This is a genomic window from Streptoalloteichus tenebrarius (genome assembly GCF_024171885.1).
Taxonomy (GTDB): domain Bacteria; phylum Actinomycetota; class Actinomycetes; order Mycobacteriales; family Pseudonocardiaceae; genus Streptoalloteichus; species Streptoalloteichus tenebrarius.
On record NZ_JAMTCP010000007.1, the window covers coordinates 57,672 to 115,342 of the forward strand.

Annotated in this window: 36 protein-coding genes, 2 pseudogenes and 1 CRISPR repeat array (2 of these 39 cut by a window edge); of the genes and pseudogenes, 17 read left to right on the forward strand and 21 right to left on the reverse strand. The window is 71.6% G+C overall.

The annotated features are described in order from the left end of the window. The 3 genes in view from LX15_RS09330 to LX15_RS09340 are tightly spaced (at most 10 nt apart) and all read right to left on the reverse strand, a layout consistent with a single transcriptional unit that may run on beyond the window. On the reverse strand, positions 1-361 hold the 5' portion of the coding sequence (locus LX15_RS09330; protein ID WP_253669118.1) for a M24 family metallopeptidase. 797 nt of this gene lie to the left of the window's left edge; the window shows 361 of its 1,158 coding nt (coding positions 1-361); its start codon is at positions 359-361; the stop codon falls past the left edge of the window. 10 nt (positions 362-371) lie between these two features. Further along, the gene (locus tag LX15_RS09335; RefSeq protein ID WP_253669119.1) at positions 372-1,631 is read right to left on the reverse strand and encodes an MFS transporter; all 1,260 of its coding nucleotides are present in this window, start codon (positions 1,629-1,631) and stop codon (positions 372-374) included. Further along, positions 1,628-2,212, reverse strand: coding sequence for an ArsR/SmtB family transcription factor (locus LX15_RS09340; RefSeq protein WP_253669120.1), 585 nt, complete (start codon positions 2,210-2,212; stop codon positions 1,628-1,630). Before LX15_RS09340 ends, LX15_RS09335 begins: the two co-directional genes overlap by 4 nt. A gap of 153 nt (positions 2,213-2,365) precedes the next feature. On the opposite strand from LX15_RS09340, the gene LX15_RS09345 reads away from it, so the two are divergent. Continuing rightward, complete coding sequence (locus tag LX15_RS09345) at positions 2,366-3,340, forward strand: 5'-3' exonuclease (protein WP_253669121.1); 975 nt, start codon at positions 2,366-2,368, stop codon at positions 3,338-3,340. A 307-nt stretch (positions 3,341-3,647) separates the two neighbouring features. Further along, on the forward strand, positions 3,648-4,463 hold the full coding sequence (locus tag LX15_RS09350; protein WP_301304297.1) for a 23S rRNA (adenine(2058)-N(6))-methyltransferase Erm(C): 816 nt from the start codon (positions 3,648-3,650) through the stop codon (positions 4,461-4,463). 88 nt (positions 4,464-4,551) lie between these two features. Here the strand turns inward: LX15_RS09350 and LX15_RS09355 are convergent, their stop codons facing one another. Then, a complete protein-coding gene (locus LX15_RS09355; RefSeq protein ID WP_253669123.1) occupies positions 4,552-4,914 on the reverse strand; it encodes a nuclear transport factor 2 family protein in 363 nt (120 codons plus the stop codon). A gap of 152 nt (positions 4,915-5,066) precedes the next feature. Here LX15_RS09355 and LX15_RS09360 point away from each other — a divergent pair, with 152 nt between their 5' ends. Next, positions 5,067-5,906: a helix-turn-helix domain-containing protein gene (locus tag LX15_RS09360; protein WP_253669124.1), complete on the forward strand. Its 840-nt coding sequence runs from the start codon at positions 5,067-5,069 to the stop codon at positions 5,904-5,906. 206 nt (positions 5,907-6,112) lie between these two features. Here the strand turns inward: LX15_RS09360 and LX15_RS09365 are convergent, their stop codons facing one another. The 3 genes from LX15_RS09365 to LX15_RS09375 all read right to left on the reverse strand — a co-directional run bounded on the left by LX15_RS09365 (position 6,113) and on the right by LX15_RS09375 (position 11,718). Further along, a complete protein-coding gene (locus LX15_RS09365; RefSeq protein WP_253669125.1) occupies positions 6,113-7,111 on the reverse strand; it encodes an LLM class flavin-dependent oxidoreductase in 999 nt (332 codons plus the stop codon). A 109-nt stretch (positions 7,112-7,220) separates the two neighbouring features. Next, a complete protein-coding gene (locus LX15_RS09370; protein WP_253669126.1) occupies positions 7,221-8,303 on the reverse strand; it encodes a calcium:cation antiporter in 1,083 nt (360 codons plus the stop codon). Positions 8,304-8,892: 589 nt separating this feature from the next. Continuing rightward, positions 8,893-11,718, reverse strand: a complete 2,826-nt coding sequence (locus tag LX15_RS09375) for an RICIN domain-containing protein (protein WP_253669127.1) — start codon at positions 11,716-11,718, stop codon at positions 8,893-8,895. A gap of 720 nt (positions 11,719-12,438) precedes the next feature. Between LX15_RS09375 and LX15_RS09380 the strand changes: the two genes are divergently transcribed. From LX15_RS09380 to LX15_RS09390, 3 genes are all read left to right on the forward strand, one after another. Continuing rightward, complete coding sequence (locus LX15_RS09380; protein ID WP_253669128.1) at positions 12,439-13,356, forward strand: hypothetical protein; 918 nt, start codon at positions 12,439-12,441, stop codon at positions 13,354-13,356. Between the two features lie 149 nt (positions 13,357-13,505). Beyond that, complete coding sequence (locus LX15_RS09385) at positions 13,506-18,182, forward strand: polymorphic toxin-type HINT domain-containing protein (protein WP_253669129.1); 4,677 nt, start codon at positions 13,506-13,508, stop codon at positions 18,180-18,182. Positions 18,183-18,230: 48 nt separating this feature from the next. Next, positions 18,231-18,788 (forward strand): SMI1/KNR4 family protein, encoded by a 558-nt coding sequence (locus tag LX15_RS09390; protein ID WP_253669130.1) that lies wholly within the window; start codon positions 18,231-18,233, stop codon positions 18,786-18,788. Positions 18,789-18,868: 80 nt separating this feature from the next. On the opposite strand, the gene LX15_RS09395 is transcribed toward LX15_RS09390, so the two are convergent. The 3 genes and pseudogenes from LX15_RS09395 to allB form a co-directional block, all read right to left on the reverse strand. Then, on the reverse strand, positions 18,869-19,408 hold the full coding sequence (locus LX15_RS09395; RefSeq protein WP_253669131.1) for a GNAT family N-acetyltransferase: 540 nt from the start codon (positions 19,406-19,408) through the stop codon (positions 18,869-18,871). Positions 19,409-19,651: 243 nt separating this feature from the next. Beyond that, positions 19,652-20,671 (reverse strand): annotated as a pseudogene (gene alc / locus LX15_RS09400) (allantoicase); the annotation flags it as partial. After that, positions 20,668-22,005, reverse strand: a complete 1,338-nt coding sequence (gene allB / locus LX15_RS09405) for an allantoinase AllB (RefSeq protein ID WP_253669132.1) — start codon at positions 22,003-22,005, stop codon at positions 20,668-20,670. The gene allB and the pseudogene alc, both read right to left, overlap by 4 nt. A 337-nt stretch (positions 22,006-22,342) precedes the next feature. Between allB and LX15_RS09410 the strand changes: the two genes are divergently transcribed. Continuing rightward, positions 22,343-22,675, forward strand: coding sequence for a hypothetical protein (locus LX15_RS09410; RefSeq protein ID WP_253669133.1), 333 nt, complete (start codon positions 22,343-22,345; stop codon positions 22,673-22,675). Between the two features lie 190 nt (positions 22,676-22,865). Next, a complete protein-coding gene (locus LX15_RS33050) occupies positions 22,866-23,954 on the forward strand; it encodes a helix-turn-helix domain-containing protein (protein ID WP_253669134.1) in 1,089 nt (362 codons plus the stop codon). A gap of 893 nt (positions 23,955-24,847) precedes the next feature. Here LX15_RS33050 and LX15_RS09420 read toward each other — a convergent pair. The 6 genes from LX15_RS09420 to LX15_RS09445 form a co-directional block, all read right to left on the reverse strand. Further along, positions 24,848-26,002, reverse strand: a complete 1,155-nt coding sequence (locus LX15_RS09420; RefSeq protein ID WP_253669135.1) for a hypothetical protein — start codon at positions 26,000-26,002, stop codon at positions 24,848-24,850. Further along, positions 25,999-26,574: a DUF4365 domain-containing protein gene (locus LX15_RS09425; protein WP_253669136.1), complete on the reverse strand. Its 576-nt coding sequence runs from the start codon at positions 26,572-26,574 to the stop codon at positions 25,999-26,001. Before LX15_RS09425 ends, LX15_RS09420 begins: the two co-directional genes overlap by 4 nt. Before the next feature lie 289 nt (positions 26,575-26,863). Continuing rightward, the gene (locus LX15_RS09430) at positions 26,864-27,982 is read right to left on the reverse strand and encodes a glycerate kinase (RefSeq protein ID WP_253669137.1); all 1,119 of its coding nucleotides are present in this window, start codon (positions 27,980-27,982) and stop codon (positions 26,864-26,866) included. Then, entirely contained in the window at positions 27,979-29,697 is a 1,719-nt protein-coding gene (gene gcl / locus LX15_RS09435) for a glyoxylate carboligase (RefSeq protein ID WP_253669138.1), read from the reverse strand. The genes LX15_RS09430 and gcl overlap by 4 nt, the downstream gene beginning before the upstream one ends. A 185-nt stretch (positions 29,698-29,882) precedes the next feature. After that, on the reverse strand, positions 29,883-30,803 hold the full coding sequence (locus tag LX15_RS09440) for a 2-hydroxy-3-oxopropionate reductase (RefSeq protein WP_308213437.1): 921 nt from the start codon (positions 30,801-30,803) through the stop codon (positions 29,883-29,885). Between the two features lie 12 nt (positions 30,804-30,815). After that, complete coding sequence (locus tag LX15_RS09445) at positions 30,816-31,661, reverse strand: hydroxypyruvate isomerase family protein (RefSeq protein WP_253669139.1); 846 nt, start codon at positions 31,659-31,661, stop codon at positions 30,816-30,818. A gap of 373 nt (positions 31,662-32,034) precedes the next feature. Next, positions 32,035-32,850: a CRISPR direct-repeat array (repeat unit 24 nt; unit sequence GACTCACCCCCGCGTGCGCGGGGA). A gap of 1,188 nt (positions 32,851-34,038) precedes the next feature. Here LX15_RS09445 and LX15_RS09450 point away from each other — a divergent pair. Continuing rightward, entirely contained in the window at positions 34,039-38,460 is a 4,422-nt protein-coding gene (locus LX15_RS09450; protein WP_253669140.1) for an HAD-IC family P-type ATPase, read from the forward strand. A gap of 757 nt (positions 38,461-39,217) precedes the next feature. Here the strand turns inward: LX15_RS09450 and LX15_RS09455 are convergent. Further along, positions 39,218-39,334 (reverse strand): annotated as a pseudogene (locus tag LX15_RS09455) (IS5-like element ISMt1 family transposase); the annotation flags it as partial. A gap of 253 nt (positions 39,335-39,587) precedes the next feature. After that, positions 39,588-41,549: a 4-alpha-glucanotransferase gene (gene malQ, locus LX15_RS09460; protein ID WP_253669141.1), complete on the reverse strand. Its 1,962-nt coding sequence runs from the start codon at positions 41,547-41,549 to the stop codon at positions 39,588-39,590. Between the two features lie 274 nt (positions 41,550-41,823). On the opposite strand from malQ, the gene glgX reads away from it, so the two are divergent. The 6 genes from glgX to LX15_RS09490 all read left to right on the forward strand — a co-directional run bounded on the left by glgX (position 41,824) and on the right by LX15_RS09490 (position 53,665). Next, positions 41,824-43,986 carry a glycogen debranching protein GlgX gene (glgX, locus tag LX15_RS09465; RefSeq protein WP_253669142.1) on the forward strand — a complete coding sequence of 721 codons (2,163 nt, stop codon included), beginning with the start codon at positions 41,824-41,826 and terminating at the stop codon, positions 43,984-43,986. After that, positions 43,986-46,376 (forward strand): malto-oligosyltrehalose synthase, encoded by a 2,391-nt coding sequence (treY, locus tag LX15_RS09470; protein ID WP_253669143.1) that lies wholly within the window; start codon positions 43,986-43,988, stop codon positions 46,374-46,376. Before glgX ends, treY begins: the two co-directional genes overlap by 1 nt. Positions 46,377-46,474: 98 nt before the next feature. Then, positions 46,475-48,271, forward strand: a complete 1,797-nt coding sequence (gene treZ / locus LX15_RS09475; RefSeq protein WP_372502548.1) for a malto-oligosyltrehalose trehalohydrolase — start codon at positions 46,475-46,477, stop codon at positions 48,269-48,271. A 446-nt stretch (positions 48,272-48,717) separates the two neighbouring features. Further along, on the forward strand, positions 48,718-49,755 hold the full coding sequence (locus LX15_RS09480; RefSeq protein ID WP_253669144.1) for a chitinase: 1,038 nt from the start codon (positions 48,718-48,720) through the stop codon (positions 49,753-49,755). A 1,140-nt stretch (positions 49,756-50,895) separates the two neighbouring features. Continuing rightward, positions 50,896-53,094: a bifunctional polysaccharide deacetylase/glycosyltransferase family 2 protein gene (locus tag LX15_RS09485; protein WP_253669145.1), complete on the forward strand. Its 2,199-nt coding sequence runs from the start codon at positions 50,896-50,898 to the stop codon at positions 53,092-53,094. Between the two features lie 157 nt (positions 53,095-53,251). Next, positions 53,252-53,665 carry a winged helix-turn-helix transcriptional regulator gene (locus LX15_RS09490; RefSeq protein WP_301304299.1) on the forward strand — a complete coding sequence of 138 codons (414 nt, stop codon included), beginning with the start codon at positions 53,252-53,254 and terminating at the stop codon, positions 53,663-53,665. A gap of 172 nt (positions 53,666-53,837) precedes the next feature. On the opposite strand, the gene LX15_RS09495 is transcribed toward LX15_RS09490, so the two are convergent. Then, positions 53,838-54,710 carry an NAD(P)-dependent oxidoreductase gene (locus LX15_RS09495; protein WP_253669146.1) on the reverse strand — a complete coding sequence of 291 codons (873 nt, stop codon included), beginning with the start codon at positions 54,708-54,710 and terminating at the stop codon, positions 53,838-53,840. Between the two features lie 98 nt (positions 54,711-54,808). On the opposite strand from LX15_RS09495, the gene LX15_RS09500 reads away from it, so the two are divergent. Next, positions 54,809-55,210 (forward strand): MerR family transcriptional regulator, encoded by a 402-nt coding sequence (locus LX15_RS09500; protein WP_253669147.1) that lies wholly within the window; start codon positions 54,809-54,811, stop codon positions 55,208-55,210. A gap of 103 nt (positions 55,211-55,313) precedes the next feature. Further along, positions 55,314-56,228, forward strand: coding sequence for an SDR family oxidoreductase (locus LX15_RS09505; RefSeq protein WP_253669148.1), 915 nt, complete (start codon positions 55,314-55,316; stop codon positions 56,226-56,228). A gap of 312 nt (positions 56,229-56,540) precedes the next feature. Here the strand turns inward: LX15_RS09505 and LX15_RS09510 are convergent, their stop codons facing one another. Both LX15_RS09510 and aspS read right to left on the reverse strand, forming a co-directional pair. Then, positions 56,541-57,167 carry a hypothetical protein gene (locus LX15_RS09510; protein ID WP_253669149.1) on the reverse strand — a complete coding sequence of 209 codons (627 nt, stop codon included), beginning with the start codon at positions 57,165-57,167 and terminating at the stop codon, positions 56,541-56,543. Positions 57,168-57,232: 65 nt separating this feature from the next. Next, positions 57,233-57,671 carry the 3' end of an aspartate--tRNA(Asn) ligase gene (gene aspS / locus LX15_RS09515; RefSeq protein WP_253669150.1) on the reverse strand. Its footprint extends 863 nt past the window's final position, so the window shows 439 of its 1,302 coding nt (coding positions 864-1,302); its start codon lies beyond the right edge, outside the window — the gene reads right to left on this strand; it ends in the stop codon at positions 57,233-57,235.

A 57,671-nucleotide genomic window follows, 5' to 3' on the forward strand; every position in this document is an offset into this window, starting at 1 on the left:
CGAGCTGGCGCGGGGTGGCGCCGCCGCGCCGCAGCAGGGTGTTGATGATCTGGTACGGGTCCTCGCCGTCCACCCAGGTCACGACCTCCACGCCGAGCGCGTCGGTCGGCACGTGGGCGTAGCCGGGCTCCTCCAGCTTGGGCAGCACCAGGGCCGGCGCGCCCGAGGCGCCGGCCGCCGGCAGCACCAGGCAGGACAGTCGCTCGAACGACTCCCCGCCCACGCCCAGCAGGTACCGCAGGTCGGAGCCGGGGGTCACCAGCAGCGCGTCCAGATCGGCGTTCGCGGCGGCGGCGCCGGCGCGGTCGAGCCGGGCGCGCAACACCTCGGGGTCCAGTGCGGGAGTGGTCGTCGTCGACATGGCGCTGAGCCTAATCCGCCGCCACCGCCGCCGCGTCCGCCCGGGGGCGGGCCGGCGCGCCCTTCGCCGGCTCCCCGAGCCGCCGCCACACGGGGAAGACCAGCGGGCACAGCGTGACCAGCAGGTAGACCACGCCGTACACCACGAACGCCCACCGCACGCCCAGCCCGTCCGCCGTCGCGCCGGCCATCAGCACACCGACGGGCGTCCCGGCCAGCGACGCCGCCACGATCACCCCGTAGACCCGGCTCCGCAGCTCCTCCGGCACGCGCCGCAACTCCGCGACGGCCAGCAGGGGGTTGAGGGTGCCCGCCGCGATCCCCGTGCCGAGCATCACGGCGACCAGCCACGGGACGCCCGGGTCGACCGCGAGCGTGAGCAGGCGGGGAGCGCCGGTCAGGAAGAACGCCACGGTGTACAGCGGCCACATCGGCAGGCGTGGCCCCAACCAGCCGTAGAGCACGCCGCCGAGCAGGGCACCCGCGCCGAACGCGCTCAACAGCGCCCCGAGCGCCAGCGGGCTGTGCAGGACCCGTTCCGCGTACACCGGGAGCAGCACGGACGCGATGCCCGCGTCGAGCGCGTTGGTGGCCATGACCATGAGCACGATCGCGAGGATCAGCCGGTCCTTGAGCAGGTACCGCGCCCCGTCGCGGAGCTGACGCAGGTAGCCCTCGCCCGTCGCGTGGTCCTGCCTCTCCCGCACGGGGCGGGTCAGCGTCCCCACCAGCGCGGCGGACAGCACGAAGCTCACCGCGTCCATGAGCAGGACCCACGCGGGGTCGACGAAGCCGATCAACGCGCCGGCCAGCGGCGCGCCGAGCATGTACCCGCCGCGCGACACCGCCTCGTAGGCCCCGGACGCCCTGGCCAGGCTCGTCCCGGCGTGCTCGACCAGGCGGGGCAGCAGCGCGTGCCGGGCGCTCGCCCCCGGCCCCTTGACCACGCCGAGCGCCCCGGCCAGGGCGGCGAGCAGGCCCACGGAGTGGCCGGTGGCGGCCTGGGCCAGCGGCATCAACGCCACCGCGACCGCGCCCAACAGATCCGACACCACGCTCGCCCGCCGCCAGCCGAGGCGGTCGACCACCGGGCCGGCCAGCGCCGACGCCAGGCCCAGCCCGGCGGTCTCGGCGGCGGCCACCACGGCGGCGCTGCCCGCGCTGCCCGTGGCGCGCAGCACGAACAACGGGACGGCCACCAACGTCATGGAGGTGCCGACGATCGAGATCGCGTTGGCCGTCAGCACCGCGAGCAGAGGAAGGCGTCTCACTCCCCGTCCTCCCGCGAGGGGCGCGGGAACGCCTGGAGCTGCACGACCACCGGGCGGTCACCCGCCCTCCGCTCCCTGCGGTACCGCTCCACGACCGCCTGGATCTCGTCGTTGAGCGCGCGCAGCTCGCCGGGAGTCAGGTGCAGTGCCCAGTCCGACAGCGAGGACGCCGCGTCCCACTCCTCGCCGAGGTCAGCGCGGCGGGACAGGAAGTCGGCGACGCGGCTCGTGCTGAGGTCGAGCACGCTGCGCAGGACGATGTCCAGCGCCCCCTCGGCTTCCGGAACCGCCCGCAGGTCGGGCGTGCGGATGCGGAGGGTCTCCTGGGCGGCGCGCCACCAGCGCTCGCGGCGGGTGCCGCGCTCCCTGTCCTCCTCGATGAAGCCGTGCTCCGCGAGCTGGCGCAGGTGCCAACTGGTGGTGCCCGAACTCTCGCCGAGCCGGACGGCGAGGCCGCTCGCGGTGGCCGGGCCGTCGGCCCGCAGCAGCTCCAGGATGCGGACGCGGAGCGGGTGCGCGAGACCGCGCAGGCTGCGCGCGTCGAGTGTCCGCTCGACGCGCTGGTCTGGTTCCTCGGTCACGGCGGCGACCCTAGATCACCAAGGAACCTTTGCAAAGTGTTCTTGGCAAAGCCTTCTCGACACCCGCTGACCACGGGGAGCGGCAGGAAAAACTTTGATCAACACTGAAAGCATTCCGCCCACAGGCGAGAGCGAGCGAGGGTCGGCGGCGGGATGTCGGCTCCTCCTGGCAGGCTGTCGGCCGTGACCGCTCCCCTGGTGCTGCTGGACGCCGCGAGCCTGTACTTCCGGGCGTACTTCGCCCTGCCGGAGTCGATGACCGCGCCGGACGGCACCCCGGTCAACGCCGTACGCGGCTACGCCGACATGGTCGCCAAGATCATCACCGACCTGCGGCCCCGCCGGCTGGTCTCCTGTCTGGACGCCGACTGGCGGCCCGCCTTCCGGGTCGAGGCCCTGCCCTCCTACAAGGCGCACCGGGTCGCCGACCCCGAGGCGAACGCCGAGGAGGTGCCGGACACCCTCACCCCGCAGGTGCCGGTGATCATGGAGCTGCTCGACGCGGTGGGCCTGGCCACGGCCGAGGCCGAGGGGTTCGAGGCCGACGACGTGATCGGCACGCTGGCCCACCGGGAGCGGACCGACCCGGTCGTGGTGGTCACCGGCGACCGCGACCTGTTCCAGGTGGTGCGGGACGAGCCGACGCCGGTGCGGGTGCTCTACGCCGGCAGGGGCCTGGGCAGGGCGGAGCTGGTCGGCCCCGCCGAGCTGGCCGCCCGCTACGACCTGCCCGAGCGGAACGCGGGCCAGGCCTACGCGGAGATGGCCGTGCTGCGCGGCGACCCGTCGGACGGCCTGCCCGGCGTGGCCGGGATCGGGGAGAAGACGGCCGCCCGGCTCGTGCGCGAGTTCGGATCGCTGGACGCCCTGCTCGCCGCCGCCCACGACCCCGTCGACACGCGCCTCAAGCCAGCCGCCCGCGCGAAGCTCGTGGCGGCGCGGGAGTACCTGGAGGCGGCTCCGGCCGTCGTCCGGGTGGTCACGGACGCGCCGGTGCGCCAGGACCGGGCCAGCGACGCGGTGCCGGCCGGCCCGGTCGACCGGGAACGGGCGGTCGCGCTGCGGGACCGCTGGAACCTCGGCAGCACCGTGGACCGGCTGCTCGCCGCCCTCGACCTGCCGCGCTGACAGCCGGCGGTCACGCGACCCGCGCCTGAAGCCAGGCGCGGGGAATTCGGTTGGGCACTCCCCCACGGCCTGTCTACGGTCAGCGGCATGGCCGCGTGCGCGTGTCTCTTCTTCGCCTACTTCCGCATCCGCCTCTGAGCGCGACGGCGTGATCTCCACGGCGTGACCTCCACGGTCACTGGCACGCCGTCGCCCCGTCGTGCCCGTCTCCCGGCCATCACCGGCCATCACCGGTCGTCGCCGGACACCACGGGCATGGCGCATCAGGACTCCCTGGCCCTTCCTCAGAGTCTGGATGTGATGGCGCATGCCAGCGCGTGCTTCCGCGCCCAACCACCACGGAACCCATTTCCTCCGTTCCCCCGCGGTCGCCGCGGACCTCGTCCGGTCCTCCGGCGTGGGACGCGACGACCTCGTCCTCGACCTCGGCGCCGGAGCCGGCGCGATCACCGCGCCGCTCGCCGCGACCGGCGCGCGGGTGCTGGCGGTCGAACGGAACGCGAGGTTCGTCGACCGCCTCTCCGAACGGTTCGCCGACACGGGCAACGTCCGCGTGATCCACGCCGACGTGCGGACCGTTCCGCTTCCCCGTCGTCCCTACCGGGTCGTGGCGAACATCCCGTTCGCGCTCTCCACGGCCCTGCTGCGGCGACTGCTCCAGTCCCCCACGACCCGGATGGCCGGCGCGGACCTGGTCGTGGAGTGGGGGTTCGCCCGGCGGATGACCCGCCCCAGCCCCCGTGACCTGGAGACGGCGTGGTGGGCGTCCCGCTTCCACCTCACACTGCGCCAGCGCGTCTCCCGGACGTGTTTCACCCCACCGCCCACAGTGGACGCCGCGCACCTGTCGATCCGTCCCCGGCCCGGGGTCGGGCCACGGGTGTCCGCCTCGCTGTGGTGGCTGCTCGGAGCCGCCTACTCCAGTCCACACAGGACGGTTCAGGCGCTGGTCGCCGACGTGAGCGGGCTGCGCCGGGTGCGCGGCGCGCTGGGGGCGGCCGGGGTCGGGGCGGGGACACCCGCCGCACAGGTCACAGTGGACCAGTGGGCCGCGATCGCGCGGAACCTGGCCGAGGCCCCGGTGTCCTGGCCGGCGCTTCCCCGAAGTCTGTCCCGGGTGTAGCCACCGTCCCTCGGGACAACGTCACGACGCCGAGGGGCCGGACCACGGGTGTGGTCCGGCTCCCTCGGTGCGGCTGTGCTCGGTGCGCTCAGGCGGGAACCTTGTCCAGGAACCCGTGCACGGTGCGCAGCCGGCCGTCCTCGGCCAGCACCGCCACGTCGAAGCCCACCACGACGGCCTCGCCGTCGCCCTCGGCCAGCTCCCAGGTGAAGCGGGCGAGGTGGTGGTGGGCGTCGACCGCCCCGCCGAGCCGGAACGAGAGCCCGGGGAACTGCTGTCGCACGGCCGCGATGGTGGCGTCGATCGCGTCGCGGCCCTCGGCGACGACCATCGGGTCGACGTAGCTGGCGTCCTCGGTCCAGATGGCGTCGATCGCCGCGCGGCGACGGGCCGGGTCCTGCTCGTTCCAGGTGGCGATGTACCGCTCGACCAGCTCCTGAACGTCGCTCATGACGTGTTCCTCCCACAGGGTCGGGACGGGTGGCGCCCTGGCCGGTCCGTGCCGGCCGGGCTGACGAGAACGATCGTGCGGGGTGGACGGTCACCACGTCGATTACCTCGAAGGTAATGGCGGGGGCGCAGGCGCTCGCCTAGCGTCGGGCCGTGGCAACCAACACGCGGACGACGGCACGGCGCGCCGAGGCCGCCCCCTCGCACCAGCGCCCGGTCGGGGAGCTGATCCGGGAGTGGCGGCAACGGCGTCGGCTGAGCCAGCTCGAACTGTCCCTCCAGGCCGAGATCTCCACCCGGCACCTGAGCTTCCTGGAGACCGGGCGGTCCCGGCCGACCAGCGAGATGATCCTGCGGATCACCGAGCGGCTCGACGTGCCCCTGCGGGAGCGCAACCGCATGCTCCTGGCCGGGGGCCACGCGCCGGTCTACCCCGAACGCGGCATGGAGGCCCCGGAGATGGACGCGGTGCGGGCGGCGCTCCGGCAGGTGCTCGGCGGGCACGAGCCGTACCCGGCGGTGGTCGTGGACCAGGGCTGGACGATGATCGACGCCAATGCCGGCCTCGCGCTGTTCACCGAGGGCGTGGCTCCGGAGCTGCTCGCCCCGCCGGTCAACGTGATGCGGCTGAGCCTGCACCCGGACGGGGTGGCTCCCCGCATCGCGAACCTCGGCGAGTGGCGGGCGCACCTGCTCGGCCGCCTCCGCCGCCAGATCGCGGTCACCGGGGACGCCCGGTTGTCCGCCCTGTACGAGGAGCTGCGGTCCTACCCCTGCGACCAGCCGGAACCCGAGATGGAGCTGCCCGGTCCCGGCGAGGTCGTGGTGCCGCTGCACTTCCGGCACGGCGGCCAGGAGCTGGTGTTCCTCAGCATCACGGCGGTCTTCGGCACCCCGTTGGACGTGACGGTCTCCGAGCTGGCGATCGAGTCGTTCTTCCCGGCCAACCCGGAGACCGGCGCGGCCCTCCGCGCGTGGTTCGGCGACAAGTGACCGCATGCTGACACACCGTCACCGCATGGCGAGAAGGCCAGTTTTGTCCTGAGTAGACAGTCGCTTGTGGATTGGACGGGAACGGACCAGATCCCCCGTCCCGCACATCCGTGAGGCGAACGTCGGCTCCCTCCCTGCCAACCCGAGTTCCCGCGGTGGCCCGCCACACGTCTCGTGGCGGGCCACCAGGTCACCAGGAACGCCGTTCACCTGGCGCGGAGCGCGGCGGCGATCCGCCCGGCCGCCTCCACTGCCCCCTCCTCCGGCTCGCCCAGCAGGGGCAGGAGCACCACGGACTCGCTGCCGGCCGCGTGCAGCGCACGCACCCGCTCGACACACCGGTCGAGGTCGCCGCAGACGCTGAGGTGGTCGATCCACTCAGGACGCAGGCGGGCGGCCAGCTCCTCGGTGGTCGCGCTGCTCTCGACCACGGCCGACAGCTCCGCGCCGAACGGCAGCGGGGACAGGTGCGGCAGCGATCCCGGCGTCAGTGAGGAGGCCACGGTCAGGCGCGCCCGCTCCCGCGCGCGGTCCCGGTCGTCGTCCAGCGCCAACCAGTTGTAGGTGACCACCGAGTGCCGTTCCGGCGCGCCCGGCGTGGCGCGGCCCCGCTCGATCACCTCACGGGCGGCGCGCACGTACTCGGGCGCGGCGGGTTCGGCGAGGATGGTCCCGTCGGCGGCGGCCCCGGAGACCGCCAGGGACTTCGGGCGGCGGACGCCGGCCAGCACCGGGGGCGCCATGGCGGGCGGGAACTCCAGCTCGACCTCGTCCAGGTGGACGTGCCGCCCGGCCATCGACACCCGCTCGCCGGCCAGCAGCCGGCGAACCGCGACCAGCGTCTCCTCCAGCGCGGCCAACGGCGACGAGGGATACGCGCCGATCTGCCGCATCCAGGAGGCGACGCCGTGTCCGAACGCGGCGACCAGGCGGCCGGGGTGCAGCGCGGCGAGCGCGGCGAGTTCCATGGCCGCGATGGCGGGGTTGCGGGCGACCACGGGCAACACCCCGATGCCGACGGTGACCGTCCGCGTGGCCGCCAGAACGGTCGCGGCGGTGGCGACGCCGCCCGCGTAGAAGCAGTCCTCAACCACCCACACCTCGTCCAGCCCCGCCTCCTCCGCCTGGCGCGCCAGGCCCGTCAGCCGGGCGGCGGGAAGCTCGCGGGGGATCCTGACGGCGACACGGGACGTGGTCTCGGGCATGGCTCCTCCTCCGTCTGGCGCGACCGGAGCCACTCATGATCGAAAAGCTCCGGCGCGCCACGCAACGGGTTTCGTCACGGCGGGAAACGGCGTCCGCCCCCGCGTGAGGTCACGGGGTGACGGCGAGGAGGAGGAACGCGCTGAAGACCATGAGGTGCACCGCGCCCTGGAGCACCGTCGCCCGGCCGGAGACCAGCGTGAGCGTGCCCACCCCGCCGGTGAGCACGAGGAGCACGAGTTCCTTGCCGTCGAGGCCGAGCACGAGCGGCCCGGTCAGCCAGAGGGAGGCCAGGGCGATCGCCGGAATGGTCAGGCCGATGCTGGCCAGCGCGGACCCCAGCGCCAGGTTCAGGCTCACCTGGAGGCGGTCGCGCAGCGCGGCCCGGACGGCGGCGACGGTCTCGGGCATCAGCACCAGCAACGCGATCAGCACGCCCACCAGCGACACCGGCGCGCCCGCCGCCGCGACGGCCGCCTCCAGCGTCGGGGACACGGTCTTGGCCAGCCCGACGACCGCGACCAGGCAGATCAGCAGCAGGCCCAGGCTGAGCAGCGCCGTGCGGGTCGCCGGGGCCTCGGCGTGGTCGTCGGGAGTCCTGTCCACCTTGGGCAGGAAGTAGTCCCGGTGGCGCACGGTCTGGACGAACACGAACAGTCCGTACATCACGAACGACGCCGCGCCGGCGAAGGCCAACTGCGCGCCGGAGAAGGTGGGCCCGGGGCTGCTGGTGGTGAACGTCGGCAGGACCAGGCTCAGCGTGACCAGCGCGAGCACGACGGCGAACGCGCCTCCGGAGGCGTGGGCGCGGAACTCCTGCACCCGGTGCCGCAACGACCCGACCAGGAGCGCCAGTCCGACGATGCCGTTGCAGGTGATCATGATGGCGGCGAACACGGTGTCGCGGGCGAGGGAGGCGGCCTTGTCGCCGCCCGAGGCCATCAACGTGACGATGAGCGCGACCTCGATCACCGTCACCGCGACGGCCAGGACCAGCGTGCCGAACGGCTCGCCGACCCGGTGCGCGACGACCTCGGCGTGGTGCACGGCGGCGATCACCGCCCCAGCCAACGCCAGGCAGACGAGCACGAGCAGCGCCACCCCGAGGCTCGCCCGTCCCCATCCGACGGCGAGGACCAGCACGCTCAGTGGAGGGACGACGACGGACCAGCGGGGCAGCGCGAGAGCATTCACCCTTTTGACTCTAATGTCCACTTCCGGACGCCACCGGCCACGACCGGAAGTGGAGGCCGAACGGTGGCGCGTCCCACTCCCGGTCCCACTCCACCGGGGTCAGGACCAGGTCAGGGCCGGGACCGGCGGCCTACCGCCACTCCTGAGAGATGTTGGCGATCCGCTCCCCGCAGGGTCTTCCACCCCGCCGGCCTGTCCTTCTTGTCGAACCACTCAACACCCCGACCGAGCCAGTGCCCCGGCTACTCGCGCACGCCTCCCACGTCCGTGTGCGCCATCCGCCTCAACTGATTTTAGGGGAAGGTCTCGGGGAATCCTGAGGCCGAAGCACAGTCCGAATTCGGGCATGTCCTCATCGTTTCCTCGCATGGCTCCGGTTCGACTTCGCCCAGGAGCGCGCGGAGGACACTCCCGTTGCGCCACACGAACGACAGGAAAGCCGCCCCACCGTCCCAGACAGGGATGTGCTCTGGCCATTTGATTTCCCTGCTGGTCGACCTCATGAGCGACGAGGTGGGCACGTGCCATAGCTGGCGGGTCCGGCCCCGGGTGAAGCCCGGAACCGGACCCGCACAGCCCTACCTCGCACTCACCTGATTACGGTCCAACGCTGGTTGGCCCCACCCAGATCCGCCCACTGCAGTACCACCGACCCGTTCTCCGTCCGATGGTCCAGAACATCGATGACCTTGGCCGAATGCACGCTTCGCACCGCCACCGAGTCATCCGCCGCCGTGGTGAACTCCCACTGCTGAGTAGAGCCGTAGTGGCAAGTGAACTGCACGATCGGGTTGGTGTTGCTCAGGTCGCCGTGACGAAGATCCAGGCACTTGCCCGAGTTTCGGTTCTTGAGCGCGTACTTGCTCCCGCCCAGGTCAACCAGGTCCCACATCTGCTTGGGGGCGCCGCCGAAGCAGTCCCAGATCTCGGTTCCCGCCAGGTCGGCTTGCGCGTCGCCGCCGATCAGGCCCGCCACCTGCAGGCACCGCCCTGATTGGACACCCTTGAGCGCGATCGCGCCCGGCGTCATGGTGAGGACCTTGTAGGCGACCGTGTGGCCGCCGTCGTTGCTCCAGTCGATCCGACCGCCCTGGAACACGCTACGCCGCCCCTTGGGCAGGTCGAACTCATCCGTCGTCGGATAGCCCAGGTAGGACTTCTCCGCCCCCAGCTCGTTCCACTTGCCCCGGATGGCCCCGAGCACCAGATGCGCACCAGTGGTGGGGTGCCAGTAGATCGCCCCGCCACTACTGAAGTTGACGTACCGGCCCACACCATCCGACGTGGCCGCGGCCTCGTTCAACGGATACCCCAGAGCACCCTCATAGCCGAGGTCAGCGAACTTCTTGTGAATGTCCCCGTAGAGAGCCACGACGCCGGTCTTCGGCGTGTAGTAGATCGACCCGCCGGAGAACCGCTGGAAGCGCCCGCCCTCCTTACCGAAGCTGGTCTCCTCAGTAACCGGGTAGCCCAACGGGCCGTCGTGGTACCCCAGCGACGCGAACTTCTTGTGGAACTCGCCCCTGGTCGTCCGGATACCGCTCTTTGGCAGGTAGTAGATCGAGCCACCCGTGAAGTGGTTGAACCGGTTGCCTTCGTTGCCGAACCCGGACTCGTCCGTGACGGGGTACCCGAACGGTCCGGTCTCCCTGCCCGCGTTGGACCAGGTCTCCCCGATCAGCCCGTAGACCACGTGGGCACCAGTCGCCTGACTCCACATGATGTAGAGGTGCTGGTTACCCAGCTTGGGCCTCTCGATCCACAGGACCTGACCCTTTCCGTCCTTGGCCGGCACCTGGTCGTTGAGGACGCCGGTGAGGGCGGACGGGCCACCCAGTTGCAGGAACTTGTCCAGAACCGGACCGTTGTAGATCACGTGCACCCCAAAGCAGACCACGAACTCGCAGTCATCACGAGTTCGGTAGAGCCGCCCTTTTTCGTACTCCCGGTAGCCCGTGTCATCATGACCGATGACAGCCTCACGGATTGGCTTGCCGAGACTTTCCCTCAGCTTTTTGTCTGCCGCATAGCGCCGATCGGCGGGAAAAAGAGGCTCTGGAGGCTCGACGTACCAATCGAACGCGCTTATGCGCTCGAAGTCCCGCGGTCTCGGAACGTACAGGATCCGATCCGGGTCGCTGATCGGATGAAAGTAGACGCCCTCTGTTTTGCTGGTCACGCACCAAGTCGCCTCAACCCTGAAGGCATTCGTTCCGTCGTGAGGGTCGACGGTGATGGATGTTCCGTCGTTCGCGTTCTTGCGCCAACGAAGGTAGGCGTTGGGGCGCGCGACAGACTGGAGCGAGACGCACGTAGGATCACTGAGTCCGACTTCGACCTTCCATGCCTGTTCTGGGTGTTTCCCTTGCTGCCACCTCGTGAGGACGGCAGCACCGTTGCTGTCGGTAAGGTAGAGATCGGTGTCCTTGGTGTCCCCGCTTCGAATGGATTGAGTCAAATTTTGGTACTGATCGACCCGAAGGAATCGCTCACGATCAAGCGGGTTTCCGGCGAGCGCCGCGTCGGCTGCAGCGACCAGCGCGGGATGTACCCTGCTGTTCGCAGCTCGCGTACGGATCGCGACAATCTGACGAACGTATTCTTCGTCACGTTTCCTTAGTTCGTTCTCGACGTCTCGTTGCCGCGCGTCCCTGGCCCCCTTGTCGATGAACTGCTTCCAGTCAGCGGGATTGTGGCTGCGCACGGCGGCCTCGGCGGCGCCGTACACCTCGGTGCCACGGGGAGCGCGGTTCCAGATCTCCACGACGAAGTCTCGGTCGCTCAGGTTGACCAGGGCGTCGTCGGCCCTGATCCCCAGGGCGTGCCATGCGGCATTGGCCTTTGCCTCCCGCGCCAACGCCGCGGCCTTCTCAGCCTCGGACTTCTCCTTGTCCTCCTGGATCAGGCGGTCGACGTCCTTCTTGTGCTCGTCGAAGACGCCGACGGTGAGGAAGGTCCACTGAGCCTCGGCGGTGCCCTTCAACGCCGCCCGCGCCGCCTCCTTCACTGCCGCGTCCTTGTGGAGATCAGCGTTGAGCTCCAGATAGACGATGAAGTCATGCACGGTCTTCGACAACACAGTGTCGTCGACCTTGATACCCAGAGCACCCGCGGCCTTGGCCTTGACCGAACGGTCCTCCTCCAGCTTCTTGCGGCGCTCGGCGACGATCCGCTGGTCTTCCTTGTTCGCCGCGGCCATACCGGTCTTGATGAAGGCGGTGCACTCGGCGTCGCCGGTCCCGAGGGCGGCGATGGCCGCCTCCTTCACCTTCTGATGCTCAGGCTCCAAAGGGTGCGGCTTGTCCAGATCATCCGCCGCGTAGTACATCGCTGCCGTGAAGTTGCGGTCACTGAGCACCAGCAACTCCGGACCGGCGACGATGCCTAATTCCGCTGCCGCCTTGCCCTTCTCCACGTCAGTGGACTGCGGCAACGGCGCTCGCTCCACATTGGGTTTCTGCTGTTCCGGTGTCTTGGGCTTCTCAGGTGGCTTGTCAACCGATAACGAGGGCACCTTCGACTCACGCTGCGATCCCGGGTCGCCCGCTCCGGGTGAAGGAGTGTATGTGGGCGGTTGCCCAGTGGTGGCCGCGGGTTGCGCTGGCTGCGGGGACGCCGAGGCCACCGAGGGAAGGGTCAGTCCGACGGCCGCGGTAACCGCGATCCCGAGCGCGATCCCGCTTAACAGGTGGCGCGACCGCCAATCGGGGGCCGGTCTTCGGAATTTACTCAAAGAAGGTCCTCCATAAGGGAGTGAACATGTGAAAAGTATGTGATATTCACACACACGTTCGGATCGTGCGACCAGCGAGAATTAGTGGTCAACCCGACGGCCTAACCGTTGTCGAACCGAGACGCCGTCGTGACCATCGCGGCGTTACAGCGTGTGACCAAGATCATTAGTAACTGTATGGATGGCGGGTGTTGTGACATAGTCCAGCGTCCGCGTAACGGCACAACTCCGAAGAGTAACGAGGCTGTGATGAGGTTAGGCGCTGCGGTTACTGGGCTCTTGGTAGCAACGATGTTCGCGGCACCTGCGGCCGATGCCGCAGCAGAGCCTGTTCCCGTTAGCCGAATCGGAGCACGGGCTACGGCTATTGAGCAGTCGCCATGGTATCCGATGGTGCGCCAAGTGGCGCTCTATCACTCTGAGGCGTTGGTCCGGGTGGCGGCATGGCAGGCCCTGCGCTCAGACGAAGGAGAACCCGCGCTGCGGCGGTTCGTGACGTCGGGGTACCAGGAGGCCCGCGAACGCGCCCAGCAGAACGCCGCCCGGAACCGGGACTTCGCCCAGCGCGTGGCCAACACCTACAGCCCGCAGTTCTCCCCGCGAGTGCACGCCGCCGCGCAACAAGCCCTGAAGGGCACCGACGCGGACCGGGAGCGGTTCGCGCGGACGGGTTTCGCGGAGGCCAAGGCGCTGGATGACGCGGCCCGTGAGGCTGATGAGCAGCACCGGCAGGTGATCGCCCAGGCCGAGCGGGACTTCGTGCGGCTGCTGGCGCAAAGTGATCCAGGTGAGCAGGTGCGTCTGGCCGCCCAGCACGCCCTGCGCCCTGGTGCTACGGATGCGGACATTCGGGCGTTCTACGCCACGGGGTGGATGGCCGCGGCGGCGGTGGACGTGGAGATCTTCCGGCTGCGTTCGCAGGATGCCGGTGTCCGGTTCCTGGCGGTGATCCCCGGGCTGGTGGCTGACGCGCAGGAGGCGGAGCGGGAGGCGCTGGCAGCGGGGGATGCGGCCGCGGAGCAGGCTCGGGCGGTGGCGGCGCGGGCGTGGGCCACGAGCCGCGAGAAGGCCGAGGCGGCCCGCAAGGCGTGGGAGGACGAGCAGAAGCTGTGCGCCGAGCAGGCCCGGTACTGGCAGGCGGTGATCGACCGGGCGAACACCGAGGCCGGGCCGGTGTGGTCGGCGATCGCCTCGGGTGCGAAGAAGAATCGTGACAACTGGGCTGGGGAGAACGCTTTCGCCGGGGATCAGTCCCGTCAGTGGGCGGATGTGTGGGTGCAGTCGCAGGCTGGTTACGACCGCATGACCAAACGCCCCTGAAATCAGTCGCACTTTCTTTCGTTGTTTCACCTGTTTCACCTGTCTGATGTTGTCTGCTCTTTGATATCTGGAGTGTGCGCGCGATGAGAAGACTGTCGCGAAGATCGCGACGTGGAAAGTTAGCCTCGAAGTGGTCACGCAGGGCCGTCGTGCTGGCCCTGACCACGATGCTGATGGCGGCGGCCGCCGCGCAGGGAACGGCCGCCGCCCTTCCCACCGGGTGGGTGGGGCTGCGCGGTCAGTCCCAGTCGCCGGCGCAACGTGCCACTGCCGAGAACAAACCGTCAGCACAACCGGCGGAGGGCGACCCGGATCAGGATGCCGTGCTGCGGCAGTTGCAGCTGGACCTGATCGCGGACATCGCCGCGTTCGACGAGGACGAGGAAGTCCGGGTCGCCGCCCGCGAGACGTTGAAGAAGGCCGAGGCCGGAGATACCGGGGCGATCCAGCAGTTCTTCGACCACGGGCAACAGGACGCCAAGGCCCTGGCCAAGAAACGCAAGGACGAGGCGGACGCCCGTAACCGCGCTCTGATCGAGGCCCTGGCAGGGACGGGTGGTCCGGCGTTCAACGCCGCGGTGGAGCGGGCGTTGAAGGGCAACGCCCATGACCGCGCGGACTTCCTGGCGTTCGGGCGGGACATCGCCGCCGAGCAGGACCGCCGGGACGGCGCCTTCGACAAGGAACTCAAGCAACGCCGGCGCGCGCACGTGCAGCTGGCGGCCGATCGGGGCACCCCGGAGGTCTCCGCCGCCGCGAAGGCCGCCTTGGCGGCGGGTGACGCCGCGATCGAGGAGTTCCTGAAGACCGGCTACCTCGCTGCGGCCAAGCGGGACGCGCAGGCGCGGGACAAGCAGCTGGAGGAGTTGGAGCGCAAGCGCAAGGAGGCCGAGGCGGCCTCCGAGGCAGCGCAGCGGACCGCGCGGGCGATGCGCGCCCGCCAGAACCTCCTTGCCGCGCATGCGGATGGCGTGCGGGCATTGGAGCGCGCCGCCAACGACATGACCTCGGCGGCGAACGTCTCCCGCGAGGCCGCCAGGACCCTGGCCTCCGATCAGGCCGGGGGTTCCTACCATCCGGAGTTGTATCAGCGGGCCAAGGACGAGGTCGCCCGTTTCGTCGGCTACGCCGCGAAGGACGCGCAGGACGCCAAGGCTGCGGCGGCCGGGGCGAGTACACAGGTGGACATCCTGCTGAAGAACGGGATGCCGCACGGGGCACAGTGGGCCAAGGTCGTGCAGGGCATGGCCGGCTCGGCCGAGGCCGCCAAGGGCGCGGCGGAGACCGCCGCCCACGCGGTGGATGCGATCGGAGCGGAGGCCGCGGCCACTGACGCCGCGGCCAAGGCCAAGGCGCACGAGGAGAACGCCAAACGCTGGCGCGCCAACGCCGAATCCCACGCCGCTGCCGCCGCCCGGCTGGCCCAGGCCGCGCAGGAACAGGCGACCGCGGCCGCCGAGGCCGCCGCGCAGTCCAAGCGTGCACGCGGGGACGCCGAAGCCGCGCTGCACAACGCCAGAATGCATGCCGAGAAGGTGAAGCAGGCCCGCGCCGACGCCGAGCGTGAGCGTGATGTGGCCGCGACCAAGCGTCAGGAAGCCGAGCGCTGGCGCAGGGAAGCCGAGACCAAGCGTCAGGAGGCTGAGGCCAAGCAGCGGGAGGCGGCCCAGCAGCGGGAGGCCGCGAAGCGGGAAGCGGAGATCGCCAACCAGAAGCGGCAGGAAGCCGAGGCGCAGCAACGGATCGCCTCACAGAGGCGGATGGACGCCCAGGCGCAGGAGCAGACCGCGGCGGACGCGGCCAGGAACGCGCGCCAGCAGGAGAAGATCGCTGAGGATGCCAATAACAGCGCCCGCAACGAGGAAGCCAAGGCACACCAGGCTCGTGAGGATGCCGCGAACCTGAGGCAGTCGGCCGAGACGACGGAGAAGAAGGCCCAGGCGCTGGAGGCGTTGGCCCAACGCGCCCAGAACGCCGTCGAGGTCATCCAGGCCGACAAGGACAAGGCCTGGGCCGCGGCACGCGAAGCTCGCGCGGAGGCCAATCGGGCTGCGGAGGCGGCGCGCAAGGCCGGGGCGGACGCCGACGCGGCTCAGGCGGCGGCGTCGAAGTCCCGCCAGGCGGCTATCGAGGCCGATGCGGCAGCGGGGCGAGCGCGAGCCCACGCCGACCGAGCGCAGGCCGCTGCCGCGCAGGCCCGTGCGGCAGCCAGGGAGGCCGAAGTCGCGGCGGAGAAGGCCCGGGCCGCGGCCAACGAGGCCCAGGCCGCGGCGGAGCGCGCGAACGAGGCCGCCACCCGCGCCGAGCGGGAAGCCGCCGCCGTGCACGCCGAGGCCGTGAAGGCCAAGGCCGCAGCGGAGGAGGCTACCGCTGCCGAAGCGCGTGCCGCCGAAAACGCGCGCAACGCGGTGAACCTGGCGCAGCAGGCCGCGGTGGAGTCCGCCACGACTCTGGACGCCGCTCATCGTACGCAGGATGAGGCCAACGCCTCGGCGGTGGAAGCCTCAACGGCGGCCGCCCAGGCCGGGATCGCCACTCGGGCGGCCGAGGCGGCGGTGCGATCCGCCTCCGGCATCGCCGCCCCGGCTGATCAGGCGATCAACTTGGCCAGCCCGTTCGCCCAGTCCGACATCGATGCCGACTTCGTCGTGATGGTGGCCAACCGGGCCAAGGACGTCGGTGACTCGCAGGTCCAGGCCGCCCAGAAGGCGGCGGCTGACGCGGCCGCGCAGGCGCAGAAGGCCGCTGAGTCGGCCAAGAACGCCACGGGCGAGGTCGCCCCGGCCTTCCAGGCCGCCGCCAACGCGGCGAACTCCGCGGCCGAGGCGGCCAAGTCCGCCGCTGCCGCCCAGCGGTCGGCGGCCGAAGCGGCGATCGACGCCGCAGCAGCCCGCCAGGCCGCGGCAGAGGCGCACGCCGTCGACGCGCAAGCTCAGGCTGATGCGAAGGCCGCCAGGGCCGCCGCCGACCAGGCGGCCGCCGATGCGGCGCTGGCGGGACGGTTCGCCGACCAGGCCGAGGCCGACGCCCGCGCGGCCCGCAGAGCCGCCGATGACGCGACGCGTGCCGCCAACGAGGCCAGTGCCGCCGCTGACAGGGCCCAACGGGACGCGGCTGCCGCCAAGCAGGCCGCAGACCAAGCCCAGCGGGACGCTGACGCGGCGCGGGCCGCCGCCAACCGCGCGCAGGAGCACGCCAAGGACGCGGACCAGTCAGCCACCAGCGCCGAGAACTACGCCAAGGACATCGACAGCAGGTTGAAGAACGCCGAAGCCGACGCGAAGGAACTCCAGGCGCAGTTAGCCGACCTCCAGGAACAGCTCCGCCGGGAGGAGGAGGAACGACAGCGCAAGGAGGTCGAGGAGGCCATCACCGACGAGAGCCAGCTTCCCGAGCTGACCGCGGAGGAGGCGGAGGCGCTCCGGGCCGAAAAGGGCCAGGCCGGCATCGACGAGTACAACCGCGCTCGCGCCCAAGCCAACAAGACCCTGATGTCGTTCATCTCCGAGCAGGGCGGGGACATCCTCCTGGAGCTGATCGGCTACAACGACGCCAAACGCTGCTTCACCCAGGGCGACTTCATCTCCTGCGTGATGACCGTCATCAACGCCTTCCCCATCCTCAAACTGGCGTCAGTGCTCGGCAAGATCCCCAACGCCATCTCCGCCGTCGTCCGCATCGTCAAGGGCCTCCGCACCTTCAAGGACGCCGTGGCCGCGGCCCGACGCACCGCCAACAACATCAAGGACCTGATCCGGCAGCTCATCAAGTGCCGCACGCCGGGCAACAGCTTCACCCCCGACACCCTGGTTCTGCTCGCCAACGGCACCCGCAAACCCATCAAGGACATCGCCGTCGGCGACCTTGTTCTCGCCACTGATCCGACGACTGGGCGCACCGAACCCAAGCCCGTCACCGACCTCATCACCGGCTCCGGCGAGAAGCACCTCGTCGACGTCCGAGTGCGCGGTGAGAACGGCGGAGAGGGCACCCTCACCGCCACCGACAAGCACCCCTTCTGGGCCACCAACCACCAGAAGTGGATCGACGCCAAGGACCTGCGACCGGGTGACCAGCTCCGCACCGACCAAGGCGCTTCGGTCTCCGTCACCGGCACGGCCACGCGCACCGAAACCCTGACCGTCCACAACCTCACCGTCGCCGACCTGCACACCTACTACGTCATCGCCGCAGGAACCCCGGTCCTCGTCCACAACCAGACCACCTGCCAGGTCATCGACAAGGAGAAGGAAGCCAACAAGCCCGCACCCAAGGTCGAACCCAATCCAGGCGCCCGCCTCGACCCGCTCAAGAGCAGGCTGGAGTTCGACCCCTGCTTCAGCAAAGTCATGCCGGTCGACGTGGCCTTCAACGCTCCCATGGAGCCCTTCAAGTACATGGGCAAGGACGAAAAACGAGCCACCGGTGGCACCGTCTGCCTGGAAACCACAACCAAGAATGATGAAGAAAGAGAAACCCCGGCCGGATTCCCGCCAGAGCCCCACAAAAAAGGGCTAGAAATGCATCGCGGCCACATCATCGCAGCGCGACTACACGGTTCCAACAAGGTGGACAACATCGTCCCTCAGTACAAAAATGTGAACATCTCGGATGTAAAAATCATTGAGAACGCGGTCACCAGGGCGGTGAATGGAAAGAACAACGCCAAACAGATGGTGTATTACCGGGCCTGGGTCCAGTACCCGAGCAAGGACCACCCTATTCCTCAATGGATCTTCATTGATGCGATGGGAGACAAGGGATTTCACTGCCAAGCCACCATCGAGAACGTTCCCGGCGGGGCGCTGAAGAAGAAGCGATGCTAGATGGTAGCGTTCACTATGACGCAGCCAACCCATCTACCAGGAGAAACCATGAGCCACAGGCAGGCTAGTTCCTTTGTGGACGATATTGCTCGGACCGTCGGATGGGAACGAGACTTCCGCCCCGGCCTGGACTGGTTAACGGTGGAACACGGCCTCGGAACTCTGCTCCCCACCGACTACAAGGAGCTGTTCTCCCGGTTTCCTTCGGGAGTTTTCCGCAACTCGGTTCGGATGCACAGCCCAGTCGAGGACGATGACTGGTGGCAACGTTTCAAGGCCAACGTCGACGAGGTGCTGGAGGTCATCGGCGACGAGGATCTGGAGTACCTGGAAGGTGTCGACTACCGACTGTTCCCCGAGCCCGGCGGACTGCTGCCCTGGGGAGACGACCTCCAAGGCGGGATGTTCTTCTGGCTCACCCAGTCCGCCAACCCGGACGAATGGCCGATCGCCTACTACAGCCAGGGTTCGGATGAGTGGCGTGAACACTCGGGGCCGATGACCAAAGTGATCCTGGAGGTGTTGACCAACGAGGGTGACGACAACATCATGCACCGGAATCTGAGCCACAGACCGGCTGACTTCATCACCGCGTACAACGGGTAGCCGGAAGCGGTAAGTGAGAGATCCCCACCAACGTCGCCGGAAACGCGGCGTTGGTGGGGATCTCTCTGCGTTCGGAGCTCTCACCAGGCGTCGCCGGAGCGCCACTCGCAGACGAGTGGCTCGGTCCGATCGAACTCACCGGTCGCCGGAGTGGGCAGGACGAACACCTCTCCGTCGTCCTCGGCGGTGCGGCGTTGCTCGCCCCGCACCTCCACGAAGGTGGGGCCGGTCCACCGCAGCCAGCCGAGGCGTTCGTAGAAGGGCCAGTTCTGCGGTCCGGCGGACAACGCGCCCAGCTCGTAGGTCGCGCGGAGGTGCTCGGCGGCCTTCAGCATCACGGTGCGGCCGTGTCCGTGTCCGCGCTGGTCCTGGCGCACGCCGACGGCCTCGACGTAGCCGGTCCGCCAGACGCGGGAGCCGGAGCGGAGGTTCCGGGGGACGACGGCGGCGTGCGCCACAAGCTCAGCGCCGACGAGCCCGAGGACGTGGCTGCCGCCCCGCGCGTGCCGCCAGTCCTCGTCGCCGAACTCGTGGTCGTACGCGGCGTTCAGGAAGGCGCGCAGCTCGGCCAGCTCGTCGGCGGTCAGCTCCTCGTCCCGCACGGTGCGCAACTGGATCACCGGGGCAGCGTGCCACAGCGCCAGAATCACCCGGATGCCGGCTTCCCGTCTGCTGACCGAGCGGGTAGCTCAGCTCCCGAGCAGGAACCGGGTCAGGCTCTCCTGCCCGATCGCGGCGAGCGCCTTGCGCAGGCTCATCGGGTCGCGGTAGGGCCGTTCCGCCACGAGCGCGTCAATGTCCACATCAGACAGTCCAAGTGGGCGCACCACGTCGTGGGCCTGCTGGTTGCCGAGCAGGTCGAACCACCGCACCCCCAGCCTCTCCCTGGCCGACGGGGTGAGCGCGCCGTACAGCCGCAGGCGGGCCATGCCGCCGTCCGGGTAGACGTCGAGTCGCACGTGGGACACGTCCCTGTCGACCCCGACCGGGAAGAGGTGCCGGGTGTCGGGTTGCAGACGCGTGCGCGGAAGGATGTCGAACCAGCCGTCCTCGTCGGTCGGGTCGAGCGTGCCGCGCACGGACGCCCACCCCGGCGCGTTGCCGACGAAGTGGGTGGTGTCCAGCTCGACCAGCAGCACCCGACCGGTCTCGGCCAGTCGCAGGAACACCCAGTCGTTGCCGTCGTCCCGACGCCGGGCGGTCTCCCAGCCCTCCCCCATCACCCGCGCCTGCCCGGGGGCGATGAGGTTGGTCGGCGAGGAGTAGAAGCGGTTGCTACAGCCCAGAACGGTGGCCCCGCTCTCCAGCGCGGCGAGGTCCACCGGCGCGGCGTCGAGCACCCTCGGGTCAGCGACCGGTTCGCCGTGGACCCGCAGGCGGGCGACACCGCCGTCCGGGTGGAGGCACAGCCGCACGTGGGTCACGCGTCGCTCGACGTCGACCGGGAAGCAGTTCCTGGTGTCGCCCTGGACGGCGGAGCGCGGCACCAGGGGCGTCCACTCGACCTCCTCCAGCTCGGCCGGGGACGGGTACCCCTCGACCGACGCCCCCTCGACCGAGATCTCGGGCGGGTAGTTGCCCCGGAACCACGCGGTGTCCACCACGACCCCGCGCACCACGCCGGGAACGCCGAGCCGGACGACGGCGAAATCGAACCCGGGTTCCCTGCGGCGCCGCGTCTCCCATCCGTCGTAGACCTGCCCCCGGTGGCCGAAGGTGTGCGGCTGGAACACCGCGTCCTCCGGTCGGATCAGGTTCTCCTTCTCGGCGAACAGCTCGTCGTTGGCGAACACCACCGCGCCGCCGACGCGGCGCGAGGCGAGGTCGGGCAGGTCAGTGAAGTCGGTGAAGTCGGTGAAGTCGCTGAAGGCACTGTCGGTCACGCGTCACCCCTCCGGAGAAGTCGTCCCAGCGGTCGGTCGCCGGTCAGCTCGGCGCCCCGGAGCCAGGTGCCGCGCACCACCCCGGCCAACGGCCGCCCGGCGTACGGGGTGACCGGGTTGCGGTGGTGCAGCAGCCCGCTGTCGACCACGAAGGCCGCGTCCGGGGCGAAGACGCAGAAGTCGGCGTCGGCTCCGGGGGCGATGCGCCCCTTGTGCCGCAGGCCGACCAGGTCGGCGGGTCGTTCGGCCATCCAGCGCACGACGTCGGCCAGGGTGTGCCCGCGCTGGCGCGCGTGCGTCCAGACGGCGGGCAGGCCGAGCTGCACCGACGCGATCCCGCCCCACGCAACGCCGAAGTCGCCGATGTCGAGCCGCTTGAGGTCCACCGTGCACGGCGAGTGGTCGGAGACGACGCAGTCGATCACCCCGTCCGCCAGGCCGCGCCACAGCAGCTCGCGGTTGGCGGCCTCGCGGATCGGCGGGCAGCACTTGAACTGCGTGGCGCCGTCGGGGATCTCCTCGGCGCAGAAGGACAGGTAGTGCGGGCAGGTCTCGACGGTGATCCTGACCCCGTCTCGGCGCGCGGAGGCGATCATGGGCAGCGCGTCCGAGGAGGACAGGTGCAGCACGTGCACCCGCGCGCCGGTCCACCTGGCCAGCTCGATGACCTGGGCGATGGCCACGTTCTCCGCGCCGCGGGGGCGCGAGGCCAGGAAGCCGCCGTAGTCCTCGCCGTGCGCGGTGGGCGCCCGGTCGATGGCGTCGGAGTCCTCGGCGTGGACGATGAGCAGGCCGTCGAAGGTCCGCAGCTCCCGGAGCGCGGCCTCGACGCCGGCGGCGTCCAGCGGGGCGAACTCGTCCACGCCGGAGTGCAGCAGGAAGCACTTGAAGCCGAACACGCCCGCGTCGTGCAGGCCGCGCAGCTCGGCGACGTTGCCGGGGACCGCGCCGCCCCAGAAGCCGACGTCGACGTGGCACTGGCCCTCGGCGGCGGCGCGTTTGGTCTCCAGCGCGGCCACGTCGGTGGTGGGCGGGATCGAGTTGAGCGGCATGTCGACGAGGGTGGTGACGCCGCCGGCCGCCGCGGCCCTGGTCGCGGTCGCGAAGCCCTCCCACTCGGTGCGCCCCGGCTCGTTGACGTGGACGTGCGTGTCGACCAGTCCGGGCAGCAGGACCTCGTCGTCGGCCAGCTCGACCACGCGGTCGCCGGTCAGGCCGGCGTCCAGGGGTGCGACCGCGGCGATCCGACCGTCCCGAACACCCACCGCCCTGGCCGCCTCACCGGCCGGGGTGATCACCCGTCGAGCCAGGAACACGAGGTCGAACCCGCCCATCGCCGTCCTCTCCTCGGGTCGCGGCGCGTCGTGACCACCAGCGGCACGCCGGCCATTATTCCGCTTCATGGAAGCTTGTTTCCTCAGCATGAAACTTAGGAGGGGACGGCCGGCCGGTCAAGGTCCGCCCGTCGCAGTCGCGCCCACCAGGTCGTTCCGCCGTCCGGGACAGGTTCGGACAGGTCGGGACGGCCCCGCCCCTTCCCCGGCGCCGTCGGGACGGCTCTGATGAAGCCACGCCTTCGACGCGCCTCGCCCCGGTTCTTCCTTCGCAACCGGACAAGGTCAGGCACAGCCTTCCCACCAGGTAGACCACCAGATCGAGAGGAATCCACTGATGTCCCGGTTACGACGCAACGCGGCACTGCTCGTCTCGGGCCTGGCCGTTTCCGGTGGGCTCGTGTTCGTCGGCGGAGCCGGCGCCACGGCCTCGCCGGCGGCCCCGGCCAGCCCGGAGAAGGCGGCCGCAGTGTCCTGCACGATGTGGACCAGCAACAACGGCGGCAACGGTCACGCGTACGCCCGATGCCCCAACGTGGACGTCACGGTGACCGTGCGATGCGCCAACGGCGAGTCCTACACCAGCAAGCCCCAGTGGAAGTGGCAGGCCAACAGGGCGGACTGCCCGCGCGGGGTCGAGGCCGTGGGAATGCTGGCGCAAACCCGGTAGGACGACGTCCCGAAGTCTGTCGGGACCAGTGGCGTGCGGGGAGGCCCCGGGGTGTGTCCTCCCCGCACACCACCCCGGGCCAGGTGCGGATCGGTGCGGCGGGAACGGCCCCTGACGTTCGTCCGATGCCGGTGGTCGTGGTGCGCGGGACGGTCTTGCCGATCACGCAACTCCCCGGCAGGGTGAACGCGTGCCTGATCCCGTCGCCGCGCCGGACCCTCGATCAGCGCAGTCATCAGAGGAGTACGTCGCGGCGCTCCGCCGGCTCAAGGACCGGTCCGGGCTGACCTACCGGCAGATCGAGCGGCGCGCGGCGGAGGCCGGCGCGGCGCTGCCGCGAAGCACCGTCGCCTCGATGCTCAACCGCGGGAGCCTGCCCCGCGAGGAACTGGTCGTCTCGTTGGTGACGGCCTGTGGTGGAAGTCCGGACGAGGTAGCCGAGTGGGTGGAGGCCCGGCGTCGTCTCGCGTCGGCTCGGAACCAGCGGAACCAGGTGGACGGGATGGCCGAGAAGCGACCAGAAGGCGCCGGCGGCGACAGGGCCGACACGGCACCTGGCTCGTCAGCAGGGGACGGGCCGGCCCAGCCCATCGATGCCACACCCACGGATGCCGCGCCCGCGTCGCGAGCGACCGTCGGCGACGCCGGCCCGGTTCAATCCCGACGGCGGACCCGGCCGCTCGTCGTGCTCGCGATCGCCGTGCCGCTGGTCGTTCTCGCCGTCGCGGTCCCGATCGTGCTGACCACTCTCATGACCACGGAGGAGAAGGACGACGACCAGTCGCCGCCCGGGACGCACTCCTCGGCGGCCACGGCCGAGGTGACGGCGTCCATCGGACTCCCCGCTGGGCCCTACCGCATCCGCGCGGCGCACTCCGGGCTGTGCCTGTCCGAACGGCAGGGCGAGTCCAGCGGGCAGGTCCACCAGGCGCCGTGCGACATCGCGATGCCGAGGCTGTCCCTCGAACTGCGCAGTGCCGGCGTGTACCGGATCGCCACACAACACCCCGAGTTCGGGCCGGGATGCATGGGAGTGGCGAAGGGCGCGCGCGAGCCCGGGGCGGTCGTGGCCGACGACTACTGCGGCACCGGGGCCGCCGAGGAGTTCCGACTGGAGCCGGTCTCCACGTCCGGAACCGGGTTCCGACTCCGGCCCGTACACAGCGACCTGTGCCTCGGGGTGGCCGAAGCCTCGGACCAGGAGTGGGCGCCGGTGCTCCAACTCCCCTGCGAGCCGACAGCCCAGGGGCAGGTGTTCCAGTTCGAACCCGTGCGCTGAGCCGACCGGAGACTTCCCCTCCTGCCCGGGGAGGACCGACTACGGAGCTGACCAGGTGGAGGGGTCGGTTCGCCCCCGCGCGTGCGGGGGCGGCGCACGCTACGTGCGGTGATCTCCTGCGGCGCGCCCCCGCGTGAGCGGGGCCGTCTATGGGCAGGGCTCAGGGTTGGGATAGCTCCGATCAACGATGAGGAACCGTCCTGCGTGAACATCCAGACCATGTGGTCGTCCCTGAGCGGCTCGCGGCGGTGGTGTTGATCGGAAGATCGAACTGGGCAGTAGCGCGTCTCGTACTCGGCGGAGGCGACGTTCGTGATGTCGACGCCGGGGACTGCCAGAGATCACCCGCTCAGGGCGAATTCCCGCGCTCCACCCGCGAGAGCGACCATGGACCGGCCCGAACTGTCAGACCCCCGTGGGACGTTTGAAATGGGGGGTCCCCCTACTACAGGGCAGTAGGCACCCTCAGCCCGGGCCGCGCCTCCCCTCGTGAGCCATCACCAGGTGGGCAGTCGGACCTGAGGTGATCAATGCGCCTGAGGTAAGCCGTGCTGTCTCCGCTGCCAGTGGCGTTCGCCTTCCGCCTGGGACAGGGTGGGGCGGGTTCCGCTGGGCCGGGGCCGATAGAGCACCTGCGGTGGCCCGGAGAGGCCGAGCGGAACCCGCCCCGGTTGTCCGACCGACCGGGACCCGCCCCCGCATGCGCGGGAAGGACGGACTACGGGGCTGACCGGGTGGCGAGGTCGATTCGCCCCCCGCATCCGCGGGGAGTCACGCACGCTACCTGCGATTACCACCGGACAAGACGCCCCCGCGTGCGAGGGGCCGTCATGAGTGCTCCAAGTCGAGGAGCCACCGGACAAGACGCCCCCGCGTGCGCGGGACGTCAATGGTCAGGACTCAGGGTTCGGGTAGCTCCGGTCAACGAGGATGTCTCCGGTCAGCCGCCAGGCACCGCGTTCGAATACGAGATCCCCGGTGACAACGATGGGCCGCTTGCTCTGGTGCGCCCGAATAGCCCACTCATAATCCTCACCAGCCAGGGGAACGTGCACTTTTCGGGAACGACCGTTGACATGTGTCGACAGAACTATACTGGTCATTTCCTGGTGTTCATCGACAACTTCCTCGCGATTGAGCGTCCGCACGACGCCGACCAATGTCTCACGACGCGGCGGTTCCTCACGACGAACCAGTCTTTCGCGGACACGCGGTAGTCCAGCCATCGCATCGCGGTCGACGACGATGCGGGATGTGCTCACCGGTGGTCTCGGCTCGCCAGCCGCCCAGTCGAATGACAGATCGAGTGCGCGGAGCGCGTCCGGTTGGGTCAACTCCACCAGGGATTCCACCAGGCTCGCGCTGAGACCCAACTGGCCGGCGTGATCGAGGGCCTCCTCGTTCCACTCCAGAGCCAGTTGACGCGTCGAGGTCAGCCCCGTGGCCAGCGTCGTCATCACCTTGCGTGGGAACGGAACGGCTGGCGTTCCGTCCTCGTGGGGCGGTAGTGGGTCTCCGAGCCTGGTGACGACCGTGAACACGAAACTGCCGCGCTTGGTGTGCCCGAGACGGATGTCGTCCTCGAGGAATTCGGTGACGAGGGTGGAGCGCCGGCCCCGGTGGGAGTGGGTGGGATCGTCGGCTGTCGTCGCGGCGGCCCTCATCATCCGGAACAACGCGTCGAGGGTCGTCTCCGCCTGGCGGAACGGGATCGTCCCGTCGGTCATCTCCTGGTCCAGCCGCACGAAGAACAGGTCGGCGCGGGTGGCCGCGATGCGTTCGGCCAGTTGCTCCGGGTCCCAGTCGTAGATCAGGGCCAACGCCCTGAGGGTTTCGCGGAAACGCTGGGGGAAGTCGACGTAGTCCGTGGCCAGTGGCAGCATGATCCGACCGCGTGGCCCGTTCTCGCCGGGGAGCCGCCAGATCTCCTTGACGTCCTCGTGGCGGGTTTCCAACTGCCAGTCGTGGGTCGCCAGGTATTGCGACACGGCTGGTGGTGACAGGACGGAGGCGATGTCCCGGTAGCTGTCCAGCGAGGCACCGTTCACCACTGACCTCCGTCGCCGATGTTGCGCATGATCTCCTGAAGACCCTCGACATCGAACAGGTTACTTCTGGGTAAGCGCACCGTCTTGCTGGCTTTTCCGTCCTCGATCCCGCCCAGCCTGGACGCGTACTCGAAGTACATCCGGCCGGAGCTGCGCACGCCCTCCTCGGAGAGGTCCAGCATCCGATCAGGGCCCTCGGGGAGCAGCAGCACGCCCAGGAGCGCCAGGTTGTACCGCTTGGGGTGCACCAGCTTGAGGAACCGGTCGCGTGTCAACGTCCAGACCATGTGGTCGTCCCTGAGCAGCTCGCGCTGCGTCGTGCACTTGACCTGGAGCTCGAACTCGGGGCAGTAGTACGTCTCGTACTCGGCGGAGGCGGCGATCGTGATGTCGACGCCGTCGTAGTCGGTCGCGTGGCTCTTGATCGAACATCCGGCCGCCGCGGCGACCAGGTGCACGAAGGCCAGACTGAACTGCTCCAGTCGGGCCGATCTCGGAAGACCGCCGTCGATCCGCTCGACCACCGGGCGCCCCGGATGGCCGCCCTGTCCGTTGCCGTAGACGTCAGTCATGCACCCCTACCCTCGTCGGCCCAGGGAGGCTAAGCCGCGATCTTGTCGTGGCGCTAGAGAGTAGGGCCTCCTGAGAGGAGAGCGGCTGCGCACCTCTCCCCTCGCTCGCGAATATCCGCCGTGCCCTCGGCGCCTTCCTTCTGTTTGCCCCTGCCCTCAGCAGGGTGGGGCGGGTTCCGCTGGGCCGGGGCCGATAGAGCACCTGCGGTGGCCCGAAGGAGGCCGAGCGGAACCCGCCCCGGTTGTCCGGCCGACCGGTCGACGACGCAGTTACGGCCGGCCCGGACGTTCAGAGCAGCCACTCACGCGCGACCCGCGCGCCGAGTCGCCGGAGCAGCGGACCGGCCTGGGTGATGCACCGGGCCAGGTCCGGTTCGAGGTCGGTGAGCGGGTAGGCCCGTTCGACGCCGGCCCCCCGGAGCACGGCCCGGTCGACGGACACCTGACCGGCCACCGCCACCACGGGCACGCCGAGCGCGCGGGCGGCGGCGGCCAGGCCGGCGGGCGCCTTGCCGCGCAGCGTCTGCGCGTCGAGCGACCCCTCCCCCGTGACGGCCAGCCGAGCGCCGCTCAGCGCGGTCCGGACGTCGAGCAGGTCCAGGAGGAACTCCACGCCCGACCGGGGTTCCGCGCCCAGCACCGCGAGCGCGCCGAACCCCACACCACCGGCGGCCCCGGCCCCGGGCGCGCCCGTGAGGTCCCGGCCGACGACGCGCGTGACCAGTTCGGCCCACCGCCGCAGCCCGGCCTCCAGGACCGCGACGTCGGCCGGGGCGGCCCCCTTCTGCGGCCCGTAGACGGCGGCCGCCCCGGTCGGCCCGAGCAGCGGGTTGTCCACGTCGGTGGCGAGCACGAACCGGGTGCTCGCCACCGCCGGGTGCAACCCGGAGAGATCCAGCTCGGCGGCGCGGGCCAACGCCGCCCCGCCCGGGCCGACCGGCCGGCCGGCCTCGTCGACCAGCCGAGCGCCCAGCGCGCGCACCATGCCGGCCCCGCCGTCGGTGCCCGCGCTGCCGCCGAGGCCGAGCACCACGGTGTGGCACCCGGCCGTCAGCGCCGCCCTGATCACCTCGCCGGTCCCCTGGCTGCTCGCGGTCAGCGGGGCCGGGCCGTCGGGCAGTCGCCGCAGGCCGGAGGCGTCGGCCAGCTCGACCACGGCGGTGCCGTCGCGTTCGGCGTAGGCGGTGTCGAGCGGGCGGCCGGTCGGCCCTGCCGCCCGCACCGGCACCCGGCGGAAGCCCGCCGAGAGCGCCGCCTCCAGCGTGCCGTCACCGCCGTCGGCGATCGGGGCGAGCCGCACCTCGACGTCCGGGGCGACCTCGGCGATGCCGGCGGCGAGATGCGTGGCCACCTCCCTGGCGGTCAGCGATCCCTTGAACTTGTCCGGGGCGACGACAACGTGGTTCATGACGACAGCATGCCCGGGTGCGGCACCGGTTCCGGCTCGGTGATCTGGTCGATGCGGACGCCGCCGGCGATGTCGGCCTCACGTTCGATCATCACCTCGACCAGCACCGGTCGGCTGGTCCGTTCGGCCTCCTTGCGGGCCCAGTCCAGCGCGCCGCGGATGTCGTCGGGCTCGGTGACCCGGCGGCCGGAGCAGCCGTAGGCCTCCATGATCTTGACGTTGTCCGAGCCGACCTGGTCGTAGTGGATGTCCACCTGGTAGTTCATGTCGTAGCCCCGCTCGGCGTGGCGGATCAGGCCGAGGTACTCGTTGTTGAGCATGACGAGCACGAACGGGACGTCGTACTGGGCGGCCACCGCCAGCTCCTCCACGAGGAACTGGAAGGAGTAGTCGCCCACGACGCCCACCACCTCGGCGTCCGGCCGGGCCTTCTTCACGCCGATCGCGGCCGGGATCTCCCAGCCGAGCGGCCCCGCCTGCCCGCAGACCTGGTAGTGCCGGGGCAGGAACGTCTCCTGGAACTGGCCGGACCAGATCTGGTAGAGCCCGATCGCGGTGACGAAGTAGGTCTCGGGGCCGAACGTCTCGTTGATCTCCTTGAACACGCGGTGGGGCTTGATCGGGACGCCGGGCAGGTCCAGCGGCCGGGTCAGGGTCCGCCGCAGCTCGGCGACCCTGGCCGGCCACGCTCCGGCCGGTCGGCCCGCGTCGCGTCGGCGGGCGGCGGCCAGCAGCGCCTCCAGGAAGAGCCGGGCGTCGGAGACCACGCCGAGGTCCGGCCCGAACACCCTGCCGATCTGGGTCGGCTCGACGTCGACGTGGACGAACACGCGGTCGCCCCGGTAGACGTCGAGCTGGCCGGTGTGCCGGTCGCCGAAGCGGGCGCCCACCGCCAGCACGAAGTCGGACTCCAGGAACGAGGCGTTGCCGTACCGCTGATGGGTCTGGATGCCGGTCATGCCGGCGAACAGGCGGTGGTTCTCCGGGATCGCGCCCTTGCCCATCAACGTGACCTGCACGGGGACGTTGAGGTACTCCGCGAGCGCGAGCAGGGCGTCCGACGCGTTGGCGAGGATCACGCCGCCGCCGGCCAGGATCAGGGGGCGTTCGGCGGCGAGCAACAGGTCCAACGCCCGTTCGACGCGCGGCTGGTGCGGCTCGACGGCGGCCACCGGCAGCGGCGCGTCGATGGTGGCGTCCCACGGGATGCGCTGGCGGGCGACGTCGAGCGGGATGTCGATGAGCACGGGGCCGGGGCGGCCGGAGCGGGCGACGCGGAACGCCTCGCGGAAGATCCACGGCGCCTGCGCGGCCTCCTTGATCTGCACCGCCCACTTGGTGACCGGCCGGGCGATCTCCACGATGTCGACGGCCTGGAACGCCTCCTGGTGCAGCTTGGTGCTCACCGCCTGACCGGTGACGCAGATGATGGGGACGGAGTCGGCCATGGCCGTGTACAGGCCGGTGATCATGTTCGTTCCGGCTGGGCCGGACGTGCCGATCGCGACGCCGACGCCGCCGGTGGTCCTGGCCCAGCCGTCGGCCATGTGGGTCGCGCCCTCCTCGTGCCGCACGACGAGGTGTTCGATCGTCCCGTCCTGCTCCAGAGCCTTGTAGAGCGGGAGGATCGCGGCGCCGGGGCAGCCGAACGCGGTGGTGACACCCTCGGATCTGAGGACGTCGACGACCGCCTGCATGGCGGGGATCTCGGGCATGGTGGTAGACACCTTTCGGGGAGCGGGCGGCCGGCTGCTCGGTGCTTGGCCGGCGCGAGGCTGGCCGGCCGCCCGCGACCTGTGTGACGGGTGGGTGTCGTGGACGCGCGACGCACCGCGCCGCTCGCGGCGAGGCTCGTGCCGGCGCGTCCGATGGTTTCCCTAGTCCTACTGGGAAAAACGGCTCACTCAGGCATGTCGTGCTCGTCGTGGGTGTCGTGTCCGGAGAAGCGCTCGACGACCTTGAGCAACGCGGAGTGGTCGAGCGACCCGTACCCCATCGACCGGGCGGCCTGGACGAGCTGGGCGACCACGCCACCGACGGGCAGCGCGACCTCGGCCTGACGGGCCGCCGCCAGCACGATGCCCATGTCCTTGTGGTGCAGGTCGATCCGGAAGCCCGGCTGGAACCGTCGGGCGACCATGGACTCCCGTTTGAGGTCGAGGATGCGGTTGGCGGCGAGACCGCCGGCGAGCACGTCCAGACCCGCCTTCGCGTCCACACCGGACGCTTCCAGCAAGACGATCGCCTCGCTGACGAGGGCGTAGATCCCGCCGACGACGAGCTGGTTGGCCGCCTTCACGACCTGACCGGCCCCGGACGGTCCCACGTGGACGATCGTCTTGCCCAGCGCGTCGAACAGTGGCTTGGCCCTAGCGAAGTCGGCCTCGTCCCCACCGACCATGATGGACAGCGTGGCCTGGCGCGCGCCGGCCTCACCGCCGGAGACCGGGGCGTCCAGCGCGCGGAGCCCGCGTTCGGCGGCCGCCGAGGCGACCCGTTGGGAGGTCTCCGGGCGAACCGTGCTCATGTCGATCAGCAACGTGCCGGGCGTGGCCGTGTCAAGGACGCCGCCCTCCCCCAGCACGACCTGCTCGACGTGCGGGTCGGCGGGCAACATCGTGATGACGACCTCGGCTCCGGCGACGGCGTCGGCCACGCTCGTGGCGGCCCGGCCGCCGGCGTTCGCCAACCTGGTCACCGCCTCGGTGTTGAGGTCGTACCCCGCGACCCGGTGACCGGCGGCCACCAGGTGCGCGGCCATGGGCGAGCCCATGATGCCGAGGCCGACGAATCCCACTGTCGTTCCGGACTGGGTGGTCACTGCGTGCCTCCGTCAGATGCTGTGCGCCCGGGAGCTGGCGCGCCGGTCGTGGGGCAACCAGGTGAAGCTGTCGGCGCTCGCGCCGCTGGGGCGGTATTCGAGACCGACGTGGCCCGGGTAGCCGTGGGCGGTGAGCAGGGCGAGCTGGCCGGCGAGGTCGAGTTCGCCGGTTCCCGGCTCGTGGCGTCCAGGTGCGTCGGCGATCTGCACGTGCCCGACGCGGTCGGCGTGGGCGGTGATCGCGCGGACGGCGTCGTCACCGTTGGCCGCGAGGTGGTACAGGTCGAGCAACAGGCGCAGGTGGTTGTCTACTGTGGACTCCCGTTCGACGCGCTCGATGACCGCGACGGCGTCGTCGGCGGTCAGCAGGGGGTATCGCGGCGCGCCGCTCACCGGTTCGACCAGGACGACGCCGCCGATCCGTTCGACCGCCCTCGCCGCCAGCGCCAGGTTCTCCGCCGCCAGAGCGTCCTGTTCCTCGGGGGCGACACCGGCGATCCGATTGCCGTAGAGGGCGTTGAAGGCACGACAGCCGAGTTGGTCGCCCACCGCCACCACGACGTCGATGTTGTCGCGGAACTCCTCGGCCCTGCCTGGCCAGGACACCAGCCCCCGGTCGCCGCCCGGCATGTCGCCGGCGAAGAAGTTCAGCCCCACCAGGCGGACGCCCGCGTCGCGGACCGCGCGGACGAAGGCGTCGACCTGGCGGTCGTCGGGCACGGCGGTGTCGAACGGCCACCAGAACTCCACGGCGTCGAATCCGGCGGCCCGGGCCGCGGCCGGGCGCTCCAGCAGGGGCAGCTCGGTGAACAGGATCGACAGGTTGACGTCGAACCGGACGTCGGGCGGGAACACCACGCGCCCTCCTCGTGTCCACATCTTCCACATCTTCCACATATCGGAAAACTAATTTTGTTGTGCGGAAGTGACGGTAGGGCGGGCGCGCGACACCGTCAAGGTCCCGTGAGCGGTCGCCGACAGCCGAGAACGGAGAACGGCGGACCGGGTGGAACGCAACGACGGCGCGACTCTCCACGAGCAGGCTCGCCGCCACCTCGCCACCTGTGGATCAGCCGACAAACCTCCAGGCACCCGAAGCCGTTCGGGAACGTCGCTCCAGCTCACCGACCTCGAACGCACCGGACATGCGATCGGGAACCCGCTGAGCACCTCGCCCCAGCACACGAGGAACACGACACGGCCCGGAACCCCCAACCGCATGGTGTACGTCGACTCACCCCCGCGTGCGCGGGGAGGACGTCGGCGGCAGAACTCACGCGGCGGTGGGCATGGACTCACCCCCGCGTGCGCGGGGAAGACCGCTACAGCGTCCCTGCTATCGCCGATCTCATCGACTCACCCCCGCGTGCGCGGGGAGGACTCGTCGTCGCCAGGCTCGTGGTGGTGGCGGCTGGACTCACCCCCGCGGGCGCGGGGAGGACGGGGCTGGAACTCTCAGAGCGACTGGGTCAGTCGACTCACCCCTGCGGGCGCGGGGAAGACAACTGCACGGCGGCCACGTCCCGGCCACGGGCCGACTCACCCCCGCGTGCGCGGGGGAAGACTCCATGTCCATCCACGCCTCGCCAGGCATCTCCGACTCACCCCTGCGGGCGCGGGGAGGACGTCGGCGGCAGAACTCACGCGGCGGTGGGCATGGACTCACCCCCGCGTGCGCGGGGAGGACGTCGGCGGCAGAACTCACGCGGCGGTGGGCATGGACTCACCCCCGCGTGCGCGGGGAAGACTGGACACCGACCCCGTCGCGGTGCGGCATGACCACTCACCCCCGCGTGCGCGGGGAAGACCGCTACAGCGTCCCTGCTATCGCCGATCTCATCGACTCACCCCCGCGTGCGCGGGGAGACCGACATTGCCCCCGGGCACAGAGCGCAGCATCCGACTCACCCCCGCGTGCGCGGGGAAGACCGCAGCGGTCTCCCGCGTGATCGGGAACTCCCGGACTCACCCCCGCGTGCGCGGGGAAGACCATGCGGTGTCCCGACAGATCCCGATCGCGCGAGACTCACCCCCGCGTGCGCGGGGAAGACCCTTCGTGAGCTGGGGCGTCAGGGGCGCGTTATTGATTCTTGACCTTGGGGCGGCATGGGACGCACCTTCCTGGGCGTGCCTGGCGAGGTCGGGTCGGTGATCTGTTGTGGCAGGTCGGAAGTAGATCACGACAAGTACGGCCGTGGGGAGGACGAGCGTGATCCACACGCAGTACGCCCCGGAGAGAACTCACCCGCACGCGCGGGGAGGACGCTCTGAGGGTGCGTGTCTCCAGAGGACCGGCCGACTCACCCCTGCGGCAGGCGCGGGGAGCACGGTACGTCGGTGCAGGTCTGTGGCCTGTCGCCGGACTTACCCCAGTGGGTGCGGGACGACTGCGATTCCGCCGGAAACACTGGGAGAAGGCCGACCCACCTCCGCCGCAGGCGTAATGAGGGCTCCCATCCGGTGTCGGCCAGGACTGCGGCCGCCGACTCACCCCCGCGTGCGCGGGGAAGACGGCGCGGACGCCACGTTCGGGGCCGCGTCGGGCGACTCACCCCCGCAAGCGTGGGGAGGACCTCATCACCAATGACTCGGCCGCCGCAGCATGGGACTCACCCCCAGGTGCGGGGAAGACCTGGGCTCTGGGGTGCCCCAGCGAATCAGCACCGACTCACCCCGCGGGCGCAGGGAGGACCCCGTGCCCCCATACCAACAGCGCGACCGGCTGGGGCCCACCCCTGCGGGCGCGGGGAAGACGCCGAGCAGGGCGAGCGTCCCCGCAGCGTTGCCGACTCACCCCCGCAGGCGCGGGGAGGACGGGTTGATGCACCCGAACTGTCGGCACACGGTCGACTCACCCCGCGGGCGTGGGGAGGACTCCGCGATCGGCACGTCGTCGGCCAGCCCGAGCGACTCACCCCTGCGGGCGCGGGGAGGACATCTCGACGCTGCCCGTCGGCACCTATCAGCGAGATTCACCCCTGCGGGCGTGGGGAGGACCCTTCGTGAGCTGGGGCGTCAGGGTGCGTTTTCGATTCTTGGCCTTGAGGGCGGCGTGGGGGTCGCACCTCGCTGGAGTGGCCGGCGGGGTCCGGTCGGTGATCTGTTGTGGCAGGTCGGGAGTAGATCACGACCAGCGTGGCCGTGGGGTGATCGGGACAGGGGGCGGGAGCGCTTAGCCGAGGCGTGCGCAGGGAACCCCAGGGGTCCAAGTGACGATCTCGGCGGACGGGGTGACATGGGCACACGTGACACGCGCGCGTCCGATCCACTCGACACCCTGGGTGCGCTCGCCAGGCAGGTCGCCGGGGCCACCCTGGACTACCTGGGTCGTCCGAGGAACAAGGTGTGGTCCTGCCCTGGTCGGCTGCACGTCGAGGCGCACGGTGTGCACGGGCCGGATGGCGAGCGCGTGGCCCACCGCATCGAGCGGCTGCTCGAACGGCACCCCGGTGTGCTGTGGGCGCGGGTCAACGCGCCGGCGTCCCGGGTGATCATCGCGGTCACGGACCCGCCGCCCCGCACGGCGGAGCTGGTGCGGATCGTGGCGAGGGCGGAGGCGGAGCCGGCCAACCGCGCGGAGGAGATGGCCGAGGACGAGCTGCACCACCCGGCGGACGGCACCGCGGGCACCCGCGTCCTGCCGACCCTGGCGGTGGACGCCGTGGGCCTGGCCCTGTCGGCGGTCACCCGGCTGTTGCCGTTCACCCCGCTGCCCACCGAGCTGGCCGGGCTGATCTCGGCGGTGGACCTGCACCCGAGGCTGCGCGAGGGCGCGGCCCGTCGGCTGCGCGGCCACGAGCGCGCCGATTCGGTGACGTCGATGGCGGCCGCGCTGGTGCACGGCCTGGCCACCGGGGGCGCGGGGACCGTCCTGGACGTGGCCCAGCGGGTGGCCCAGTGGCGGGAGGCCCGCGCGCACCAGGCCGCCTGGTGCCGCGCGGAGAACGAGCTGATCCGAGGGCCGGACGACGCCGGCGCGCAGCCGATGCCCGTCGCACGGGGCGGCGCGCCCGTGGAGGGTCCGGCCGAGCGGTACGCGCGCCGCGTCCTGGCCGCCGGGTCGGCCGCGTCGGCCCTCACCACGCCGCTGCTCGGCCCGCGCCGGGCGGCCGCGCTCGGCCTGGCCGCGCTGCCGAAGGCCACCGACGCCGGTCGCGCCGCCTTCGCCGCGCACCTGGGCCGGGTCCTGGCCCGGCGGGGGACGTTGGCCATGGACAGGGCGGTGCTGCGGCGGCTCGACGTCGTCGACACGGTGGTGATCGACGAGACGGCGCTCCGCACGGGGCGGTCGGTCCTCACGGACCTCGTCCCCCTCCCCGAGGTCGAGATCGGGCAGGTCACCGAGCACGCGTTCCGGCTCTTCGACGCCGACGCCCCCACCGAGGTGCGCCACGGGGACGGCTGGGTCCTGGGGCCGGTCGACGAGCTGGACCTCCAGGGCCGGAAGGGTGTGCGGGAACGGCGACGCCTGACGGAGCGCGGAGCGACCACCGTGCTCGGCCTGGCCGAGGGCCGGCGGCTCCAGGCGGTGCTGGCGGCCACCGAGGAGGTCGCCCCCGGCATGCAGGCCGTGGCGGCGGCCACCAGGCGGGCGGGGCTGCGGCTGCTCGTGGCGTCGAGCCAACCGAACCGGGACCCCGGGTTCGCCGACGAGGTGATCCCGCACGACGGCCATCTCGTGCGCGCGGTGGGTCGGCTCCAGGAGGCCGGCCACGTCGTGCTGCTGCTCTCCGCCGACCGGCACGCCCTCGCCAGGGCCGACTGCGGGGTCGGGGTGCACCGGAAGGGCACGCCGCCGCCGTGGGGCGCGCACCTGATCGTGGGCGCCGACCTGGAGGCCGCGGTGCTGGTGGTGGAGGCGGTCGCGGCCGCGCGCCAGGTGACCAGGGACGGGACGCGGCTGTCCCAGATCTCGACCGGCATCGGCACGGTGTTGGCGCTGCGGGGCGGGCAGGCGCAGCCCTCGGCGGCCAGCCTGCGCGCGGTCAACACCGGCGCGGCGCTCGCGTTCGCCGACGGCCTGTGGCGGGCCCACCAGCTCCACACGCGGCAGTCGACGCCGGTGGTCGGGGACACGCCGTGGCACCTGATGCCGCCGGAGGCGGTGTTGCGCCATCTGCGCAGCGGGTCGGACGGGCTCTCCGCCGAGGAGGTCCGGCGGCGCTGGCGGGCCACCGGTGGACGGCCGTCGCTGGGCACGAGCCTGGGCAGCGCGTTCCTGGAGGAGTTGGCCAACCCGCTCACGCCGGTGCTGGCCGGCGGCGCCGCGTTGTCCGCCGCGGTCGGCTCGCCGGCCGACGCCGCGCTCGTGGCGGGGGTCGTGGTGCTCTCGGCGTGGATCGGCACGATCCAGCGGGTGCGCACCGACCGGGCGCTCGCCGACCTGTTGGCGCGCTCGGCCGTCGGGGCGAAGGTCCGCAGGGACGGGGTCGAACGCGTGGTCACGGCCGAGGAGCTCGTCAGCGGGGACGTGGTCCTGCTGGCGGCCGGGGACGTGGTGCCGGCGGACTGCCGGCTGGTGGAGGCGTCCGGGCTGGAGGTGGACGAGTCGTCGCTGACCGGCGAGTCGCTGCCGGTGGCGAAGGACCCCGCCCCCGTGGTGGCCGCGGACCTGGCCGAGCGCCGGTCGATGCTCTACGAGGGGACGACGGTCGCGGCCGGCCACGCCACGGCCGTGGTGGTGGCCACCGGCGAGGCCACCGAGGTCGGGCGGAGCATGGCGGCGGCCCGGCAGGGCGCGCCGACCACCGGGGTGGAGGCGCGTCTGGGGTCGCTGGGCCGGATGAGCGTGCCGCTGGCGGTGGGGTCGGCGGCGGCGGTCTCCGGCGCCGGGCTGCTGCGGGGCGCTCCGCTGCGCGACACCCTCGGCGCGGCGGTGAACCTCGCGGTGGCGTCGGTGCCGGAGGGGTTGCCGTTCCTGGTCAACGCCGCGCAGCTCGCGGCGGCGCGACGGCTGGCCGACCGGGGCGCGCTGGTGCGCAACCCGCGCACGATCGAGGCGCTGGGCCGGGTGGACGTGTTGTGCTTCGACAAGACCGGCACGCTGACCGAGGGCCGGCTGCGGCTCAGCGAGGTCGACGACGGGCGCAGGACGCGGCCGCTCGACCAGCTCGACAGTCCACTGAGGACAGTCCTGGCGGCGGGGCTGCGGGCCACGCCGCAGGCGGAGCGGCCCGAGGAGCTGGCGCACCACACCGACAGGGCCGTGGTGGAGGGCGCCCGCGCCGCACGGGTCGATCTGACCACGGCGGCCAGGGGCTGGCGCAAGGTCGAGACGGTGCCGTTCGAGCCGTCGCGGGGCTACCACGCGAGCGTGGGCCGGGCCAACGGGCACCTGCTGCTGAGCGTCAAGGGGGCGCCCGAGGTGATCCTCCCCCGCTGCCGGCGTCAGGGGGTCGGCGACGACCAGCGGCCGCTGGACGAGCGGGGCCGGCGCACGCTCGCGCAGCGGGCCGAGCGGTTGGCGGGGGCCGGCCGACGGGTGCTGGCCGTCGCCGAGAACCGGGGTTCCCGCGTGGCCGACGACGCCGGGGAGGACCTGGACGACCTGACCTTCCTCGGTTTCCTCACCCTGGCCGACCCCGTGCGGGGCAGCGCGGCCCCGGCCGCGGCGAAGCTGCGCGAGGCCGGCGTGCAGATCGTGATGGTCACCGGCGACCACCCGGCGACGGCCGACGCGATCGCCGCCACCGTCCGCTCCGACGGCGACGAGGGCCGCGTGGTCACCGGGGCGGAGATCGACGAACTCGACGACAGGGCGCTGGACGAGCTGCTGCCCACAGTGGACGTGATCGCCCGGTGCAGCCCCAGCCAGAAGGTCCGGATCATCCAGGCGTACCAACGGTTGGGCCGCGTCGTGGCGATGACCGGCGACGGCGCCAACGACGCGCCGGCGATCCGGTTGGCCGACGTCGGGATCGCGCTCGGCCGGCGCGGCACGCCGGCGGCCAGGGCCGCGGCCGACCTGGTGGTCACCGACGACCGGTTGGAGACGGTCATCGCCGCCCTGGTCGAGGGCAGGGCGATGTGGTCGTCCGTGCGTAAGGCCCTCGCGGTGCTGATCGGCGGCAACCTCGGCGAGATCGCGTTCACCGTGCTCGGCGCGGCGATCACCGGGCGGTCGCCCCTCAACGCCCGCCAGTTGTTGCTGGTCAACCTGCTCACGGACCTCGCGCCCGCGCTGGCGATCGCCCTGCGGCCACCGCCGGTCGCCGAAGCCAGGGCCGAGTTGCTGCGGGAGGGGCCCGACACGTCGCTGGGCGTGGCGCTGAACCGGGACGTCGCCCTGCGCGCGGCGATCACCACGCTCGGCGCGACCGGCGCGTGGGTGGCCGCGCGGCTGACGGGCCGGTCGCGACGGGCCAGCACCGTGGCGCTGGCCGCGCTGGTCGGCACGCAGCTCGGCCAGACCGTGGTCACCGGAGGACTGGACAGGAAGGTGATCGGGGCGGGCCTGGGCTCGGCCGCGGTGCTCGCGGCGGCCATCCAGACCCCCGGCGTCAGCCGGTTCTTCGGGTGCACGCCGCTCGGCCCGGTGGGTTGGGGCATCGCGGGGACCAGCGCGACGACCGCGAGCCTGCTGGGCGCCCTGCTCGGAGGACCGCTGCGGTGGGCGGTTCCGCGCCTGGAGGCCCGACCGCCGGAACGGCCGAAGTGACGTGAGGCCAGAGCCTCCCCTACGCGAGACCCCGGCCGAACCAGCAACGGACACGAGCGCGTCCCGCGCCGGGCTGAACCACGGCCCCTCGCCCGCACCTGCCCCTTGTTGGGCCGAGGACCCGTGACGGCCGTCGCTGCTAGCTTGAGTCTCAACCTGGCGGCTGATGGCCCACACCCCAGTTGATCACGAGCGAAGCCGGTTCGCCATCGAGCACACCGTCCGCGTGCTCCAACAGATCCTCGGCTGGACCACCCCGGAACTCCGCTCACTGGCGGCAGACGACCGCTGGGCCTGGCTGCTGATCGCCACCGACACCACACTCCGCCTCGCCCGCGGCCTCAACAGCCGATCCACGCCGCCCGTGGGAGAAGCCCTGAGAGAAGCCCTGAGAGAAGCCCGTCGCGGCGCACCGCCCGTCCCCGGCCCGGGTCTGAGACGTCCGGCTGAGTGCCCCACCAACACCCCGCCCTACGCGATGACGTCCACACCGTCACCAGCACGGATAAACAGAAACCCCGCCACGGCAAGAAGCCGCCGAGCAAACCCAAGACCCCGCACAACAGGTGAGAACTCAAGCGAGGTCCTGTCCTGTGAGTCTGTGCGGAGCCGGAGGATCGTGGCGGCGATGGTGAGTTCAGCCCGGAAGTAGGCGGTTCGTCTGACAAGGCGCGACCAGGTCGCGGAACTACCTGAGTCGGTTGAAGCAGCGCTCGACGACGATTCGACCGCGTCGCTCCCGTTCCACCGCGATCGCGTCGAGCAGTGGCAGCAGTGGTGGGTTGTCGCCGGCCTGGCCTGGGGCGAGCGGGATCGACATCGGCAGGCCATGTCCGTCGACAGCGAAGTGGATCTTGCTGGTCAGCCTGCCGCGGGGCGAGTCGACGGTGATGGTCCCCTCGACCGCGCCGACGGAGCCATCCTTGATGAACACCTCGTCGAGGATGCGCTCCCAGGTGCCGTCAGCGGTCGGGATCGCGGTGATCATTTGCGGTTGATCGCGCCCGCGACACCCGTTCCCCGCTACGACGGGCAGCAACGGCTCGGTTCGCACCCCCGCCCTGTCCGTCAGCTCACCACCCCGTCGTGATCAGCAAGGGCAGCCCAGAATCCCCACAGGACACGCACTAGCCCGTGAACTGGCTCAGCCACGCGGAGAACAGCGCGGCGGTGCGGCGCATCGCCGGGTTCTCCCGCAGCTCCTCCAACGTCAACGGCAGCGGGAGCCGCCAGTTCGGGTACTCGTCGGTGGTGCCGGGCAGGTTGGGCTGACGGGTCTCACCCAGCACGTCCGCCGGGGAGGCGAGCAGCAGCCGGCACGGGGTGCGGGCGAGCAGGCCGTGCATGGCCGAGACGAGGTCCTCGGTCCTGACCTCCCCGTCCAGCAGGCCCTCCCTGCGCAGCAACGCCACCAGCTCCGCGCGCTCGGCCTCGGCGCGGCGGGCCTCGGCGGCCGGGTCGTCCAGCAGCCCCAGGTCGGCCCTGGCCCTGACGTGCTCGCCCCGCAGGAAGCCGGCGGCGGTGGGCAGGTCGTGGGTGGAGATGCTGGCCACCGCCATGCGGGGCCACCGCTGGGGCGCGAGCAGCGGGCGCTCCGGCGCGTCCTCGTCGCGCTGGAACCACAGCACCGCCGTGCCGAGCGTCCCCTGCTCCCCCAGGCGCTGGCGCACCTCCTCCTCGACCGTCCCCAGGTCCTCGCCGATCACCATGGCCCACGCGCGCTGGGCCTCCAGCGCCAGCACCGCGAGCATCGCCTCGGCGTCGTAGTGGACGTAGGTGCCGCGCGAGGGCGGCTCGCCCTCCGGGATCCACCACAGCCGCCACAGCCCCATGACGTGGTCGAGCCGGACTCCGCCGGCGTGCCGGAACGTGGCGCGCAGCAGGTCCCGCAGCGGCTGGTAGCCGACCTCGGCCAGCCGGTCGGGCCGCCACGGCAGGAGCCCCCAGTCCTGGCCGTGCTGGCTGAAGGCGTCCGGCGGCGCGCCGATCGTCACGCCCTCGGCGAGGACGTCCTGCAACGCCCACGCGTCGGCCCCGGCGGGGTCCACGCCCACCGCGAGGTCGTGGACGATGCCCAGCGGCATCCCGGCCGCCTGGGCGGCGTGCCGCGCGACCGCGAGCTGCACGGCGCACTGCTGTTGCAGCCAGGCGTGGAACCGGATGCGGGACCGCAGGGCCACGCTGGCGGTGGCGACGTCCTCGGCCTCGGGGTGGCGCAGCGCCGAGGGCCACCGCCGCCAGTCCGCGCCGTGGAACTCCGCGAGCGCGCAGAAGGTGGCGTACTCCCTGAGCCCGGGCACCGCGTCCGGGTCGCCCGTGCGCCCCTCCCGCTGCCACAGCAGGTCCAGCGCCCGGCTCTTGGCCGCCCACACCGCGTCGTAGTCGATCAGGTCCGTGTCGGGCGGGCGCAGCTCGTCGACCAGGCGTCGGGTCTCGGCGTCGGCGCGCACGTAGGCGGCGGTGTCGGTGACCCGGAGGTAGAGGGGGTTGGTGAAGCGCCGGCTGGACGGCGAGTAGGGCGAGGCGGGCACGGGGTGCACCGGGGTGATCGCGTGCAGGGGGTTGCACAGCACCAGCCCCGCGCCGAGTTCGTCCCCGGCCCACCGGGCGAAGTCCCGCAGGTCGCCGAGATCGCCCATGCCCCAGGACGCGGCGGAGCGCAACGCGTAGAGCTGGAGGGACCACCCCCAGGCGTGGGGCGCCGCCGGCAGCCGGGGTGGGGCCACGACCAGGGAGACCTCGTCGCGGTCCAGCACGAGCCGGTGGTAGCCGAGGGGCAGGTCGGGTGGCAGGCCGTCGGGCAGGCCGCGCTCGGTGCCGTCCTCGCACCGCAGCACGGCCGAGCCCGGCAGGGGCCGGTGCTCGCCGACGCGGTGGGCGAGCGTGCGGGGCAGGGGGCGTCGTTGGGAGGCCACGTCCGCGGCGCGCAGCGCCTCGCGCACCGCCTCCGGTCCGTCCGCGTCCACGCCGAGCGCCGCCAGGACCTTGACGACGACGTCGTCGTCGACCTCGGTCCGCTGACGCTGGTCGTTCTCGTACCAGGTGGCCACGCCGTGCGCCGTGGCGAGCCGGGCTAGCTCGGTGTCCACGACAGCCGATGGTGCCAGCAGTGGGCGCGGCCCTCGTTCCCACTCGCCAGGATTCCCCGCTCGTACACCGGGACGGGTGACGGCCGGCGCGCCGCACGGGACGGGTCGGCGCGGAACGAGTGCGGACCGAGCGCGGAACGGGGTCGGGCGGCGGGTGGGGACCCGACGGACCCGACGGACCGGGCGGACCCGGCGGACCGGGCGGTCCCGGAGTGGGGTGAGGGCGCGGACTGTCGCCGCGCACCGGGCCATCCACTGTGGTACCGAGTGCGATGTGATGCAGTGGCCGGGCTCGCCCTATCCCCTGGGCGCGACCTACGACGGGGCCGGAACGAACTTCTCGTTGTTCTCCGAGGTGGCCGAGCGGGTCGAGCTGTGCCTGTTCGACGACGACGGCCGGGAGCGCCGGGTGGACCTGCGGGAGGTCGACGGGTTCGTGTGGCACGCGTACCTGCCTCGGGTGACGCCGGGGCAGCGGTACGGCTACCGGGTCCACGGCCCGTTCGCCCCGGAGTCGGGGGCGCGCTGCAACCCGAACAAGCTGTTGATCGACCCGTACGCGAAGGCGATCACCGGGGACCTGCGGTGGAACGAGGCGCTGTTCGGCTACCTGCTGGGCAGCGGCGAGCGCAACGACGCCGACTCCGCGCCCTACCTGCCCAAGGCGGTGGTGGTCGACCCGTTCTTCGACTGGAGCAACGACCACCCTCCGCGCCGGCCGTACAACGAGTCGGTCATCTACGAGGCCCACGTGCGGGGGATGACGATGCGTCATCCCGACCTGCCCGAGGAGTTGCGGGGCACGTACGCGGGGATGGGGCACCCGGCGGTGACCGAGTACCTCACCCGGCTCGGGGTCACGGCCGTCGAGCTGATGCCGGTGCACCACTTCGTCGACGAGCACCACCTCGTCCGCCGTGGACTGACCAACTACTGGGGCTACAACACCATCAGCTACTTCGCGCCGCACGAGCGCTACGCCGCGAACCGGGGGCAGGGCCGGCAGGTGCAGGAGTTCAAGTGGATGGTGCGGTCGCTGCACCAGGCGGGGATCGAGGTGATCCTCGACGTGGTCTACAACCACACCGCCGAGGGAAACCACCTGGGGCCGACGCTGTCGCTGCGGGGGATCGACAACGCGGCCTACTACCGGCTGGTGGCGAACGATCCCCGGTACTACATGGACTACACGGGGACGGGGAACTCACTCAACGTCCGCCACCCGCACACCCTCCAACTGATCATGGACTCGCTGCGGTACTGGGTGACGGAGATGCACGTCGACGGGTTCCGGTTCGACCTGGCCGCCACCCTGGCCAGGGAGTTCTACGACGTGGACCGGCTCAGCGCGTTCTTCGACATCGTGCAGCAGGACCCGGTGGTCAGCAGGGTCAAGCTGATCGCGGAGCCGTGGGACGTCGGGCCCGGCGGCTACCAGGTCGGCAACTTCCCTCCACTGTGGACGGAATGGAACGGGAAGTTCCGGGACACCGTGCGGGACTTCTGGCGGGGCGAGCCGGAGACGCTGGCCGAGTTCGCCTCGCGCATCACCGGCTCCTCCGACCTCTACCAGGACGACGGTCGCCGCCCCTACGCGTCGGTCAACTTCGTGGCCTCGCACGACGGGTTCACCCTCACCGACCTCGTGTCCTACAACGAGAAGCACAACGAGGACAACGGGGAGGACAACCTCGACGGCCACGACGACAACAGGTCGTGGAACTGCGGCGCGGAGGGTCCCACGGACGACGCGGTGGTGCTGGAGCTACGGACCCGGCAGCGCAGGAACCTGCTGGCGACGTTGTTCCTGTCGCAGGGGGTGCCGATGCTGCTGCACGGCGACGAGTTCGGCCGCACGCAGCACGGCAACAACAACGCCTACTGCCAGGACAACGAACTGTCCTGGTTGGACTGGTCGTTGGCGGCCAAGAACGAGGAGCTGTTGGCGTTCACCCGGTCCCTGGCCGAGCTGCGGCGCGCCCACCCGGTGTTCCGGCGGCGGCGGTTCTTCCGGGGCCGCCCGCTGCGCCGGAACGACGAGCTGCGGGACATCGCGTGGTTCACGCCGAGCGGCGAGGAGATGACCGAGCAGGACTGGGAGTGCGGCTTCGGCCGCTCGGTGTCGGTCTTCCTCAACGGGGACGGCATCCCGGACGTGGACCGGTTGGGCCGGCGGGTCACCGACGACTCGTTCCTGCTGTGCTTCAACGCCCACGACGGGGCGATCGACTTCGTGATGCCGGACGTGGAGTACGGCGACGAGTGGACCGTGGTGCTGGACACGGCCTCGGGCGAGGTGCTCGGCTGTGGCTGCGGGAAGGTCACCGGCGTGGTGGCCGGGGGCAGGCCCACCCGGCCCCGCCAGGCCCCGGCCAGGGGCGTGCTGCCGATGGGCCCGCGCACGCTGGTCGTGCTCGAACGGACCAGGCGAGCGTGATGACCGGCCCGGACCGGCCCACGCCGCCGACGTCGACCTACCGGCTCCAACTCGGCCCCGGGACCACCTTCGCCGACGCGGCCGCGCTGGTCGACTACCTGTCCGCGTTGGGTGTCGGAGCGCTCTACTCCTCCCCCGTCCTCCAGGCCGCCCCCGGATCGACGCACGGCTACGACGTCACCGACCCGACGCGCGCCTCGCGGGAGTTGGGCGGCGAGGAGGGGTTGCGGGCGTTGGCCGCACGGCTCCGCGAGCACGGCATGGGTCTGCTGGTGGACCTGGTGCCCAACCACATGGGCGTGGCTGACGCGCACGCCAATCCGTGGTGGTGGGACGTGCTGCGACATGGCCCGGCGTCGCGGTACGCGCGGTTCTTCGACATCGACTGGGGCCGGGGGCCGTTGCTGTTGCCGGTGTTGGCCGACGACGGGGACGGCGGGGCGGCGGCGCTGACCGAGCTGGCGATCGACGGCGACTGTCTGACGTACGGCGAGCGCCGCTTCCCCCTCGCGCCGGGCAGCGCCGACGGCGACGACGGCGACGACGGCGACGACGGCGACGACGGCGACGACGGCGACGACGTGGGAGTGGTCCACGAGCGCCAGCACTACCGACTGGTGTCCTGGCGCAGGGGCAACACTGATCTGAACTACCGACGGTTCTTCGACATCTCCGAGTTGGCCGCCGTCCGGGTGGAGGACCCGGAGGTGTTCGCCGCGACGCACGAGGCCGTGCTGCGGTGGGTCGGCGAGGGCCTGGTGACGGGCCTGCGCATCGACCATCCGGACGGGCTGGCCGACCCCGGCGGATACCTGCGGCGGCTGCGTGCCGCCGCGCCCGGCGCGTGGCTCGTGGTGGAGAAGATCCTGGCCATCGGTGAGTCGTTGCCGGTCTCCTGGCCGGTCGACGGCAGCACGGGGTACGACGCGCTGCGGGAGGTCTGCGGGGTGTTCGTCGACCCCAACGGCGAGAGGACCCTCACAGAGCTGTCCACTGTGGAGTGTGGCGGGTGGGACCCGCGCGGCGAGGAGCACGTGTGCCGTCGTGAGATCGGTGAGCGGGTCCTGCGGGCCGAGGTGCGGAGGATCGCGGCCCTGGCTCCCGGCGTCGACCGGGAGCGCGTGGAGCAGGCGGTGATCGAGCTGCTGGCCGCCTTCCCGGTCTACCGCTCGTACCTCCCCGAAGGCCGCGCGGCCTTCGACGCGGCGGTCGCCACGGCTCGCGAGCGTCGACCCGAGCTGGCGGCCGAGATCGACGGCGTGGCCGGGGCGGTCCTCGCCGCGCCGGACGCGGAGTTGGCCACCCGACTCCAGCAGACCTCGGGGATGGTCATGGCCAAGGGAGTGGAGGACACGGCGTTCTACCGCTGCCCTCGGCTCGTGGCGCTCAACGAGGTGGGCGGCGACCCCGCGCGCTTCGGGGTCCCGGTCGCGGAGTTCCACGAGCGCGCCGCCGCCCGCGAGGCCGGATGGCCGGCCACGATGACCACGTTGTCCACTCACGACACCAAGCGGTCCGAGGACGTGCGGGCCCGCCTGGCGGTGGTGTCGGAGCTGGCCGACGAGTTCGCCTCGGCGGCCCGGAAGTGGTCGGCCCGGTGCGGGTTGCCCGAGCCAACGTTGAACCTGCTGGCGTGGCAGACCCTGGTGGGTGCCTGGCCGATCGACTCGGGGCGGCTCAGGGCGTACCTGGCGAAGGCGGCCAGGGAGGCCAAGCTCCGCACGAGCTGGACCGACCCCGACCCGGACTTCGACGCGGCGGTGGAGGCGTGGCCGGAGGCGGTGTGGGCCGACGAGGACCTGCTGGCCGACGTCGGGGCGTTCGTCGGGCGCGTGCGGGAGCCCGGATGGTCGAACGCGCTGGGGCAGAAGATCACGCAGTTGGCGGGACCAGGGGTCCCGGACGTCTACCAGGGCAGTGAGCTGTGGGATCTGTCCTTGGTGGACCCGGACAACCGGCGTCCGGTGGACTTCGCGCGGCGACGGAGACTGTTGCGCCGTCTGGACTCGGGCTGGCTTCCCCCTGTCGACGACAGCGGAGCGGCGAAGTTGCACGTGACCGCCACCGTGCTGCGCCTGCGCCGGGACCGTCCCCTGTCGTTTCGCTGCTACCGTCCACTGTGGGCGGAGGGCGCGGCCGCCGGGCACTGTCTCGCCTTCGCCAGGGGCAGCGACGCCGAGGTGGTGGTCGTGGCCACCCGGCTGCCCGTGGGATTGGCGCGCGAGGGCGGGTGGCGGGACACCATGCTGCCGTTGCCCGGCCCTCGCCACGGCGGTGGCGGCCGGTGGACCAACCTGATCACCCGACGGCCGGTCACGGGCCCGTTTCCGCTCCTGGCCGACCTGCTCGCCCGGTACCCGGTCGCGCTGTTGCTCAGGGAGGACCAGTGACCCACACCGACGCGACCGCACGACCGCCGAGCGACGTCTCGGAGTTCCCTGACCGCCCGGAGTTCCCCACCGCATCCACGCCCACCGGGGGCTTGACCGTGTGGGCGCCGCACCGGTCCCGCGTGGCCCTCTGGCTGGACGGGAACGTCCACGAAATGCGCCGGGGCAACCAGGACCTCTGGCACACGACGTGTGATCTTCCACCCCACGGTGTCGACTACGGCTTCCTCCTGGACGACGCCAGCACCCCGCTCCCCGACCCGCGTTCGCTGTGGCAGCCCCGGGGCGTGCACGCACCCTCCCGCCGCTACGACCACCGCACGTTCCGCTGGACCGACCAGGGATGGACCGGACGCGCCCTGATGGGGAGCGTGATCTACGAGCTGCACGTCGGCACCTTCACCGAGCGGGGCACGTTCGACGCCGCGATCGACCGCCTCGACCACCTGGTGTCGCTGGGCGTCGACTTCGTCGAGGTCATGCCCGTCAACGCCTTCGACGGACCGCACGGCTGGGGCTACGACGGCGTGCTGTGGTACGCGGTGCACGAACCCTACGGCGGGCCGGACGGGTTCAAGCGCTTCGTCGACGCCTGCCACGCGCGCGGCCTGGCCGTGCTGCTGGACGTGGTCTACAACCACCTCGGGCCGTCCGGCGCCTGTCTCGGCGAGTTCGGCCCGTACTTCACCGGGAGCACGCCCTGGGGTCCGGCGCTGAACCTGGACGGCCCCGGCTCGGACGAGGTCCGGCGCTACGTCGTGGACAACGCGCTGGGCTGGTTGCGGGACTTCCACGTCGACGGCCTGCGGCTGGACGCCGTGCACGCGCTGGTGGACCGGCGCGCCACTCCCCTGCTGGAGGAGCTGGCGGCGGAGGTGGACGCGCTGGCCGCGCACCTGCGCCGGCCGCTGACCCTGGTCGCCGAGTCCGATCTCAACGACCCGCGCCTGGTCACCGCGAGGGAGGCGGGCGGCCACGGCCTGCACGCGCAGTGGAACGACGACGTGCACCACTGCCTGCACACGGCGCTGACCGGCGAGCGGCAGGGCTACTACGCCGACTTCGGCTCGTTGACCGCGCTGGCGGCGACGCTGCGGGAGGGCTTCTTCCACGCGGGGACCTGGTCGTCGTTCCGGGGGCGGTCCCACGGCCGCCCGGTGGACACGCGACGGCTGCCGGGACACCGGTTCGTGGCCTTCCTCCAGAACCACGACCAGGTGGGCAACCGGGCCACCGGGGACCGGCTCTCCGCGTCCTTGTCGCCAGGGCTGCTGGCCTGTGGAGCGGCGATCCTGTTGTGCTCCCCGTACACCCCGATGCTGTTCATGGGTGAGGAGTGGGGCGCGGGCACGCCGTGGCAGTTCTTCGCGTCGTTCCCCGACCCCGAGCTGGCCGAGGCGGTCCGCCGAGGCCGGCGGGCGGAGTTCGCCGAGCACGGCTGGGGCGCGGCCGAGGTCCCCGACCCGATCTCCCCCGAGACGGTGGAACGGTCGCGTTTGGACTGGTCGGAGCCGGGGCGCGGCTGGCACCGCGAGCTGTTGTCCCTCTACCGCGCGCTGGTCGCGCTGCGGCGCGCCCGGCCCGCGTTGTCCGACCCCTGGCTGGACCGGCTCGGCGTGGACGTCGACGAGGACGCGCGGTGGATCGTGCTGCACCGCACGGACGGCCGGGGCGACGAGGTCCATCTGGCCTGCAACCTGGGTCAGGAGGCGGTGCGGGTCCCGGTGGCCGGCGTCGATCTCGACGTCCTGCTCTCCAACGGCACGGCCACCCCGGACGTGGCCGGTGACGGCCATCCGGGATGGGTCGAGCTGGGTCCGGAGACGTTCGCGGTCCTCGCGGCGCGCGTCGGCCCACGACGCCCGCCCGTCGGGCCGTCGTCGTCAGTGGTGTGACCACGGGGGCGGGACCGAAACCGATCGGGTACGACTTCGCTCGTTGGAAGGAAAACGTCGTCAGCTCTTGACACGACGGCCGCTGCCGCGGAGTCAAGGCCGCGACGCGGGAGAACGTGTTTTCACTCGAACAGGCTGGGCTCCCGGAACGGGGTTGGCCGCGCCGGCATCCCGACTTACGGTGAGCTTCGATCGACCATCGAACGGCTGACACTGTGCTGACACTGTTCAGCGCGTGACCGCCCCAGCAGGTGACGACGCGGCTGGGGACGCGACCCGGCGTGGAGGCGGGACGGCGCTCCCGGGATTCGTCAGGAGACCCAGGACCCGCCACCTCGCACCACTGCACCGGCGATTCGGACGACGGAAACCTGACGAATCCGTCCGAACGACTCCCGCACCAGGGACCCCGCCCAGCACGGGGAATCGAGCACGGGGGACGCGCGATGAGACAACGCCACACCCGACCGAGCCGCGAGCGCCGCGCGCGGCACGTCCGGGGTGGACTGTCCCGCCTCGCCGTGCTCCTCCTGCTCGGCGGGGTGACCGCGAACTGCGAGCGGGGCGGGGACCCACCAGCCGAGCAACGGCCGCGCGCCCGCTTCGCCCCCTACGTCGAGGTCACCTCCTCGCGGCCCAACCTGCTGGAGGTCCTGGACGCCACCGGCCAACGCGACTTCACGCTGGCGTTCGTGCGCGCCGACGGCCACCGGTGCTCGGTGGTCTGGGACGGCGGACTGCCGCTGCGCGACCCCGGCCTGCTGCACGAGATCGACGCGCTGACCGCGCGCGGTGGCTCGGTCACCGTGGCGACGGGCGGCGCGAACGGCCCGTATCTGGAGCACCACTGCGCCACGCCCGAGGACCTGGCGGCCACCTACCGGCAGGCCCTCGACGCGGTGGGGACCAACCGGCTCGACGTGGACATCGAGGAGGACGTGCCGGCGGAGCGCGTGAACCAGGCGCTCGGCCTGCTGCGCCGGGAGCGCGGCACCACCGTCACCTACACCCTGCCGGCCACCCGGGACGGGCTCGAACCGCGGGCGTTGTCCCTCCTGGCCGACGCGGCGGGACGCGGGCTGGAGGTCTCGGTCAACGCCATGGTCATGAACTTCGGCCGCGACGCCGCGCAGGGTGACGCCGCGCAGGGTGACGCGATGCTGGCCTCGGCGCGCCGGGTGGTGGACCAGTTGCACCGGATCTGGCCGGATCGGGCTCCGGAGTGGGTACACCAGCGACTGGGGCTGACCCCGATGATCGGCCGCAACGACGACGGCACGGTCACCACGGCCGACGACGCGCGGCGGCTGCGGGCCTTCGCCGACCAGCACGGCGTGGGGCACCTCGGCTTCTGGTCGCTGGCCAGGGACAACGGTCGCTGTCCCGGCAGGGCCGACGCCGCGTCGGACTGTAGCGGGATCGAGCAGTCCCCCTACGAGTTCACGAGGATTCTCGCCCACGCGCAGCGGGACGGCGGCGGCTGACCCGGCGCGGGGGCGGGGCGATCGGGGGCTGAGAACCATGGCCAACGAGATCAACGGCGGGTCCGGCGGGCCCGTGTTCGTCGACGACAGCGGACGCCGGCAACGCCGGCTGACCAGGGTGGCCTCACTCGCCTCCGGGCTGTGCCTGTCGTTCCTGACCGCGGTGGCGATCAGTCTGGTCGGCACGCTGTCCGGTCCCCCTGTCGGGCTGCCGAGGAGCGCGAACGCGCCGGTCGAGATGGGGCCGTTCCTCCCCGAGGACCCCGAGGACACAGAGGGGACAGAGGGAACAGAGGGGGCAGAGGGGACAGAGGGGGTCGAGGGAACGGACGGAGCGGACGACGGGGACGACGGCGGCGGTCAGTCCATTGTGGACGATGCCACCCCGCCCGGAGGCGAGGAGCTGGGCCGTCCCGAGAACCTGCCACACCGCGCCACCCGGCCGTCCGTCAACACGGTGGTGGTTCCGCCTCGGCAGGCCCGCTCACCGGCGCGGGTGGAGGCGCTGCGCGTGCTGCTGCGGCCGTCGCCCGTGGGCGAGACGGGCCGCGCCGCGCCGACGGATCGGGACACCGCCTCCGCCCTGCCACCGCCGGTCACGGCGGACGCGCCAGCCATGCCGAGTCAACCCCCGAACCCATCCCCGCATCAGGTGAATCCGCCACCGGCGGCGCCGGTGCCGCCGCCGTCAGCGCTCCCACCGCCCTCGGCGCCCTCCCCGCCGCGGCCCGCGCAACCCGCGCGCCCGGCTCCCGCGTCGCCGGGTCCGGTTCCCCCTGCCCGGCCCCCTGCCCGGCCACCTGTCCAGCCTCCGCCCGCGAACCCGGCTCCGCCGGCGCCCCCGGCGTCGACGACCGGCGCCCCGCCCGCTCCGACCGCCTCCGTCCTCCCCCCACCTCGGCCCGCCCCACCGGCCCGGCCAGCACGCCCCTCGGCCGCGCCGGCCCCTCCCTCCCTGCCCGGCACGAGCGGTAACCCTCCGTCAACCACCGGGGCTCCCACCGCGCCCGCGACGGGGACGTCAACCGCCTTGCCGGCACGCCCGACGGACCCGCGACCGCGCCCGCCCGTCGCGTCCCGGCCGCTGCCGCCGTTCGTGCCGCCCTTCGTCCTGCCGCCGAGGATGCCGAGGATCCCGCAATGAGCCGGCGGCGCCGGCGGGACGGGACGCCTCCGCCGCGAGCCGTCCCCCGGCGGCTCGTCGTCCCGCGTCGGCCGGGCTGGTTCGTGGCGGTGATCGGCCTGCTGTTCCTGGCCTGCCTGCTCGTCGGCAACGGCCTGGTGCACTCCGAGATCGGTGTGGACGCGCACCGCCAGCCGCTGGGCGGCCACGACCAGGTGCCCGCGTCGGTGTTGGAGGGCGGGCCGGTCCTCGACGGCCGGCGCGACCCGGTGCGCTCGTTCACGCCGCCGCCGCGCACGGTGGCGCTGACCTTCGACGACGGTCCCGATCCACAGTGGACACCCCAGGTGCTGGACGTCCTGCGCCGGCACGGCGTGCGGGGGACGTTCATGGTGGTCGGCTCGCTGGTCACCCGGCACCCCGGGCTGGCGCGCGACATCGGCGACAGCGGGTCGGAACTGGGCGTCCACACCTTCACCCACCCCGACCTGCGCACCAGCTCCGACACGCGCCTGCGGGAGGAGCTGTCGGCCAGCCAGCTCGCGCTCGCCGGGGCCGCCGGGATCACCACCTACCTGATGCGCCCGCCCTACGCCTCTGGCCCCAGCTCACTGGACGACCTGGGCATGCGGACCGTGCGGGCCGCCGGCGCGCTCGGGTTCGTCACCGTGCTCAGCGACGTGGACAGCCGCGACTGGGCGACGCAGGACGCGGAGACGATCGTGCGGCACGCGACGCCGGAACGGGACCGGGGCGCGGTGGTGCTGCTGCACGACGCCGGCGGCGACCGCGCCCAGACCGTGGCCGCGCTGGACAGGCTGATCCCGCGGCTCAAGGACAGGGGCTACCGGATCACCACCGTCTCCGACGCGCTCGGCCTGCCCCCGGCCAACCAGCCGGCGCAGGTGTCGGACCGGATCAGGGGGCTCGTGGTGGTCGCGGCGGTGGGCGTGGCCACGACCCTGGTCGGGGCCATGGCCTGGCTGCTGCTGGCGACCGGCGTGCTGATGATCGCGCGCCTGCTGCTGATGATCCTGCTCGCGCGCCGGCACCACCGGCGGCGGCGGGACCCCGGGTGGAGCTGGGGACCGCCGGTCACCCGGCCGGTCTCGGTCGTGGTCCCCGCCTACAACGAGCGGGAGAACATCGCCGAGGTGGTGCGGGCGTTGGCCGCCAGCGACCACCCGGCCGAGGTGGTCGTGGTGGACGACGGGTCGACCGACGGCACCGGGGAGATCGTGTCCGCGCTCGGCCTGCCGGGCGTCACGGTCGTGCGGCAGCCGAACCAGGGCAAGCCGGCGGCGCTCAACACCGGGATCGCGCACGCCCGGCACGACATCGTCGTGCTGGTGGACGGTGACACGATCGTGGAACCCAGCGCGCTGCGCCTGCTAGCGCAGCCGTTCGCCGACCCGGCCGTGGGGGCGGTCTCGGGCAACGCGAAGGTCGCCAACCAGCGCCGGCTGATCGGCCGGTGGCAGTGCATCGAGTACGTGATGGGGTTCAACATCGACCGCCGGGTCTACGACACCCTCGGGTGCATGCCCACGGTGCCGGGCGCGGTCGGGGCGTTCCGCAGGGAGGCGCTGGAGCAGGTCGGGGGCGTCAGCGACGACACCCTGGCCGAGGACACGGACCTGACGATCGCGGTCGGCCGGCGCGGCTGGCGCATCGTCTACGAGGACGGGGCGCGGGCGTGGACCGAGGCGCCCACGACCTGGGGCCAGCTCTGGCGTCAGCGGTACCGGTGGAGCTACGGCACGATGCAGTCGATCTGGAAGCACCGGAGGGCGGTGTTCGAGCGCGGCGCGTCCGGCCGGTTCGGGCGGATCGGCCTGCCGCACCTGGCGGTGTTCCAGGTGCTTCTGCCGCTCCTCGCGCCGCTCGTCGACATCTTCCTGGTGTACGGGCTGCTGTTCCACCGGCCGTGGGAGACCGTGCTGGGCTGGTCGGGCGTGCTGCTGGTCCAGCTCCTCGGCGCGGTGTACGCCTTCCGGCTGGACCGTGAGCGGCTGCGGCTGCTGTGGCTGCTTCCCCTGCAACAGGTCGTCTACCGGCAGCTCATGTACGCGGTGCTCCTCCAGTCGATCACCACCGCGTTGGCCGGGGTGCGGATGCGGTGGCAGAAGCTCGACCGCCACGGCGTGCTCCCGGGCGATGGGAGCGGCCCGCCCCGCTCCCCACGCCCCGGCCCCGTCCCTGTTGACCTCGACTGAGGCGCCGAGAAGATCCTCGCTTGTCGTGGCGTTCCGCTAGTCGGAACCGGGGTTCCGGGATGAGCGGTGCCGGGACGGTACGAGCAGAGGGTGCGAAGATCGGCGATTACGTAGTATCCGATGTGGAGTAGGCACCTTCGCGATAGGTAGGTTCCCCATGGGTACTGTCAGGGACGAGCCCCGCGTCGTCTGGACGATCCCTCCGGAAGACTGCCCGTCACGCACGGTCATCGAGGTGCTGGCCAACCGGTGGGTGATGTACGTCCTGGGCATGCTGCGTCAGCACGGCGGCCCGATGCGGTTCAACCAGCTTCGCCGCAGCCTTCCCGGCATCACGCAGAAGATGCTGACGCAGACGCTGCGCATGTTGGAGCGGGATGGCCTGGTGAGCCGCACGGTCTATCCCACGGTGCCACCTCGCGTGGAGTACGGACTGACCGCGCTCGGTCAGGAGGCCAGCCACCTGGCCAGCGTCATCGGGGAATGGTCGACGGCGCACGCCGACGCGATCATGGCCGCGCGCGAGGACTACGACCGCCGCGCCGCGCTCGAACCGGAGCCGCTCCCCTGACCCTGCGCAACATCGCGGTCGGCGTGAGATCAGCTCGATAAAGGCGGCTGTTTTTCCGTCACCACAACGCTTTCTCACATCGTGCGGCGGCAGGGTCGGGGCCGGTCGTTCCGCACGCCGGCCCCGTCCGCCTGCCACACCCGTCTGACGAGGTCACGGGCGGGCATCGTGGTCATGACACAGCAGCACGCTGTTTCCGGAACACCTCGATCATGACCGAGTAGTTGTTCGCCGCGTATCCCTCCGCGATCGCCCGTTCGGCGAGCGTCCTCAGCGCAGCGGGAAAGTCGACGTCGACGCCCTGCTCCGCGCTGGTGCGCACGATGTGGTCCAGCGCGGTCAGGTTCATCTCCATGGAACCCGCGTCGCCCGGGTAGGTCCGCGCGTCGATCTGCGGGACCTCGGAGCGGAGGATCGTTCCGATGACGGAGGGCAGGAACCAGTCGAGCGCGATCCCGGCGAAGGACTCCACGCTGACCCCCGCCGTGCCGACCAGGGCCGCGGCGTGCAGGAAACCGTTGAGGGAGGCGTACATCATCCCGAGCAACGCGGTGTTGTACAGCACCGCCAGGCTCGGGTCCGCGCCGAGGTAGGTGGCTCCGCCGAGGCTCTCCAGCGCCGCCCGGTGGGCCGTGAACAGCGGCTCGGGTCCACTGTAGAGCAACACGGCGTCGGGGCGGCCCACGGCGGGGACCGGGACCATGATCGCACCGTCCAGGTAGCCGACGCTGTGCCCGTCGGCCCAGGACGCCGCCGCCCTCGCCTCCTCCGGGGTTCCCGAGCTGTGGTTGACCACGAGTCGACCCGACAAAGCGTCGGCGGCGGGGTCGAGAACCGCGTACATGGCCTCGTAGTCCTTCAGGCAGACGACGACCAGCGGGCTGGCCGCCACGGCCTCGGTGATGGTGTCCGCCCGGCGTGCACCCCTGGTGACCAGGGGTTCGGCGCGGTGCGGAGACCGGTTCCAGACGGTGGTGGGGTGGCCGTGGGCGAGGAGCGCGTCGGCCAGCGCGGCGCCCATCGGGCCGAGGCCGACGACGGTCACGGGAATGCGGTCCTGAGCCGCGGGGTTCGGAGTTGTCACACGGGTGAGGTTGGACTCTGACATTGGCGTGAGAGTCAATCCGACATGGCGGGAGTCACATGCGGATCGGGGAGCTGTCGCGACGGACCGGCGTCAGCGTGCGGTCACTGCGCTACTACGAGGAGCAGGGGCTGCTCAGCCCGGTCCGGCGGCCGAGTGGGTACCGCGAGTACGGCGAGGGGGACGTGACCACGGTGCGGGCCATCCGCCTCATGCTCGCCGCCGGCCTGAACACGGCCACGATCGCCGAACTGCTGCCGTGCATGGTCGAGGACGGGGAGCTGCTCACGCCGGCGTGTTCCGGGATGCTCCCCGACCTCCACCGCGAGCGGGAGCGGCTCAACGACGCCGTCGCGGAGCTGCTGGCGGCGCGCGACGTGCTGGACTCGATCATCGCGGCCACGGCGCCCGCACCCGACGGCGACCTGGTCTGCCCGGTCTCCCCCGGCCGGTCCGCCTGACCCCGGCGGGTCCGCCCGATCCCCGCGGGGCGGTGTGGCCTCGGTCGGGTCGGATCTCCCCGCGAGGACCCGATCTGTCGGTGGAGTCTGGTCTGATGGCTGGATGAGCAAACCGCTGGACGAGAAGGTGGCACTGGTCGCGGGGGCGACCCGGGGCGCGGGGCGCGGCATCGCGCGGGAGTTGGGCGCGGCGGGGGCGACGGTCTACGTGACCGGGCGCAGCACCCGGGAGCAGCGCTCGGAGATGGACCGCCCGGAGACCATCGAGGAGACCGCGGAGCTGGTCACCGCCGCGGGAGGGCGGGGGATCGCGGTCCAGGTGGACCACCTGGACCCCGAGCAGGTCCGCGCGCTGGTGGAGCGGATCGACCGGGAACAGGGCCGACTGGACGTCTTGGTCAACAACATCTGGGGTGGCGAGCTGCTGTTCAGTTGGGACCAGAAGCTCTGGGAGCACCCCCTGGACACGGGCCTGCACATCCTCCGGCTGGCCATCGACACCCACATCATCACCAGCCACCACGCCCTCCCGCTGCTGCTGCGAAACCCGGGTGGTCTGGTGGTCGAGATGACCGACGGCACGGCGGAGTACAACGCGGAGAACTACCGGGTCTCGTTCTACTACGACCTCGCGAAGGTCTCGGTGAACCGGATGGCCTTCGCCCAGGGGAAGGAGCTGGCCGAGCACGGGGCGACGGCGGTGTCGCTGACCCCGGGCTGGATGCGCTCGGAGATCATGCTGGACCACTACGGGGTCACCGAGGAGAACTGGCGCGACGCGCTGGAGAAGGAGCCGCACTTCGCCATCTCCGAGACTCCCGCGTACACCGGGCGGGCGGTCGCGGCCCTGGCCGCCGACCCGGACGTGCACCGGTGGAACGGCCAGTCGTTGTCCAGCGGCCAGCTCGCGAAGGTGTACGGGTTCACCGACGTCGACGGCAGCCAGCCGGACTGCTGGCGTTACGTGGTCGAGGTCCAGGACGCGGGCAAGCCCGCCGACGTGACCGGCTACCGCTGATCGGTTCCGTGACGCGGGCGGCCCCGCGTCCACGACGTCGGGTGGAGTCTGAGGTCGTGTAGACGGTGTTTCCCTGTGCGGACAAGGATTTCCCTTGGCCGCACGGGGTCCCTCCACCATCGCGCCGACGCCGAACGCGCTCACGGCGAGTGCGTTGACCACGACGAGCCGGAGATCGCTGCTCCCCAGTCGTCGTCTGGCGAGCGCGCTGGTCAGGGTGGTGCCACCATCGCCGGGGTGACGTCGTAGGCGGTCGGCGTCGACCTCGCCGGCGGCTCCTTGTGCCGGCGCGGGGAGGTCAGACGTCGGGAGTCAACGTCCCTCGTCCGCGTCCGCGTGGATCACCATGTCGATGAGGCGTGCCACGGTCAGCAGATCTCGGGTGTTGGCATCCCGGATCAAGCTGTGGGCGTCGGCGGGGAGTAGTCGCCGCCGGAGCGTGTCGACACGGACCGTGAGCTGTCGCCGCTGTGCGGAGGTGAGAAGGCCGTCGCAGGCGAGCACCTCGCGGACGCACTGGTCCAGTTCCCTGGCGTCCTCGTCATCAGGAACGAGAAGTGCCGGCACCCGGTGCCGGAGCCAGAACCGGAGCGCGTGCACCGCGGCCTCCCGAGCGGCGCCGTACCACCGGGTCGGGCGGTAGGGGTGATCGCTGAGGTGCGGACGGCGCCTCCCCTGCCGTTTGGCCGCCCGCCGAGCGGCGGCGTACCGGGCGATCTCGGCGTGCCACAGCGCCCGGCTCGCCTCGACCATTTCCAGTGCCCTGAGGAGAGCGCGTTCGTCCTGTCGGATCTGTCCGGCCCGCTCCCGGAGGAAGCTGAACGTGGCGTGGAAACCGATCGGCCGGTAGAGCTGCACGCACGAGCCGAGCGCCGACACGCGACGCCCATAGGGCAGCGAGGGATCGCGCACCTTCCGCGCGAAGTTGTTGAAGCTCAAGTGAAACCTCCGACACCACTTCGGTCGCTGTCATCGAACCAACCTCGCGCACGACGCCGACGCGCTCAGGGGTCAAGCCGGTGGAGGTCCCTGGGGAAGAGCGTCACCTCGCGGATGTTGTCCACACCGAGCAGGCGGGCCGTCCAGCGCTCCAGACCGATGGCGAAGCCGCCGTGTGGGGGCATCCCGTGGGCGAAGACGTCCAAATAGGACTGGTAAGGCTCCGGGTTCTCCCCGCGTGCGGCCAGCGCGGCGAGGTAGTCGGAGTGCCGGTGCAGCCGTTGCCCTCCCGTCACCAGTTCCAGCCCGCGGAAGAGCAGGTCGAAGCTGTTCGAGTACCCGGGCCGCGCCGGGTCCGGATGGGTGTAGAAGGGGCGTTTGGCCATCGGGTACCCGGTAACGAACAGGAACTCCGACCCGTGCGTGCGCAGCGCCCACCCGGACAACCAGCGTTCGTGCGCCGGAGCAAGGTCGGGTTCGCCCCGGGGGTCGTCGGGCATGTGC

What these genes read in the sequence shown, in the direction of transcription:
- allB (WP_253669132.1), bottom strand. Translation starts at nt 22,005, where the DNA reads ATGGGCGGGTTCGACCTCGTGTTCCTGGCTCGACGGGTGATCACCCCG.
- LX15_RS09430 (WP_253669137.1), bottom strand. Translation starts at nt 27,982, where the DNA reads ATGAACCACGTTGTCGTCGCCCCGGACAAGTTCAAGGGATCGCTGACC.
- LX15_RS09485 (WP_253669145.1), top strand. Translation starts at nt 50,896, where the DNA reads ATGAGCCGGCGGCGCCGGCGGGACGGGACGCCTCCGCCGCGAGCCGTC.
- LX15_RS09450 (WP_253669140.1), top strand. Translation starts at nt 34,039, where the DNA reads ATGGGCACACGTGACACGCGCGCGTCCGATCCACTCGACACCCTGGGT.
- LX15_RS09490 (WP_301304299.1), top strand. Translation starts at nt 53,252, where the DNA reads ATGGGTACTGTCAGGGACGAGCCCCGCGTCGTCTGGACGATCCCTCCG.
- LX15_RS09505 (WP_253669148.1), top strand. Translation starts at nt 55,314, where the DNA reads ATGAGCAAACCGCTGGACGAGAAGGTGGCACTGGTCGCGGGGGCGACC.
- LX15_RS09410 (WP_253669133.1), top strand. Translation starts at nt 22,343, where the DNA reads ATGTCCCGGTTACGACGCAACGCGGCACTGCTCGTCTCGGGCCTGGCC.
- LX15_RS09480 (WP_253669144.1), top strand. Translation starts at nt 48,718, where the DNA reads ATGAGACAACGCCACACCCGACCGAGCCGCGAGCGCCGCGCGCGGCAC.
- treY (WP_253669143.1), top strand. Translation starts at nt 43,986, where the DNA reads ATGACCGGCCCGGACCGGCCCACGCCGCCGACGTCGACCTACCGGCTC.
- LX15_RS09350 (WP_301304297.1), top strand. Translation starts at nt 3,648, where the DNA reads ATGCCAGCGCGTGCTTCCGCGCCCAACCACCACGGAACCCATTTCCTC.
- LX15_RS09355 (WP_253669123.1), bottom strand. Translation starts at nt 4,914, where the DNA reads ATGAGCGACGTTCAGGAGCTGGTCGAGCGGTACATCGCCACCTGGAAC.
- LX15_RS09390 (WP_253669130.1), top strand. Translation starts at nt 18,231, where the DNA reads ATGAGCCACAGGCAGGCTAGTTCCTTTGTGGACGATATTGCTCGGACC.
- LX15_RS09345 (WP_253669121.1), top strand. Translation starts at nt 2,366, where the DNA reads ATGTCGGCTCCTCCTGGCAGGCTGTCGGCCGTGACCGCTCCCCTGGTG.
- gcl (WP_253669138.1), bottom strand. Translation starts at nt 29,697, where the DNA reads ATGCCCGAGATCCCCGCCATGCAGGCGGTCGTCGACGTCCTCAGATCC.
- LX15_RS09365 (WP_253669125.1), bottom strand. Translation starts at nt 7,111, where the DNA reads ATGCCCGAGACCACGTCCCGTGTCGCCGTCAGGATCCCCCGCGAGCTT.
- LX15_RS09425 (WP_253669136.1), bottom strand. Translation starts at nt 26,574, where the DNA reads ATGACTGACGTCTACGGCAACGGACAGGGCGGCCATCCGGGGCGCCCG.
- LX15_RS09500 (WP_253669147.1), top strand. Translation starts at nt 54,809, where the DNA reads ATGCGGATCGGGGAGCTGTCGCGACGGACCGGCGTCAGCGTGCGGTCA.